The following is a 57,528-nucleotide window of genomic DNA, read 5'->3' as shown; positions in this document are numbered from 1 at the left end:
GGGCTGCCCTTGCCGGGGGATCTGGCTGAACCGCTCGTCCATGCCGTGGCAATTGGCGGGACATCCCCCAAGGCGCTTGTGAACATCGGGGGTCGGTCTTGCATCGCGAAGTTCGGCAAGAGCCGTGACCCGCATGATGCCCTTCGGGCGGAATACATGGGGCTCCGGCTTGCACAGCTGTGCCACATCGACGTTCCCCGTTTTGAGCTGCGATGCCTCGGGGACCGCCTGGTGTTGCTCGTCGAGCGCTTCGATCGCGGGGAGAACGGCGCCCGGCGGGCCATGGTGAGCGGGCAGACCCTCCTCGATCATATCAAGGCTCCGAGCTGCGAAGTATGCCATGGCAATGCCCTCGACGCCGCTGCCGAACGGTCGCGCGATCCGGACGCGATCCGCCGCGAGCTTTTCCGCCGAGCGGCTTTCGACAGTCTTCTAGGCCGAGACCCCGCTCCCGCCCCTAATCACGCCCTGTTCTGGACCGGCCAAGCCGCCGGACTCGTGCCCGTGTTGGGTCTGAAACTGCCGAATTGCAGTCCTCACGGTGTCCATGGGGCAACGGGACTTTGCGTATCGGACCGGGCCGCGCGCGTAACGCAGGTGCTGGATATGGCGCCGGACTTCGGCGTGGACCCCGCCGCGGCCGCCGTCATGCTGGACGGTCTTGTCGAGGGGATCAGGCAGCATCACGCGGCGGTCGCGTCCGAGGCCGAAGTGAGCCGGACCCGACCCGCTGCCTGATTGGCATGGCCATCGTCGCACTCTTACTTACTCGCTCGGACAAGAGCGCTCTCCCCGGCCCCCTGAAAAGCCCGCGGGCAGCGCCGATGTCTTGGAACGTCCCCGGCCTCACAGCGCTTAGGCGCTCCTCCGAGCGGGCTGCTGCAAGATGGGTGGCAAACACCCGCCCCCTCCTTTGCGAGAACCGAAGCGCTGCCACGCTCCGGTCCTCCCGGCTGGACACGGCAGGAGCGAGTAAGCCCACCCAGCCGATAAACAACGTGGAGCCGACGGACGCCCCGGCAATGCGCCGTGGTCAGTCCTTGCCGGCGCAGACGACACCTCATAGCTGTTAGGATGCCGGCCTGAGAGGTCAGAACCGTCCTCACCTGTTGCAGTACGACGTCGATCACGTCCTGGGAGCCGAGGGGCTGTATTCCTCCCCGGCCCCCCGGCTCTGTGACGCTCCAGGTTCCAAGGGCGGCAGCACCGAACCGCGTACGAGAAAACCCGACGTGGCGGCTGTGGCAAAATCCTCGCTTGCCCGCGTCATATTGATCGCTGCGTCGTGAACCGGGTGCGAAACAGAAGGTCATTCTCCTCGCCGCTGACCCGGCCAGGACACCGGCTGGATCCCGCTCCCGCCCACGCCAAAGGCACCCGTTTACAGGATGCTCGTTCCATCATCGGTTCCCCTCACAGGACACGCATAGAGCGATTTCGTCGCTCGGTGAGGCGAACAGCGCTTCCCATCCCCTCTTGGCTCGACCAACCTGACCATACGTCAACGATTTTGGTCTATCGTTGATGCTCTCTCTGGTTTTTAACGAGTGCTGGCCTGGCTTCACTCCCTCGGAGCCAGGCCGTTTTCTCCTGGCCTGACATTTCCACGTCCGGCGACGTTTCTTCCTTGGCTAACCAGTAGTGCAGGCCCCAAGGCCCTGCTCTCTTGGCCCCCCTTCGGCCGATGCGCGCTGCAGCAGGCGACCGTTCCCCTCATCGCCTTTCCGCAATTGCCAGATCCAAGGTTCACGGGATCTCAAAATGTTCCGATTGTGGGTCGGCGTGGAGTTGTATTCGCTGATCCCGAATGAACCAGCTGCCTCAGACATCGGGTTTGCCGAGCCGTTCTGCCCTGCTCGATCACTGCCTGTCGATCGATCTCGAGGTCAATCCGAGGACGGCGGAGGTCTTCGCCGTCGCGGCTGTGCGCCATGACGACCAGCCGGCCATCCGCTGCGCGGCAGGACAGTTGCAAGCGGGGCTGGATCGTCTCGAGGCCGCGCTCGACGACGTCGCCCACCCGATCGGGCACAACATCCTGCAGCACGACCTGCCCCATCTCACCGCGCTGAGGCCCCGTCTCTCCAGACTGATGCAGGCGCCGATCGACACGCTCTGGCTGAACCCCCTCGCCTTCCCTCGGAACCCCTACCACCATCTGGTCAAGCACTACCGGGACGGAAAGCTGCAGGCCGGCCACGTGAACGATCCTGAGCTCGATGCCAGACTGGTGTTTAAGGTGCTGACCAACCAACTCGCGGCGCTTACTGAGCTGAACGCCGAGACCCCCGATGCCCTTGCCGCCTACCACTGGCTCTGCACAAGGCGAGACATGGCGGCCGGGTTCGATGCGGTCTTCCGGGAGGTAAGAGGGGCAGCGGTGCCCCTCGAAGACGAGGCATTCGCTGCCATCCGGCGTCTTGTCGACGGCAAGGTCTGCACCAAGCGGCTCGAGCAGGTTCTTGGCCGGCTCGCCACGCCCGAGCTTGGATGGCCCATGGCCTACGCGTTGTCGTGGATCTCTGTGGCAGGGGGTGACTCCGTCATGCCGCCCTGGGTCAGGGCGCAGTTCCGGGACGCCGCGCGGATCGTGCGGCATCTGCGGGATACGTCTTGCAAGGAAAAGAGCTGCGACTGGTGCGCCGAGAAGAACGACCCGGTCCGCGCCTTGCAGCGCTGGTTCGGCTTCGAAGCCTACAGGCCGCAGCCTGTCGACGAGGATGGGCGCTCGCTGCAGGAGCGGATCGTCGGCGAGGCAATGGGCGGGCAAAGCCTGCTCGGCATCCTGCCGACCGGCACAGGCAAATCCGTCTGCTACCAGATCCCGGCCCTGTCGAAATTCGACAAGACCGGTGCGCTGTCGGTCGTCATTTCGCCGCTGGTGGCCCTGATGGCCGACCAGGTGCAGGGTATGGAGCGGGCCGGGATCTCTTCGGCGGTCACGATCAACGGCATGATGTCGATGCCCGAACGCCAGGACGCGCTCGAGAAGGTCCGCATGGGCGAGGCGTCGATCCTCATCATTTCGCCCGAGCAGCTGCGGAGCACCTCGATCCGATCGATCCTGCAGCAGCGCGAGATCGGCCTATGGGTCCTGGACGAGGCGCATTGCATTTCGAAATGGGGCCATGATTTCCGCCCGGACTATCGCTACGTCGCGCGCTTCATCAAGGAATATTCGGGTGACAGCCCCCCTGCCCCGGTCCTGTGCCTGACGGCCACCGCGAAGCCCGAGGTCGTGCGCGATATCCGCGAGCATTTCGAGACCCGCGTCGGCGTCGATCTGCTACTGCTGGATGGCGGGGCCAGCCGGACCAACCTCGCCTTCGAGGTGCGCCCGACCCGCAAGGAAACCAAGCTTTCCGACGTCTTCGAGGTGATCTCAGAGATGCTGCCCGCCGAGGGACGCTCCGGAGCGGTCGTCTACTGTGCCACGAGATCCTCGACGACCCGTGTGGCGGACTTTCTGAAGGCCCAGGGGATCGCGGCCGAGCACTTCCATGCCGGCCTCAGCCCGGACGACAAGAAGGACGTACAGGAACGCTTCCGGGTGGGCGAGCTGCGGGTCATCGCGGCCACGAATGCCTTCGGCATGGGGATCGACAAGCCCGACATTCGCCTCGTCGTGCATTGCGACATCCCCGGCTCGCTCGAGAACTATCTTCAGGAGGCCGGTCGGGCCGGCCGGGATCGGGCCGACGCCAACTGCGTGCTGCTCTATGCCAGCGACGACGTGGAGCGGCAGTTTCAGCTGTCCGCGCGTTCGCGGCTGGCACGCCACGAGATCGGCGCCATTCTGAAGGCGCTCCGCCGGATAGACGACCGCACCCGAAAGAGCGGCAAGGTCGTGGCCACCTCCGGCGAGATCGTTCGCGAGGAGAAGGACCGGGAGTTCGAACGCGACAGCGCGACCGACGACACCCGCGTGAAGACGGCGGTGTCCTGGCTCGAGGAAGCGACGCTGCTGTCCCGCGAGGAAAACCGCGTCCAGATCTATCCGTCCTCGCTGAAGGTGCGCACGCTCGACGAAGCCGAAGCCCGGTTAAGGGACGCGCAGATCACCGAGGCGCGACGGCAGGTGCTGATCTCTCTCGTTCGCCACCTGATGAGCGCTGCCGTGGATCAGGGCATCTCCACCGACGAGCTCTGCGGCGCAAGCGGGCTCTCGCCCGGCCACCTCACCAGGGCCATGGCCGACCTCGAAGCGCTGGGGATCGCGCAGAACGATCTTGCGATCACGGTCTTCGTGCATGTCGGGGTCGAGGGGCACTCCGCATCAAGGCTGGCGACATCGTCCGAGCTGGAAGGCGCGCTGATCGCACGGCTCCGCGAGATAGCCCCCGACGCGGCTTCATCCGAGCCCCTGCCACTGCACCTGTCGGAAAGCTGCCAGGTCCTGCGCGACGCGGGTCACGGGGAGGCGCGTCCCGACATCATCGAAAAACTGCTCCGGGGCATGGCACGCGACGGGAGGGATCAGGACGGCGGGCGCGGCAACATCCGTCTGCGCAAGGCCTCGCGCAACACGCTCGGGATCACGTTGGAGCGGTCCTGGAGCGCCGTCGCCCGGACGGCCGAGCTGCGGTGGAAGGCGGCCGCGATCCTGCTCGAGTGGCTGACGGAGAAGGTGGCAAAGGGGGTGCGCGGCAAGGACATCCAGGTCGAGACCACGATCGGTGATCTGCTGGCCGCGCTGACGGATGACATCGAGCTCAGGTCCAGCGGCATCAAGGACATGACCAAGCTGATGGAGCGGGCGCTGCTATGGCTGCACGAGCAAGGCGTCGTGACGCTCGGCAAGGGGCTGACGGTCTTCCGGCCGGCGATGACCGTGCACCTGAACCCCTCAGGGGGACGTTTCACCCAAGCCCATTTTCTGCCACTCGAGGAATACTATGCCGAGCAGACGGTGCAGACCCATGTGATGGCCGCCTATGCCGAGCGCGGGCTCGACGCCATGGAGGAGGCGCAGCGACTTTCCGCGGACTACTTTGTTCTCGAGAAAGACAGCTTCCTGCGTCGCTGGATGCCGGGCCGGGGCCAGGAGATCCGAAGGCAGACCACGAGCGCCTCTTGGGCATCCATCGTCGATGCCTTGGCCAACCCGGTCCAGCAGGCGATCGTTACCGACACGCGCGAGCAGACCAACGTCCTCGTGCTCGCCGGCCCCGGCTCGGGCAAGACCCGGGTGCTGGTGCACCGTATTGCCTATCTGCTGCGCATGAAGCGCGAGGACGCGCGTGGCATCCTGGTGCTGAGCTACAACCGCCATGCCGCGACGGAGATCCGGGCGCGGCTGCGTCATCTCGTCGGCGAGGACGCCAATGGCGTGACGGTCTCGACCTGCCATGCGCTCGCCATGCGGCTGGTCGGCGCGAGCTTTGCGGGACAGGAATCAGAGGGGCGGGACTTCGACGGCATCGTCATGGACGCCGTGCGGCAGCTGAACGGCGAAGGTCTGAGCCGGGTCGAGGCCGAGGCGCAGCGTGATGCCCTTATCCAGGGCTACCGATGGATCCTCGTCGACGAATACCAGGACATCGGAGCGGAGGAATATGCATTGATCTCGGCGGTGGCGGGCCGGTCACTGGAAGACCCGGATCTGCGGCTCAGCCTCTTCGCGGTCGGCGATGACGACCAGAACATCTATGCCTTCGCCGGTGCCTCGATCGACTACATCCGCAAGTTCGAGGAGGACTACCGCGCGCGCCCCGAATTCCTGACCGAGAACTACCGCTCGACCCGCAACATCATCGATGCGGCGAATGCGGTCATTCTGCCGGCGGATGGCCGCATGAAGGCCGGGCACGACATCACCGTCAATCGCGACCGACTGATGGAGCCCGCCGGTGGCGCCATGGCCGGGCATGATCCGGTGGCGCAGGGGCGCGTGCAGCTGCTGGATGCCCCTGCGGGCGACGCGGCCCAGGCCATGGCCGCACTCGACGAGCTGATCCGGCTCTCGGCGCTCGACCCGGACTTTCGGTGGGACCGGTGCGCGATCATCGCCCGGGAATGGCGGCGGCTCGAGCCCGTGCGCAGCTATGCCGAGAGCCGCGACATCCCGGTCGAGCTAGCCAATGAGCATCTGCCCAGCATCTGGCGCCTGCGGGAGATGCAGACCTTGTTCTCTGGCCTCCGAAGTGTCCGAGGCGAGCTCATCACGATCAGGGACCTGATCGCTCTGCTGAACAGGCAGATCCCGAACCGCTGGACCGATCTCCTCGCCGAAGGGATCGCCGCACTGGCGCGCGAGTTGGGAACCGGCGCGATGCCGGCGCTCGACGTCATCGAATGGTTGGCCGAATGGTCTCGGGACACCCGCGGCGAGCAGAGAGGCCTTCTGCTCCTGACCGGCCATCGCGCGAAAGGGCTCGAGTTCGACCATGTGGTCCTCCTCGACGGCGGCTGGGAGCACAGATCCCGGGGCGAGGATGCGGAGGCACCACGCCGCCTGTTCTATGTCAGCATGACGCGCGCCCGAAAGACGCTTGCCGCGACAACGGCCGGTGCCCATCGATTTCTGCAGGACCGAGACGACATCGTCCTGCGCCGTCAGGTTTCCGTAGACCTGCGAGATGCGGCTCCCGCGCCGCGGCACTATCAACTGCCGAGCCTCGAAGTCGTCGACCTGTCCTACGCGGGGCGGCTGAGCCCGTCGCATGCCGCCCATGAGGTCATCGCGTCGGCGCAGGTGGGTGATGAGCTCCGCCTGGTTACTGAGGGCGATCGTTGGATGCTGTATGATCGGAACAACCGGCCGCTCGGGCGCATGGCCAGATCCTGGCAGCCGCCAGAAGGTACGGTGTTTCTCAAGGGCATGGTCGGTGCTGTCGTTCGCTGGCGGAAGAGCGACAACGACGAGCTCTACCAGCAATGGATCAAGCGCGAAGAGTGGGAGACGGTCCTGCCGGAGCTGGAATTTCGCGCTGGTCCGATGTGATCTGAAGATTTCGGGTCGTCCGAACCAAGAGATACGATGAAGGCGCTGCAAGCAGCGCCTTTACCGCCCGACTGCAGGACTTGGCTTAGCCCGCCGCGGCGCGCCTCCGCTTGATCTCCGCAACCAGTGCGTCCTGTTGCTTGCTGGTCAGTGCCTTGAGCTTTGCCACCAGCGCGGGACCGTCGATATTCCACTTCTCTGCCAGCCCGTCTTGCAGGCTGTCTTCGACGTTCCAGTCGACATGGCGGTCGAGCTCAGAGGTTTCGAACCAGTGGGACCAGTGCGCGTCCACTACGGCGTTCATTTCGGATTCCGAAAAGCCGAAGTCGTTCGGAGAGAAGCCCTCGACCTGGATCTGCTGTTGCTGCGCAGGTGCCGACAGGCTGGTAGCGATCGGCTGTTCGGCCTTGGGGTGCTGGTCAGACTGGATAGTCATGTTTCTGCTCTGTTTTATTGGCTGTTATAGAACGCGAATATCGGCAGCGGTCCCGGATGCATCAACTGTGCCACTCTTCGGACAGGCTTTGTGAGGCTTTCAAGTCACATAATATGATTAAATCTTAGGGGCCTGTTTTTGAACCAATGCTCCGAGCAGGGATCGCCGATCCCGATTCCATCGGCACCTCCGGCGTTCCCGATCAGCGTCTCCGTACGATAGGGTACTGTAGGGTTAGAGGCCCCCCAAAACTCATTGTGGCCTTTGCCAATGGATATGGCTTGCGGACCGATCCATTTTCTGCCGTGCAAAACCAGGCTGCGCTATGGCCGGAACTCATCACCATCTGAGATGCCCAGGCATGACCGGTCCGAACCTCGTCTAACAAAGTCTGCGAGTGTCGGCGGAATGTTTTGGCCGGAGCCCGCTCCGCTTGACCTTGCTCAATCTTTTCAGGGAGAGCGCACAGGGTCTTCCAGCTTCCTTGTCGCCATACGTCGCGGGCCGTGGCAGCCGGTTTCCTTTGCTCTGCCTAGCCGGGCCACACCGGCGGCCCAGTCTGCCCCTGTTGACGTACCCGGGTTTTTCCGGACATGCTTGTGACATGAGCTCTTGGATCACCCTGCACGTCATACGCTAACGCCCCTCTCGGGGCGCCGCTCGGCGTACGTGATCCATTCCCCCTCAATTCGAGATCTCGTCCGGCTTACGGCGCCTTTGTGTCTACCTGCGATACAAGGAGCTGAACATGAACGACATTCACGACCGCTACGACACCTTTGACCCCGCCACCGTCGATCATTCCATGCGATGGCGCTGGTCCATGCGCCGGCACGGCGATGAGCATGCCCGCCTGGATCTCGTCCTCGGAGGGGGAGAGGATCCAGACAAGGCGCTCGAGGAGCGTCTCAAAGCGGCCCTCGGGGCGGGCTGGGAGCCGGACTGCCGGCGGCATGAGCCTACGGTGCGTCTGCCCTATGGCGCCCCCAGCAGTCCGGCACGTGCCCACATTCTCGATGAACTCGAACGCCGTCTCGAGGCCGCGGGGGTGCGTCATGCGTGTTGCGTTCAGGCATTCCCAACTGGCTGGCTACACATCGCAATGGTCCTCGTCGATCGCCTGTGTCGGTGGGTGGCTGAAGGAGACGAATGCACGCTCGACGACGTGAAGGAAAAGTACGGGACCCTTCGTGTGCATGTTTACGGCTCTGCCCGCGTGCATGACCTTGCAGATTGGTGCGAAGAGCAAAGCGCGCGGCGCTGTATGGCAACCGGTCGCGAAGGTCGAACCCGGGATACCGGCTGGGTCCTGACGCTTTCCGACGCCGCATACGCGCTCCATCAGCGCGACCACCGGACGGTCGAGCGGATGATGTATCCGCCTCGCGAGAAAGCCGATGCCTGATCATCTGGAAGGGAGCTTCGATCCCACAAAGGTGGATATCCGGATTCACGCGACCTGGGGCACGTCCAACCCTGAAACCGGCGCATCCGTGCACGTCGAATGGGGCCTAGACCAGCCGCGTGACGAAAGCCTCGAAGACCAACTCGAGGCCCTCTTCCCCGATTCCTGGCGCTTCCGATACAAGTGGTACCGTCCCGTCGAGCGGCTGCCACCTGGGGCCCCTCCCCCCGAATGGCGGGCCGAACTTCTTGCGAGCCTCGTACACTGTCTCACCGCATCGGGGATCAAGGGCGCGGACCAGTTTGAGGCATTTCCAACTGGCTGGATATGGATTGCGCAGGTCATAGCGCACCACATGTCGGCCTGGGCGCGCGAAGGCGAACAGATCCGTATCCAGTCGATCGATAAAGAACTCGGCATGCTGCGGTGCTACGCGCACGATAGCGCGCGTTTGAAGCGCCTGTGCCGCTGGGCACAATGTCAGAGCGAAGAGCGATGCATGGCGACGGGCATGCCCGGAGAAACGCGTGTCGAGTACGGGCGCGTGCTGACATTGTCGGACGAGATGTACGCCCTGTTCGAACTCGATCCGGCTGCGCTGCAGGACCGAATGTACCGGGCCCGAAGATGACCTCCTCCCCGCAGGAGGTGCTCTACCCGCGACACAGCGCAGAGCCGCACCAGACCGATCTCTTGCAGAGATGTTCTGGCTTTCCTCCGGCCTTTGCGCATGAGCACCTCGCCCGTGCCCAAGCCACTTGGCCGCATAGCGGTGCACTGCCTCAGGCCGCGGCCGCCATCGGCTGCCCATCGCAGAACCGGATCCACATCCCACTCTCGATCCTTGTCGTCGCGGCATCGATGGGCACCCCCATCTCGATGCCCCGTCGGATGCGGCGTTCGCAAGCGGCGTAGTTCGCGAGAAATCGCTCTCGATCGATTTCGATCAGGGGGCGGATCGCGTCGAAACAGGCATGCCCGGCGGACTGCAAATCCTTGCGGGCTTCCGTCTTCCGCGAGCTGCAGCCCAACGCGCCTGCATGCTTCACGGCGAACGCGCTGTCGCAAAGATCGAGAGCCTCCATCTGCAAGCGTTCATCGATCGCCCAAGGGGCCAGAACATGCATCCAGGTTTCACGAGCGATATGTAAGCGGAGGTCGCTCAGGAAAGCCGAGTGAACCGCCCCCAGTCTGTTCAGAAACTTCACCTCTGATCCCTCACCGCGGTCACCATTGGTGCCGGATATACGGGAGGAAAGTTTCGAGATGATTGACGAAGCGGGCGCACCAACAGCAGGGATGGATATCATGTCAGTCCCTCACGGCTGCTTTTGCATTGGGGTGCTCAGGTAGACATATTTTCTGGCGGGCTGATCGGTTCTTCCGAACGGGCAGAACGTGAACGAGACAGGTGACCTTTCCTCCTGCACCGCTTCCGCCGCTGTATCAGTGCTGTCATCATGGAACAGATCATCTGCTTCGGCGTCGCAGCGGATCTCGTCGATCCAGCGTTTCGTTCTGACGCGTGTCCGGCCGTGGAACAGCGTATATTCGCGCAGGATGACGAATGTGCCCCGGGTGGTGGCGTACTTGATCCGGTTGATCCATCTCGTCCACTCCGACCGGGTTTGATCTTCGCACCACCAACTTCGGATTACGCCATCAAAAACGACATCCGGCTGCCGCGCGCGCTGAAGGCAATAGGTTTTTGGGTGGTCCCGGTCGACGATGCAGACCACGCCCTGCTTTTCGGACCCCAGGATCGAGGTATCGAACTCCGACATATTCGGTCGCACCTCCAGCACGGCCCGATCGATGTCGTCCTGATCCGCATCATTTCCATCGTCGTCCAAGACATGGAAGCCTATCTCGTCGCCGAGGCTGCCACCTTTGAGAAAAGGGTAGACCTCAATCCGCGACGGATCGCCTATCCAATGATAGAACAGGGCAAGGTTCTGAAAGCGCGATCCATTCGTGATGATCTCGTTCTGAATGCTGCCCCATGCCACGTTCGGGGCAATCGCCCGGGGCTCGAAATATTCGAACCTCGTTCTGAGATGCCCGGTTTCCAGGTGCTTCTTGAATTCCGAAAGGTGAAGGGTTTTCATCGGGTCGCTCCCTATTGCAACATGACATCAGGCTAGCGACGAAAGATTAAAGCCATTCCAAAGAACCGAGGCGTTCGGCCCACTGGCCGATATTATCGCTTTGCAAATGGCAGGGAGGCTTTCTCGGACCAGATCCACGACGCAGCAGACCCGGTCCGTGACCCGCTTCACATCACGACGCGGGCCGTCTTGCGGGCATTGTCATCGATCAGCTGGCGGACCAGTTCCGCAAGCACCCGGACGCTGCGATGGCGGTCAAAGCTTTCCTCGAGGAACGCCAGGTCGCTCGCGGTGAGCCGCAGGAAGGCTGGATGGAGACCGAGCAGTTCGGCCTGGTCGCGCAGGATCGATCTGGCAAGCGCGCGGACATGCAGCCTTGCCGGTCGGGGCATCTCGAAAACGTCACACCGCGACAGCAGTGGCCCGCTGATCCGGTCCAGCTGGTTGGCGCTGAAGATCCAGTTGACGCCCGAGGCATCGACCGCGCTCGCGAGATAGCGCTCGTGGTATCGCCTGGCTTCGCCGGGCTCGAGCAACGGCAGCAGGCACTCCTGGATCGACCCATTATGCGTCGTCTGGGCCTTGTCGATCTCATCGAGGATGATGAGCGGGTTCAGAATACCGCTCCGTGCGATTGTCGACGACACGATCGACGGCATCGCTGTCGACCATCCCGCCGACGTCCCGAACAGGTTGCCATCCGCGCTGCCGGCGACGGATTTCTGCGACGTCGGCAAACCCAGCTCTGCGGCAAATGCCCGCAGAAGCGCCGTTTTGCCGGTTCCCGGCGGTCCGACGAGGATCGCGGGACGCAGGGAGATGACGGCCCGGCCCTGTTCAAAGTTGCGCTCGAGCGGACGGAGCAACCCGTCGATCACCGCCGTGGCGTGGGGAAAGCGAGCGCCAAGCCCCTCGCGGATGCGGGCGAACGTGCCACGATCCCGGCATTCGGCGTAAGGCACCGGCTCGGTGCACACGGCATGCAGCGCTGCATTGCGTTCCACCTGGCGACCGCCATCCGGCAGGTTCTTCAGGGCTTCCGGGTCGAGCAGGTACCGCCCCAGTCCCTCCGACCGCACCGGATTGGGATTAGCGCGGCCAGTACCTGACCGCGACGCGCCGGTCGCATCGGTTTTTCGGCATCGGCATTCCATTTGCTGCCGCTGCTTCTGGTATTCCAGTTGGTTCTGCAATTGCATGTCTGCGATCTGAGCAAGCTCACCCAGGAATCCGATATCTTCGAGTTCGGCATGCAGCACATCGATGCTGTCGTTCCCGGTATCCCCACCGGACAGCCTCGGTTCAGGCACGTACGTGAAGCCATGGCGTACCGCGGCCTCTGCGCGGACCTGCTCGTTTGTGTGGGTCCACCAGCGTTTGATGGCACGGTAGCCCGCTTCCTGAGCTTCGGAGCTGGAGTCTGGCAGTCGTTCCGTGAGCACCGCCTTTACGAATTGCGGCAGGCTGAATGGCGCGGCAGATGCGGTTTCGCCGAGAACTTCGGCGACATAGTTGGCAATGGCCTCGCCGACCTCCGCATCCCATTGCGAATTATCGTCATCCATGATCGCTCTCCTGTTTTTCTACAAATCCAGGCCTCGGGGCCCGGTGCCAGAAAATCAGGTGCGAGGTATGGTGACGTTATTGCTCATGCGGTGAGGCTATTTCGCGCGTCGCCTGCGGTCAAGGGCTTACCCAACCACGGCCGGAGCGCGCGACAGCAACGAATGCGGTAAAACGATCGTGCAGCTGTACAATGCTACAGGCCTTCAGCCTCGCCTCATGGAGGCGGCATTGAGTAACGCCGGCCTGGAATTATCGGTACAAGTACCACTGGTCAGGCTTTCCGACACGAAACGCTTGAATACGTATTGCAATAATTATCCGGGCCCGATCGTCTATGGGTGTCTCATCAATAGGAGATTTCCATGCTCGGCATTATCAATTCCGCAATCCTCCTCTCGCAGGCCATGAATTCCAGGCCGCGGACCATCATGGATCCCGAAGGCTACCGCGTCGCCCGAGTCACCGGTAACTACCTCGCGGCCTGGAAGGCCCGGGCTCTGGCGGCCGAAGCGGAACTCGATGCGCTGCAAGATGAGCATGCGGAGCTGATGTCCGACTTGGCCGATCTCGAGGAGATCGTCGCGCGGCTGAGCGATGTTGGCACCTCCGCCTCCGGCCGGACCGACGCGGACTGAGGCGTATCCGCCTTCCCTGCCCGGGGGTACTGTCGTTTGTCGTATGCATCCCGCCGCCGGATCTCCTCCGCGTATTCGCAACAAAGGAGATTCAGATGACGAATGCATCAACCAACCCCGCGAGTCGGCGCCGACGAGGGGAACCTGTCACGCCGATGAGTGCCGCAATGCTCGAGGCCATGCTCGAGCTGGCGCGCAAGTTTTTGAATCTGATCCTGAAGATCCTCGGGTTGCCGCTTGTCGCGGCGCGCAAGACAGTGCGCGCTCTCGGCCTCGGGGGGAGCCGCGGCGGCGGGCACGATGCTGCAGCGGAGCAGGCGCGGCGTCAGCAGGAGTTCGACGCGCCCTCGGCCGTGCCCCAGCCACCCGCAGCGGTCTCAGGCTCCCCCGGCCGCCTGATCCCGGCAATGAAGGCCTACCTGCAAGCGCCGACGGACCACCAGCGTATGGAGATCGCGAAACGGCTGCGGCACCCCCAGATTATTGCTTACCTCGATGGCCTGCGGCCCGATGAGCGAGCGGCCTTTCTCGAGGCATCGCCGGGGGCCTTACGGAGGCATTTCGATGGCAAGCTGCCACATGCCAGGTTGCCCGCTTGGAGTACGGACTTTGATTATGGCGTGATCGAGCGCCCCGCGCCCAAACTGGCTGTGCAGGCAGCGCCGGTGGCGCCCGCCAGGCGACAACCTCTCAGATCCTCGACCCCTCCCTCCGGGGCCGTACCTGCAACAGGACTGCGATCACGGACGGCGAGGATGGTGGAGCGGCACCGGCAGCTGGCGCAATAACCGTCCAGAACCCTCTCTAGGCGGATAATGGGTGGCCGGGATGCACCGGCCGCCCGTTTCTATTTCAGACTCCTTCAGCAGAGCCCCTTGCCCATCTGGCAGCGCGTGGTCGCTTAATCAGCCCGCCGCATGACCGCCATTCAGGCGCTCGATCAGGAAATCATCGCGATTGGCACCATTCTCGATCGCGTCTTTCATCCATTGCGGCTGGCGTCCACGCCCTGACCAGGACTGGGTGGGGTCTTCTGGATTGCGGTATTTCGCCGGCGCACCGGATTTGGAGGACTTCCCCTTGGTGCCCTTCAGCGCAATCACCTCATCGAGGCTGTAGCCGAATTCCCGGACGGCCGCTTCCGCAGCGGCACGCGCTTCTGCGCGCTTGCGATCGTGGTAGTTGGAAATCGCTTTCTCGACGGATTTCTGAAGTTCCTTGAGTTCTCCAAGTTCCATGCTGTCAAGATCGACATCAGCCATGATTGTTCCTTTTCAGCCACGCATTAATCAGGTTTGCCCGTCTAGCGAATACGCGATGACATGGCAACGTGTCGTTCCGGTGATAACACACGCTTCGATCCTGGCTTGTGCCTTTCCGGTGTCTTGAACGGCAGGCCGGTCAGGAGAGTTCGCCGACGTATTCCACGATCGATACAGCGCCCGGATTGTTTGCTCGGTTATTAAGGCACCCTGTATCCGTAAGGGCCCGATAGCAGAAGACTTGCGGCGATATTGCGCAGGCTCATCCCCGAAAAGCAGAACCCCGGAGATATAATCTCCGGGGACTAAGCCGCCTTGCGGCGGAGGTCTGCTTCCATGAAGCGTAACCTTGAGGATCACGATTTCTCGCGTTTGATCCTTTTGTATTGTAAGCCGCCAATGCAGCGCCAAAGGTCGATCAATCTTCCCTTGATGGATCCCGTATACCTTGCGCCCTCCGGACACGCAACGGAAATCGTACGGCCGACGCAGATTTTCTTCTATTTATCATAATGTTGACAATCCTGGCTTCACCCACGGGTTTCCCGTTCAGGGGCCGCAGCCATAGACCCTCCTCCGGGGCGGTCCTGCTGTCTGGCCTGGCGCGCATTGTCCCGCCCTGCCGGCCGGCTAGTTTGCAGTGTGAGGACATGAGGTTCGCAATGACGCCATCTCGAGAGGATCGAATTCGGCAGCGCGCGTACGAGATCTGGCGGCGCGACGGCGAGCCTTCCGGAAGGGAGGAGGAGAATTGGTCGAGGGCTGTCCGGGAGATCGACGATGAGGACCACCATGCACGCAGGGCCGAGGCTCCGCGCGTCAGGCGCCGGCCGCCCGACGAAACCGGAAGAGACGCCGACCTGTCGGACCGGGACAAGGCCCTGCGAGCGGCCGAGGCTGCGGCCAGGCGACATGGCTTCGATCTGGCGGAGCTGCTGCACCCCCGGACGCCTCGCGCAGGAATACGGTCGCGCAGACGCCAACCATGAGGGCGGGTGGCATGCAGGGCGCAGTTTGTCGAAAGACGATACACGGGGCCGAGCTCGGATGGGAGTTAATACGCTTGGAGGTAGATAACTCGCGACCCCAAGCTCCTTACTGTGACGCATGGGCGCGGCCTTGATGATGGGGGTGGCGGGGTGAGCGTCACTCCCGATATCCCTCGGCGCTGCCTCCCGCCACATGCGGCACGGGCTTGGGGGTGACGAACGGGAAGGGCAATGCGCTTCTGATACGACGCACCGCTATATAGGAAGTATCTTTATACGGATCGTCGTATCTGAACCGACGCTCGGGGACCCTCGGTCCTGCCCGGCTCTGCTATGCTCGGCGCATCATGTCCTTGCCCGATCTTCAGGGCGAAGCATAATCGCCTTGGCCTTTTGGCCTTTTGGCCTTTAGGCCTTGGCGTGCCAGTAGGATGAGCCAGGCCCGGCGGGAGACACGTAGGCCACAAATGCCGGCGGGGCAATGAGACGAGGCCGCACCGCCTCGAAGGACCGAGCGACATCGACACCAGCCACCCGCGCCCGATGGCGCTTCGCAATAGAGTCGAAACAAGCTCCTGAGCCTTCCGAGCCCGGACGGCTCTGAAGTTGGAATGATCAGGGGCGGCCCTTTGGGTGGGGGGAGATCGATGCGCCCTGGGTCACGCGGACAAGGCTACCGGTTCCCGGCTGCCCGAGACGCCGACCTGCCTGGAGCGAGCATCCAGGCTAGCAGCAGCAGGCCAGTTCCGCGATGCTCTGCGGGCGCCGTGGATCGCACCTGCCAGCGCACGGATCGGAGCGCCAGATGGTCACCCGTACGAGCGGTAGAGGCGTCGTCCGGGATCAATCGAGCTTATCTATTGCGGCGCCGAAGCGTCGACGTGCTGGATGTCGGCCGCAGCTTCCGCTCCAAAGGGGCGCACTTCGGACGATGCCGATATTCCCATGCCGGAAATGTCAGCATGTCCTGTTGGCGCAGGTCGTGAATGAGGCGGGTGTTCCTTAGAGGCCCGCTTCCTTAGCGAGATACGATTGCCGTTTAAGGAGTTGCGTCGGCTTTAGCGCCCAAAGTCTTGGCATACTCCTCAAATTGAGTAGCGACTGTGCCCCAACCGTCGTAAAATCCCATGTCTTCATGCTGCTGTCGGGCATCAGCGGAGCGGTGCCGCGCTGTTGCAGTATAGGTTGTGCCACCCTCGGGATGATCCTCGAACTCGATGATCGCAGTCATGAAGGGATCGGCGGCTGGCTTCCAGCCTTCAGCATATGCATCGGTAAAAACCAAACGACGCCCGTCGATGACCTCCAAGCAGACGCCGTCATTGCGCATTTCTTTACCATCGACTTTGAAAGTGGTGTTGAACCGCCCACCTGGGCGCAGGTCGATTTGACAGTCGGAGACTTCGTGCGGCTTTGGGACAAAGAAATTCTTTACATGCTCCGGTGTGGTCCAACATTCCCACAGCAGGGCGCGCGGCGCATCGATGACGCGGGTAAAAGTCAGGTCGGTCGAGGGATCGAGTTTCATTGGCTACGCTCTCTCATCAGGTTGGTAACATAGTCGTCAAAGCGGTCCAGCTTGCTTTCCCAGATCGCTCTCTGTTCGCTGAGCCAATCCTGCACCGGAACAAAAGTATCCGGTGCGAGCTCACAAACGCGCACCCGGCCTTCCTTGGCCGTGATGATCAGCCCCGCGTCCTCAAGCTTCTTCAGATGCCCCATAAGGGACGGCAGAGCCATGTCGTGGGGCGCGGCCAGTTCACTCACGCTTGCCTTACCCCTCGCTAGGCGGGACAATATGGCGCGGCGGGTCGGATCGCTAAGCGCCGCAAAATGAAGGTCGAGTCGTAGGTCATACTTAGCCATATGACTAACAGATCACCGACCCGCGTGCCGGGCAACAAAAAGTTAGCCGCCTGCGTAAGTTTTCTGAGAACGCTACGATCCGGCTTTATCGCTCAGCTTCCGTCATGCTAACCGTCCCGAAGCATCATCTGATCACCGCGGGAAATATCGCCATCGGATCAGTGCTTTTGAGGGCGACCATCCATATCGCGTAGCCGTCAAGATACTTGCTCGCTGGGCCGCCCCACAGGTTACGGACGTCGCCTTTCCACTGGGCGTACAGGCGAGTCACCGTGTCCGAGTGACAGGCCTGCAGTGTACGACTGGTGCGGCGACCTGCGACCAGCACCATATACGAGAGGCCTTGGGCGCGCGCGATGGCTTGATAATGAAGTGCCCCGTCAGAGAACGCCATCTCACATGGAGCCACCTGAGGCAGAAGAGCCGCCTCGATCGTCGGCTGCCTGGTGTCATCAATATAATGAAAGCTGGCCTGTCCGATGCGATTCACCTTGCCGAGCATCGGGCGCAGCCATTGCCGAGTGATTGCCTGCGGTGGCCCCATGCGCCCATACTCATGCGCCCGCCTGCTTGGTTGCTTTGGGCTTGTGTCGTTCTTGGCATAAAGCCCAGCCCGACATGTCAGCACTAGCTTGTAACGGCAGCCGATCTGGTGCCCACAGCAATAGAAAGGGACGCAGCGGTCAGCTTAACGCTTCAATATGCAGGATCTCTGACGGGAGATGCGATAGCATAACTGGGGAAAACTTCTGATCGCCGTCTTCGCGAAATCAATCACCGACATGCGCAACAAGGTCTATCAATACCGCAAAATTTTATGCCACCCGCGATAATCACCCCCCGGTGTACCGGTAGCCTATTCCATACATCGTTTCGATAGAAGAAAACCCCTCATCCACGTGACGGAACTTCGCCCTGATCCTCTTGATATGACCATCTATGCTCCGGTCCGTCACGTTTTCATCTTCTGCATTTAGAGCATCCAGAAGCCGATCCCTGGACATGATAACGTCTGGGTTGCTGGCCAGAAAGTACACCAGGGCAAATTCAGATTTCGTAAGCGGTACGTTCTCATTTCGCCATAGTACGGAAAAACTGCGTGGATCCATCGCAAGTTTCGAATGATCGATGCACGGCGTATCGGATTCGTCGGGATCACTTTCGCCGAGGGACTGGACATGAGGGGTGCCCCGCTCCGCCATCCGAACCTCGCGCCTGCGCAATTGCGAAGATATGCGCTCCGTGAGGACTCGCTGGGAGAAGGGTTTGGTCACATAATCATCCGCCCCCATGCGCAGCCCCAGCGCCTCGTCTAATTCGGTAGCTTTGCCGGACAACAGAATTACGGGGATCTGACTTATCTGTCGCAGCTGCTCGAGAACCTCGAGGCCATCCATGCCGGGCATTTTTACGTCCAGCACGACCAGTTCAGGCTCGAACCTCGGAAACTCCTTGATAATGGAAGCTCCATCACGATACGTTGAAACTTCAAAGCCCTCTGCCTCCAGAGCTGCCGACACGGAGATCAATAGATTCAGGTTGTCATCAACCACGGCGATTCTGGTCATAAAATATACTTCCTATGCCTTCGCAAAAGGATTCGAGCCCGGTGACATCGGGATCGGCTCAAAGATTTGCGCGCCGCCTGAAGCGCGATCTAGGCGCAATACTGCTTTTGGATACATCCTGTAGAAGATGGTCCGGATGGATTAAAGGCGAAAATGACCCGACGGGACTAATTGTTGCGGTTGACCATTGTCCTGATCGCTGGAATGACCATCTGTCCGCCCGCGTCGCCCTCACCGGCCTTGGAGCCGGGTCCCGAGTTCACGCCCAAGAGACCCCTCCAAGCTCCTGCCGAATTAGACACCGGTTCGCCCTATTGATCTCACATTATGCCAAGCCTTTCCGGACTCTCCGACTTGACGAAGGAAATACGGGGTAATCCTGCGCTCGTGATCCGAAGGGCACTTGTGACGCTTTCGCTGATCCAGGCCCTCACGTCGCGCTCGACCTGACAATCGATGCTTGGGGACCGGGAGTGGGGCGCCCCCTGTACTCGCACTCTGCTAGAGAGCGGACAGGCTGCCCGAAATCACCACGCCCTTCTATACACTTGGCGGCCCTGGCCGAATGGCCAACTAGTGCGCTCCAGCTTATTGAAGGGAACAACCCCGGAGATCGATCTCCGGGGCTAAGCCGCCAAAGCGGAAGGGTCGGACTTCTCCAGGGAGTTCGTCCTCCGGATCAGGAGCTGTCGCAGTTTGACCCGTGTGTATTCTAAGCCGCCAGGCGGCTACCGGTTCGATGCGCCGCTCTCATTCGAGCCGCTCGTTTCCGTTGTCCTCTTTCTAGCGAATGCCAAACCGCTCGACAAGAGTTATCTGGCCCCACGCGGCGTTTTTTTACAAGAAAACCATAATGTTGACAATGCGCGGCCCCTCGGAAGCGCCAGTACCTTTGCGCCCCGGGTCGACCCCTGTCCTTCCAAACGACCGGATCAACAAGGTCAAGCTCCATCGGGCTGGCCCGGCTGCTGCGTTTAGTTGCGCATGCACCGATGTCCTGAACGGCGCGCGCCTCGGTCACGGTATTCCATTTACAGATAGGAACCCTCCGCTCTCCCCAAGAAAGCCATGGCGGGGCACTTTCACCCTGCCCTGTCGCACCCAGGCGATGCACGCCGCCAGACTTTCCCAATGCCTGGAACCTGGCAGCAATTTATTTAGACTGGTATCGCTCGCCAGTCGACGCGGCCACGGTCAACTGAGCCCTTCCTGCCAGGCATGGTTTCGTCGATTTAATCCCAACTAAGTCCACCGGTTGTGACCCCTGCATCGAGTTCGGCGCAGGTCGCCGGTCGCTCGACCCGCCGGGGTCCGGGCAGCAAGGATCGACCGAGCCTTTCGGAAACTTCTCGGGCCTGTGCTTCGGGCGACAGATGGCACGGGCCGCGCCACTGGCGTGGTAGAGGCACGCCCTTGCCCTCGGCGTCGAGCAACTCCCCCGCATCGGCTGGCATAACCCTTCCATGTTTGGTCATGGCGGGCAGGCCGAGCGTCGAAGCCGCAAGCCGACAGCCTCCGAGATGCGTGCTTTCAAACACCTCCACCTCTTCTGGCGCCTTCGCGGCGAGGGCCTTGTATGCCGCGAACCCCCAACGTGCGCAGCAGCGATCTTTCTGACCGTGGGTGCAGACCAGCAGTAGTTGGCGTTCGGCAGGCTTCCATCCGTTCAGACCTCCTGCGGCGAGCGCTTCGAGCGCGGGCGCCAGGTCAAAGCGCGCTACGCTGCGTGTATGGTTTTCGGGATAGAGCCAAAGCCGGTGCGCGCCGTCAGCCTCGCCCTTGCGGTCGACCAACTGCACGCGCCGCCCCCCTTCGCACAGCCTTGCCACAGCCGCGCGCTCCGCCGCCGTCATGTCTACGGCGGCGTCGAAGTCGCGGCTCCACCGCCGCTTGGGCCAGCGGATGAGCAGCATTCGGGCCGGGTGCCCGCCGGTGCCTGCAAGGCCTTCGCCGACCTCCAGGCTTTCCACGCGACAGAACCGGCGAGCGGGGGCGTTCATTCCTGGACGCCGTAGATCCCGGCGATGTCATCCAGCATAAGCTCGGCCGCGATCACGCCGCCGGCGGTGTTCCAGACTGCGTCGTCCACTGCATGAACCTTGCCTTCCTTCACCGCCGAAAGGGACTGCCAAAGCGGATCGGCGAGCGCTTCGGTGGCTACGGCCTCGCCTTCCCCGTCACCCTTGTCGTAGGTGAAATGGAAGATCCGGTCCCCGTCCATCTCGGGGATGCTCTCCTTGCCGACGCGCATCGCGAACTCGTTCACGTCCTGGTTCTCGGGCCGGGCAAAACCGAGCTGGTCCAGCACCACGCCCGAGAAGCTGTCGAGCTGGTAGATGCGGATCTGGCCAGGCAGGAAGCGGATGACGGAGACCTCCTCCTGCGTCGCCTCGCCGAGCGCCTCGGACAGCGACGCCACGCGCGCGTCGTAATCCTGCATGACGGCGTCGCCCGCCTCCCCTTTTCCGAGGGCCTCGGCATAGAGATCGAAGTTCACTTGCCAGTCGCCCCGCAGCTCGGAGGACAGCACGGTGGGCGCGATCGCGGAGAGCTGTTCGTAGATTTCCTCCTGCCGCATCCGGTTGCCGAGGATCAGATCCGGCTCGAGCGCGGCCACCAGTTCGAGGTTCACGCCGCTCTCGGTGCCGACGACGGTGACGTCCTCCATCTCGTCGGCGATGTGGTCATACCAAGGGTCACCGGTCCAGGACTGGACCGCACCGATGGGCGTGACGCCGAGCGCGAGCGCGGCCTCCGTGCCTTCATTGGTCAGCACCACGACCCGCTCAGGCGCGTCCGGCACATCGGTGGTGCCCATGGTATGGGTGATCTCCCGGGCCAGAGCGGGAGAGGCGGCCAGAAGGGCGGCAAGAGCGGTGGCGGCAAGGCGGGTCATGATCGTCTCCGGAGTTCTATTTCTCCCTCGGCTCGCAATTCCTACTATTTCAGTCAAGTCTATAATTGACTGTTCCTGTCGGATTTGCGAGCAGGCGTCATGCGCCATGTCCTGCCCCTGTCTTTTCTCGTCGTGGCTTTAGCCGTTTTGTCCTTGCATCTCGGGCTGAGGCCGACTGGGCCTGCGACGGTCTGGCAGGCCCTCTGGGGCGAAGGACAAGACGCAGCCGAGTTGATCGTTAGGGGGCTTCGCGTGCCCCGCATGGCGCTGGCGCTTGGCGTCGGTGCCGCGCTCGGCGTCGCGGGCCTGCTGACACAGGCAGCGCTCCGCAATCCCGTGGCCGAGCCGGGGCTGATCGGCGTCAATGCCGGGGCGGGCTTTGCCGTGGTGCTCGCTCTCTCGGTCTGGCAAGTCGGCAACCTCGGCCTTCTCACCCTCTGCGCGGCGTTCGGGGCTCTGACCGCGACGGCGCTACTGTTTGGAATTGCGGGCGGTGGCCGAAGCAGTGCGGGGCCTCTGCGCCTCCTGCTGTCCGGCGTCACGGTAGCGGCCCTGCTGTCGGCCGGAACGCAGGTCGCCATCATACTCGACGAGAAGGCGATGGAAGATCTGCTGTTCTGGCTTTCCGGCGGCTTTGCCGATCGCCCCATCGCAGCGCTCGACCCCGCCCTTCCGGTGATGATCGGCGCCGCCGGCATCGCGTGGTTCCATGCCTCCGTGCTGGACGTTCTGGCCGCCGATGACGAGACGGCGCAGGCGCTCGGCCTGCCGGTGGTCACGGCCCGGATCGCGATTCTGGGGCTGGCCGCCCTGCTTGCGGGGACCGCTGTCGCGGTCGCGGGCCCGGTGGCGTTCATCGGGCTCGGCGCGCCGCATCTGGCGCGCGCCATGCGGGTCACGGGACATGCCCGGCTTCTGCCGCTCGCGGCACTCTGGGGAGCCGCCCTGGCGCTCACTGCCGATATTCTCGCGCGTTACCTGATCTGGCCGGGCGAGGCACCGCTCTCGGCGGTCACCGCACTGGCCGGTGTGCCCCTACTGCTGGCACTGCTCCATCGGCGGGCCCCGGCATGAACGTCACCGCGGCACGCCTCGGCTTACTGGGCATGCTTCTGTCGGCCCTTCTGCTGACCGGGATCGGCACCGGCAGCAGTTTCCTCGGTCCGGATCGGGTCATCGCTGCGCTCTGGGGCACGGGCGAGCGCATGGACATGGTCATCGTCTGGACGCTGCGCCTGCCCCGAGTGGCACTCGCGGCGCTCGCAGGGGCCGCGCTGGCGCTGTCGGGCGCGCTGTTGCAGCGCGCCACCCGCAATCCGCTCGCCGCGCCCTCGGTGCTGGGCATCACCGATGGCGCCGCCGTCGGGGTGCTGTTGTTCCTGACCATCTCCTCCGATGCCGCGAACCACCTGACGGTGCCGGTGGCCTGGCAGCCCGCCTTCGCCGGGCTGGGTGCCACGGGTTTCGCGCTTCTCGTGCTGCTGTTGGGTGGCAGGCATCGCGCAGATCCGCTGCGCCTTCTGCTTTACGGCGTGGCGCTTGCCGCGCTGGCCAAGGCACTCGTCGTGCTCCTGCTGATCGTCGGACCCGTCTACCGCGCCTCGCAGGCGCTGATCTGGCTGGCAGGTTCGGTGCAGGCCGCGCAGGGACGCGATGTGGTGCTGCTCGGCAGCGTGCTTGGCCTCTCGCTGCCGGTGCTCATTCTTCTCGCGCGGCCGCTCGACCAGCTGCGGCTCGATCCGGACAGCGCCTTTGCCACCGGCCTGCCCGTGGCGGCCGTGCGCGGGGCTGCCCTGGCCCTGGCCGTCGCGCTCGCCGCGGGCGCGGTCAGCGTGGCCGGCGGGATCGGTTTCGTCGGGCTGCTGGCCCCCCATGCCGCACGCCTGCTGTTCGGGTCGCGGGCCGCGCCGCAACTCATCGGGGCGGCCCTGCTGGGGGCGGCCATGACGACCGGCGCGGATTTGCTGGTGCGGCTGGCCTTCCAGCCGCTCGAAGTGCCGGTGGGCGCCGTGACCGCCGCACTTGGCGCACCCTTCTTTCTGTGGCTTCTCAATCGCCGAGGTGATCCCCATGCCTGACACTCATATTGCCCTCCGGGAGGCGGCTGCCGGCTATGGCGTCCGGCTCGTCTTCGAGGGCCTCACGCTCGAGATCCCGGCGGGACAGGTCACCGCGCTGTGCGGCCCGAATGGCTGTGGCAAGTCGACCGCGCTGAAGGCGATGCGCCGGCTGCTGCCGCTGCGGCACGGGGCAGCCCTTATTGGAGATCGCCCTGTTACCGAGCGCAGCGCGAGAACCCTCGCCCGCGAGATTGCGATGCTGGGCCAGACACCCGAGGCCCCCGGAGACCTCACCGTGCGCGATCTCGCAGGCCTTGGCCGCTATGCGCATGCGAGCCGCTTTACGGGGCCGGGCGCGGCGGATCGCGCGGCGATCGATGCTGCCTTGTCAGCGGTGGACCTCTCGGATCTTGCCGACCGGCCCATCGCCGCGCTCTCGGGTGGCCAGCTCCAGCGCGCCTGGCTGGCCATGACCGTGGCGCAGGAGGCTCCGGCGATCCTGCTCGACGAGCCCACCAACCACCTCGACATCGCCCATGCCCTCGAGACGCTCGACCTTGTGCGTCGCCTCGCGCATGAGATGGGCCGAACCGTGGTGGTGGTGCTGCACGATCTCAATCTCGCCGCGCGTTTCGCGGACAGGTTGGTGCTCTTCAGGGATGGCCGCGTTACCGGACAGGGCCCCGTCTCTGAAGTGTTCCGGCCCGAGCTGATCTCCCATGTCTTCGACATCGGGTGCGAGATCGTGATGACGTCGGTAGGACCCATGGTCGTTCCGTTCAAAAATAGTCGGGCTGCTGCACAAGATGGTCAGCGAAAAGCGGCCTGAGCATAGGGAGGCTTTGCACCGCCGGCTGCCGCGAGAATTTTAGCCTAGGTTTCGAACACGATGGCGGAGTTCATCAGCAAGACACCCCTAGAAAGGAGGATCCGTATGATCCCGACGGATGACGTTACCCTCCGCGTCCCTGGGTGGGGAGATGCCCGTGCTCAAGGGGATCACCTGCCCCCCGTTTCTTTGAGACGCCCGCACAGCATGGGGCATGCGGTTGCCCAGCCTTATAAGGTTACCTGTACCTTCAGGGAGGGTTTCCTTATGCTCCTCGCCGTGCGGCTGCTCTCCCTTCTTATAGGTGGCGCCGGTGTGTTCGGTGGATTTTTTGATAGGGCCAATCTCTGAGTGCACCATTTTGACCCCCATCCTCGCCCTCTGTGCAGCGCTCTGAGAGTCGGACGGCAGCCGAACGCACACCCCTTGACGGAGGCTGTCGAGACGCTCGCGTGAGGTGGAAGCATGTCCATCCCAGTGAGCGCGCACGGTATTCACACTCAGTTCGGTAAGGCGAGCCACCCCTTTCTTCGTCGGCACCTCGCCTTGGGACTTCATGAACTCCCGTGCAGCCGAGATCTTCTTCGCATTGGCCTCGACCTGCTTTGAATTGGCATAGAGAGCACCGATAGCCTGACGCCGCTTTCGCGAGTTGCCTGCGTGCATATATTCGCGCGCAGCGCCTCGGTTCTTGTAAGTGGCAGGGTCTGGCTGATGCTTCCAAGTCCAGCGTGCGATCGAGCGTGCGATCGACTGGCATTCGCTGACCGACATCGGGTTGTGGGCATTGTGGAGCTGATTGTGCTCGTTGACCTCCAGGATCATGTGCTCGATAAAGCGCTCCTCTGAGCGGAAGCTCGACCAGCTCTGATATGCAATCCAGCGGCAGGCCTCCCAAGCACCGCAATTGCGGCCGGTCGCATCCGCATCTTCCTGAGCACTCCGTCTCGCCCAAGAAAGATCCTGGCGATACTGCCGCGGCATCTTCTTATACTCTTCGACATCGAGTTCGAGCAGCGCAGCCAACTCATAGAGCGAGGTTTTCTTCCGGGTTCCGGAGATTACGGCCCATCGTGGACTCTCCGGATTCTTGGTGCTGACTTTCTGGCCTGGATCGACGGCCGCACCATACTGGCGCAATCGCTCACAAATATTATGATAAATGACCTTGAGCAGATAATAGGCGCGCCTGTCGCACTCAGGGACCCCGCGTTCGAGCAGAATCGTCGCATGCAACCTCTTCAGGCCGTGCTGGCCATACCCGCCCCGCTCAAGGTCGGCCATGATATCCTCGTCCGTGAACGGCTCTCCGACGAGCATCGAGAAATGAATGCCCGTATCCTCGAAGAGCTCCAGAAAAGCTGCGACACCGTTGTTGCAGTCGATATCAAACGTCAAAGCGTTGTGCATGCGCCCAGATCGGAATGACGGATTGATACAGATATAATCATCGCTTCGAACTTCTGCCTTCGGATGAAGCTTGAGGTTCGCTTTGCCTTCGGCGCTGCTTCGTACGTAATCTGGCAGCCAGATTTCGTCGATGAACGAACGGCCGCCAACGCCGCAAGGAGGCTTGGCCTTTACCAGTGTCAGGCGCGGCTTCGGCCGGCAGTTTGCAGGGTTCTGCACGCCGTAGAACGCATTCGGGTTGGGTGAAGTAGATCTGCGTACCAGTCCCATGGTCGGTCTCACTGCTCTGGATGAGAGCAGGAGGGCGTCCATGGCTCACATCGTCACCCGTTGTCCGGGCTGTTCTGACGGCAGTATACAGGCCGAAGGCCGAACGCGTGAGCGCTCCATCCAAGGGCCGGCAAGATTCCGCTGTCATGTCAGATGTATGCGAGGCGTTCTTAATCTAACGTTTAAGATCTTCTGGGTGAAGGTCACGCGAAGAGAGCACAGGCAGTTCAAGGCAACGTCGGGCGTATCATCCCGCAGAGGCTAGCAATCCTGTCCCGTCCCGTGTGAGCTATTCAGGTTACATCACCTGAACCCGGTCGGTGAGGCGTTGGACGTCCGGGCTGGTGGGTCGGCGCTTGGGAGGGGGCCTGACATCGGCTTGGGGAACTTGTTTGCAAAGCGAAGGAATATCTTTGCAGATATTGAGGTGGTCTGTAAAAATGTTTCCTTATTTTGGTTCGATGTTTCTTTACTATTGAGTAATGGGGGGAGAGCTGCGGTAAGTTCGAAGGTATAAATCGGGTCGGCCGGAATTCGTGCCCAAGAAGCATCCAGTGCTGTATCTTTGCTGGATTCTTGTGCGCTCTACTTCGAGGCGTTCCTCGTGGTTGCGGTGATCTACTGGATCATCTTCGGGGCGCTGTCTTTCGCGCAGCGCGGCCTCGAAACCCGCCTCAACCGGGCCTTCGCCCGATGATCGAGATCACCGGACTGACCTAAGGGCTTCGGCCAGGGACCGGTGCTGAACGGTATCGACCTTTCTATCGCACCCGGCGAGCGGATCGTGGTGATCGGCCCGTCGGGCACCGGCAAGTCGACGCGGCTGCGCTGCCTGAATTTCCTCGACCGGCCCGAGGCCGGCACGATCCGCCTGGGCGACCTGACGGTGGATGCCGCGAGGGCCAGCAAGGCGCAGATCCTCGCGCTCAGGCGCCGCACCGCCTTCGTGTTCCAGAACTACGCGCTGTTCGCCAACAAGACCGCGCGCGAGAACATCACCGAGGCCCTGGTCACGGTGCAGAAGAAGCCGCGCGCGGAAGCCGAGGCCCGGGCGGCGACGATCCTGAGCGAGATCGGGCTTTCGGAGAAGGCCGACAGTTACCCCGCCGCGCTCTCGGGCGGGCAGCAGCAGCGCGTGGGCATCGGCCGGGCGATGGCGCTCGACGCGCAGTTGATGCTGTTCGACGAGCCTACCTCGGCGCTCGACCCAGAGTGGGTGGGCGAGGTGCTCGACCTGATGCGGCGGGTGGCCGAGCAGCATCAGACCATGCTGATCGTCACCCACGAGATGCAGTTCGCCCGCGAAATCGCCCACCGGGTGATCTTCATGGAGGGCGGACGTATCGTCGAGCAAGGCCCGCCGTCGCAGATTTTCGACGACCCGCAGGATGCGCGCACCAAGTCCTTCCTGCGTCGCGTGCGCTGATGCTCGATCCCCGCCGTCCGGGGTAGCCGCGCCCGGGGCCGCTGCGCGACACGCCACCTCTCGAGCCGGCCTTGCTTGCTGCTGCGCGCCATACAGGCCGCAGCAGCACGATTAGGTCGCTGGTGCTCCGCTTGTGCGATACATCCTGGGCGGCTTAGTCCCCACCCGATGAACCGCACAACTACGTCCCGGCTAAGGAACCTATCGCTGTCTATCTCGGCATTCCCGCCGCATAGTCGTGAGGCAGTTCGTCCGAGAGCACGGGTCTCCTTCAGAGTGTTCGCGGTGCCTTTGCCTCCTGGGGCAGCTGGCACTGAACCGCGCGATCTTTGCCAGACGCCTATGCGGCATGCCCTTGCGTCGTGTCAGCCAGGGCTTCCGGGGTGAGGTCGATCTCGCACTGCATGGGCATGCCACCGGCACATTGCACCTGCTCCACGGAAGACAACACCCATCCGTCTACCGCACGCCGGAAGTCGAACCGTAGTCCGAAATATTCGTCGTCGGTTTCTCGCTCGGGCGTTGCCGGTCGGTAGGTCACGAGGGTCCCTTCCAGATTGTTTGGCTGAACGCCCCGATTGAGAAGCTGCAAGTCGATCGTCCGCACCAGCATGGCAATGCTGTCTCCACTGACGTGTTGCTGGCAGCTGTCATCCGGCCAGCTGGCAGCATCGATCGCGTCCTCGATCTGTTGGCGAGCAAAATCGGGGCAGAAGGTTTCGGCTTGGCTTGAGATGGTGACTTCAGTCATGCTTGCCTCGGATTGTTGATGGACGGACAGGGCATCTGGCCCCACCCGGATTGTGAAATTTTTGCCGACACGAGCTCTGCGCTTCCCTGTGATGGGATCGCCGAAGGTCAGCTGAAGCAGAGTGTGTCAGCGGGAGAACCAGGAACTCAGGCTGCTTCGCCAAACTGTGGCTCCTGATTGGCTCTGCGCGTGACAGCATGCACAGCGATGTTCTCGAATGTCCGTCGAAGCATATCCGCCCGCGCAGCTTTCGAAATTCTGATGTCCAGCTTTTCGCCGCTGTCCGAGCGTCGAGAGACTTTCTCGGCAGCCGCCAGGCGCCATCCATCCGTTACACGCTGCAAAGTCACGGATGTGGTGGCAACGCTTCTGGCTTTTCGCGCATAAGCACCGCCCGGGCCACCAGGCGTATACTTGATGACTGTGCCTACCAGGTTGCGCTTAGTGACGCCGCCGTCTGTCAGACGCTTTTCCATTTTCAGGGCGATCCAGCGCACCGTGCTGGCATCCAGAGTCCACGTGGTTGCCCGTCCGTTGACTGCATGCAGTACCGTTTCAGCCATCTCCAGAAGTTCTTCCTCGGGGCGCGGGTCGCTCATGCTGGTGATTTTCAGTTTAGCCATGATCTGCCTCAGGTATCGTTTTTCTAGGGCGGTGTTGGTGAAGACAGAACCTCGCGAGCCTTCAGCTGCCTGCGCGGCCCCGCATCACCTTCCGCCCTGACCTTCTAACAGACTTTGCAGGCAAGAAAGCAGGAAAATTTCGGAATAATCCTTGTTTGTCAGGGGCTTAATCTAAACTTCCTTTTAACCACACCAGCGTATGCTAGGGTTTGCTCCTTGGTTGTGTAGCGCAAGAAATGCGTTCATGACGTCGCGTAAGCCAAGGTTCGCGGTCTTCGTGGCGTTGACTCAGAGGAGGCACGAGTGTTCGTGGAAGGGTGGAGAAGATCCCGGTCAGTAGCCTCTATCGTGCTGTGTCGCAGGCCTGCACAGACCTTCGGGGATCGCACCGCATGCAATCAGGTCCGACACTGGCAATCACCACCGATCTTCGAGAGGGGCCGAATTGCAAGAACTGGAGCCGGTGACGAAGGCGACGAGAACCTTGGGCAGATGGGTGCTGATCGACTTGGCTACGAAGAAGTGGGCAGTGGCTCTATGCGCGAGCGTGCCAACTTTGGGTGCCTGACAGATCAAGGCGCTGATCGACGACCGTCTATCGCACTCGGCTGCATGTGACCCTCGCTCCGGCAAGCCCCGCCCGCTTTCTCTCGGCAGGGCTATTGGCCGATCGGATACGCGGGGCGCGCCCGCCGTCGCCGCCATGACATCTCGCCTACCCAAGTTCACCATCGATCCGTTGAAGCTCACCAGCAAACAGATGGGGGTGACGAGGTTACGCGAAGCGGCAGTGCAGTCTGCTTCGTCAAAGGAGAAGGGTGGGCTGCCGCGCACCGGTGACAGTCTACAAACCATGACGCCCTTTCCGGCCGTCCAACCGGAACAAGAAGCGGAACATTAAATGATGGTGTCGCGGTAGAACGTCTTGTAATATACTGCGAGACATAGATATTCTTTCCTTTATACTCCTGTGTTAGCGGGCGAGAAAGCGGAACTCCAAGGGGGGCCTTGAGGCTTCATGTCCTGATCATGACACAGCTGCGCGACGATCAGGAAACCATCTATGCGGTGGAGCCGCTTCTCCCGGAGGAGGCTTCGAAACACCGGCCCGCTCTCAATGATCTCGCGCTCGAGTTGGCGACGGTTTCCGCGGAGCTGAGCGCTGCCCTGCCCCCGGCGATCCGTGCGCCGTTGAGCGGGCTGGTCCGCTCGATGAACTGCTACTACTCGAACCTGATCGAGGGGCACGACACGCATCCGATCGATATCGAGCGGGCGTTGCGGCAGGACTTCAGCGCCGACCGGGAAAAGCGGAACCTGCAACTCGAGGCCGTCGCGCATATCGCGGTCCAGAAGTGGATCGATGAAGGTGGGCTGACGGAGCATCCCCTGCATCCGGAAAGCCTGCGCGAGCTTCATCGGCGCTTCTGCACAGGGCTGCCGGAAGACCTGCTTCTGCAAAAGGATCCTGAAGGAAAGCTCCTGCCGGTCGTCCTTGGCCAGTTCCGGGAAGGCTACGTAAGAGTCGGCCGACCCGTGCCGCCCAGCCCCGGCGCGGTGCCGCGGTTGCTGGCTCACATGCACCGGATGTACCGCATGCAAGGCCGGCTGGGCAGCGTCTTGGCGATCGCCTGCGCGCATCATCGGCTGGTCTGGGTCCACCCGTTCACCGACATGAACGGACGGGTCGCCCGAATGGTCGCCCATGCCATGTTGCGCGACACGGTGAGATCGGAAGGCCTCTGGTCAGCGTCCCGGGGCCTCGCTCGCAACGTGGGAGACTATAAGACCCGCCTCGAGGCGGCCGATGCGACACGTCCCGGCAGCGCAGATGGGCGCGGCGCGCTCTCGGAAGCCCGGCTCGCTGAATTTGCGCAGTTCTTCCTACAATGCTGTATCGACCAGGTCTCCTTCATGTCCGGCCTGATGCGACCGACCGAGCTGAGGGGGCGCATCGTGGATTGGGCGCGGCAGCAGGAAGCGCGTGGTGTCGTGCTCAAGGGCAGCGATCGGATCCTGCGGGCCATTCTGATGGAGGGTGAGGTCGAACGGGGAGCGGTTCCCGACATGCTGGGGGTCAGCGACAGACAGGCACGGAAGGTAACGGCCCGGCTTCTCGAGCTGGAAGCTCTGGCATCCGAGGGTCCACGCTCCCCACTGCGGCTGCATTTCCCGGCGACACTCGCAGCGGCATGGATGCCGAACCTTTTCCCCGAGAAGTAAGGGTCACACGAGAGGGCGTGTCTGCCGTCGAAATGACAGGATGACCACTCGGATCAAGGAGATGACCCGGGCTACATGACAAACGGGCCGAGGGAACAGCTCCCGGCTCCCTCCGTTCAGTGAGCACAGCCATTAGATGGAGGATTCCATGAAGACGCTATCTCTGTGTGCGACACTCGCTCTGCTGCCTGCCTCGGCGTTTGCTCAAGACGCGACGGCCAACCTGATGGGGCCGGACGGCTCAGATATGGGCCGCGTGACGCTGACCCAGACGCCGAATGGCGTGATCGTCTCGCTTGACGCTCAAGGTCTCGACGAAGGTGAGCATGGCTTCCATGTCCACGAAACCGGGGCCTGCTCGCCCGACTTCGAAGCCGCTGGCGGTCACTACAATCCGACGGGGGCCGAGCACGGCATGAAGAACGAGGCAGGAGCACATGCGGGCGACATGCCAAACATCTATGCAAACGCCGAGGGCGGCGCGAAAGCAGACGCCTTCCTCCATGACGTCTCGCTTGAAGAAGGAGTCGAGGGCACGCTCTTCGACGATGACGGCTCCGCGATCATCATTCATGCCCAGGCCGATACCTACGAGGCAGAGGCTGGCGCTGGTGACCGGGTGGCCTGTGGGATCATCGGAGAGAACTGAGCTTGGAGCCTGCCAAGGGGTTCCTGTGCCCCCCCGACGCACTCCACGAAGAAGCTGGCGGCGGCAGTTCCATGGCCGGTCCCGCCGAGCAAGCGGCCTGAATAAGGGCCGGCGACAAAACTTTGACAAACACCGACCATCGTCTCAGCCATGGTGGCCCACCTCCAATAAGTGGCGTTTGAAGGCGTTTTCTGAGGTGGCGATGGGCTGACAGCGGTGTTGCCCTCGAAATAGCAGCCGCAAAATACCATCGACGATTGTTCGCTTAGCACAGCCCCCTGCCCCACGAAAAAGGCCCGCCCCTGCAGGGGGCGGGCCGGTCATGCCTGACGGGCACGTCTCAGTAGATGGCGATTGCCGGGAACAGGATCAGCACCGCGACCGCCAGCGCCTGCAGGCCGATGAAGGGCAGCAGCGAACGGAAGATGTCACCGAGGCTGATATCCGGCGGCGCCACCGATTTGAGGTAGAACGCCGCCGGCCCGAAGGGCGGGCTGAGAAAGCTCATCTGCATGTTCATGCAGAACACCACGCCGAACCAGACCGGGTCGTAGCCCATCGAGGTGATGATCGGCACAAAGATCGGCATCGTCAGAAGCGCGATCCCGACCCAGTCGAGGAACATGCCCAGCACGAACAACAGCGCCATCATGAACAGCAGCACGATCACCGGCTCGTCCGAGATGCCGGTGATCAGCGCCGAGACGAACTTGATGCCGCCCATCAGGTTGAACACCCCCACCAGCGCCGTGGCGCCGATGCCGATCCAGACGATCATGCCGACGGTCTGCAGGGTCTGCAGCGCCGCGGCCTTCATCAGCCCGATCGTGAACTCGCCGCGGATCATCGTCGAGAGCGTCACCCCGAGCACGCCGACGGCCGAGGCCTCGGTGACGCTGGCGATGCCGCCATAGATCGAGCCCAGCACGCCGATCACCACGAGGATCGGCAGGAACAGCCCCTTGGCCAGCCGCAGCTTCTCGGCGGTGGAGGCGCGCGGCCCCTCGACCACCGGCGCCATCGCCGGGTTGAGATAGGCGCGGATCAGCACATAGGCCACGTAGAAGCCCGCCAGCATCAGCCCGGGGATGAAGGCGGCGGTGAACAGGTCGCCGATCGAGACGTTGGCGGTCAGCCCGTAGATGATCAGCACGATCGAGGGCGGCACCATGGTGCCGAGCGCGCCGCCGGCGCAGACCACGCCGATGGCGAGGTTCTTGTCGTAGCCCAGCCGCAGCATCTGCGGCAGCGCGATCAGCCCCAGAAGCACCACCTCGCCGCCGATGATGCCCGACATCGCGGCGAGGATGACGGCCACCTGGCCTGCCCCCTGAAAAGTGGTCCTCCCTGAAGTAGGCTTTCGAGCCAGTTGGAGGATGCAGGAATGCCCCAGAAGAAGCAGAAGCCGGAAGAGATCGTCGGGAAGCTCCGGCAGGTCGACGTCTTGGTATCTCAAGGCCGGACGGTGTCTGAAGCCGTGCGCACCATCGGCGTGACGCAGTTCACGTATTACCGGTGGCGCAAGGAGTTCGGCGGCCTGAAGACCCACCAGGTGAAGCGCTTGAAGGAGCTCGAGAAGGAGAACGAGCGGCTGCGCAAGGCCGTCTCCGACCTGACGCTCGAGAAGCTGATCCTGAAGGAGGCGGCCTCGGGAAACTTCTGAGCCCCGCCCGCCGCCGTGCCTGTATCGACCACGTCCGGCAAAAGCTCCGTGTCTCGGAGCGGTTTGTCTGTCGCGTGCTTGGGCAGCACCGCTCGACCCAGCGGAAGACGCCGCGCGGACGGGCCGATGAAGATGCGCTGACTGCGGACATCATCGCGCTCGCCGGTCGGTTTGGCCGCTATGGCTACCGTCGCATCACCGCGCTCCTCCGGGAGACCGGATGGGCAGTGAACGTGAAGCGCGTCGAGCGGATCTGGCGGCGGGAGGGGCTGAAGGTTCCGCGGAAGTAACCGAGAAAGGTCGGCTTTGGCTGGGCGACGGGTCGTGCATCCGTCTGCGACCAGAGCGGCCAAACCAAGTCTGGTCCTACGACTTTGTCGAGAGCCGGACCCATGATGGGAGGAAGTTTCGCATGCTCAACGTCGTCGACGAGTTCACCCGGGAGTGCCTGGCGATCCGGATCGACCGGAAGCTTAACTCGACCGCCGTGGTCGACGTCCTGACCGATCTCTTCATTCTGCGGGGGTGCCAAGCCATGTTCGGTCAGATAATGGCCTGGAATTTATCGCCAAAGCCGTCCGGGACTGGATCGATGCCGTCGGTGCGAAAACGGCTTTCATCGAGCCCGGCAGCCCATGGGAGAACGGTTACTGCGAGAGCTTCAATTCGAAGCTGCGCGACGAGCTACTGGACGGCGAGATATTCTACTCGCTCGCCGAGGCACGTGTCGTGATCGAGGCATGGCGGGTCCATTACAATACCGCGCGGCCACACTCGTCTCTGGGCTATCGCCCACCCGCGCCAGAGGCCGTTCAATGGCCTTCAAACGAAGGTGGATCACCCCCGCCCAACGCACCAAGAGTGGCTTCAAGGCCGGTCATACACTAAGACTGAAACCGGACCACCCGATAGGGGCAGGCCACCCATGGCTGACCGGAAATTTCGCTTCCCGAGTCAGCCGTGCAGTTCTGGAGCTGCAGGCGGCAGAGGATCGCGCTAGCCCCGCAAAAAGATCCTCTGCCGCGTCCTGCTGTTTCAGCAGTGCGGTAGGTATGGTGCCAAATACGTCCTTCGAGGCGGTAACGCCTTTCGCCTGGCCTCGTTCCGGATTGATGGCGGAACACGCGATCGGTCTCCTGCAAAGTTACCTTCCCCCCAAACAACGAGTATCTACGGACATCCGCGCGCGGCCGACTGGCCCCCAATGCTTTACCGGGTTTGATCGGTGTCCGCGCTGCGCGCATGATGGTCGAAGCCATGGCTTCCTGCCTGAAGGTATTCGGGACATGCCGCAATCGCCTGCGTCGTTCATATTGGGCTTGGCCGCTCTTGCCATTTGCACGTCCTTGTCCCCGGCTTCGGCCAACGCCGATGCCCTGCGCTGGCGCATGAACAGCCTCCTCTACCCGGAGTTATTCGGCGAAGCCGGGTCTTACTTCGCGGCCGAAGTGGAACGCCGGACAGGGAGAAGCTTCGTCATCGAGGTGCGGGACCGGATGGTTCTCGATCAGGACAGTTTCGGCGCGCTCGAGGCCGGGCTGATCGACGCGGTCTGGGGCTCTGCCGGCCACCATCACCGCGAGGACCCGGCACTCGCGATCTTCAGTGGCTTTCCCTTCGGGCCGGACCCCGAGAGCTTCACCGCTTGGATGCGCGAGGGCGGCGGGGCCGAGGCACTCGACGCGATCTATGCGCGCCATGGCCTCAGGAGCCTCTATTGCGGAGTCCTGCCGGCCGAGGGTGGCGGCTGGTTCCGCGCGCCCATTGAGACTATCGCCGATCTCGACGGGCTGCCCATGCGCGCCTTCGGCTACGGCGCGCTGACGCTCAGGGCGCTCGGCGTCGTGCCCTACGAGTTGCCAGCCGCCGACATCCGCCCGGCGCTGGAAACCGGGCTGATCGCGGCGGCCGAGTTCTCGCTGCCCTCGATCGACGCCGATCTCGGCCTGCACGAGGCGGCGGGGCATCTCTATTTGCCCGGTTGGCAGCAGCCGGCCACCTCGCTCGAGTTGCTGTTGCCCGAGCGCAGCTGGGCGGCGCTTTCGGATGACCACCGGTCCGCGATCGAGGTGGCCTGCGAGGCAACGCTGTCCTGGTCGCTCGAGATGGCACGGGAACGGCAGGTCATAGCCTTGAATCGGTTCCGCGCCGAGGGGATCGAGATCCATGACTGGCCCGAGGAGATCCTCGCAGCACTACGGCAGGCGTGGGCTGAGGTGATCGCCGAGGAGACCGCGCGCGATCCGCTGCTTGCCGCGGCCTGGGAGAGCTATCTGGCCCATGTCGAAAGCCGGGGCTCTACCACTGCGCAAGGCTATATAGATTAGGACTGATCAGTCAGGCAGCCCGGCCCGCCGCAGCCCGTCGAGGAACCGCTCCCGGCTGTCGCGATCGGACCAGCCGTCGAGCGATTGCGCCACGGCGGCGATGCTGCGCTCCGGGCGGCGGCCCGCGGCAGCCTGAATGATCGCGGCCGCCTCGCCGGTGCGGCCCGATTGCGCGAGGCTCGACGCCAACAGCCAGCCGGGCCACCAGCGCGTGCCGGTGAAGGTGCCCGCGCCATGCAGCGGACCGAAAGCTTCCGCTGCGCGGGCCGGCTCCTGCGCGACGAGATAGCTCAGCCCGGCCACCTGCCGATACCAGTCGGGTGGGGTTGGATCGAAGCGCATGGCGCGCTCGATATGGCGCACCGCCTCGCCGCCACGACCGGTCAGTGCCAGCACATGGGCAAGCACAGCAAGATTGTCGGCCTCGTCGGGCGCGAGCGTGACCGCGGCCTGCGCATTGGCCAGCGCGTCGACCGGCGAGCGCATTTCGGGAAAAGGCGACAGCAGCCGCATCTCGGCCAGGAGCCGGTGCGCGCTGGCCGTGCCTCTAAGGGCCACGGCGCGCTCGACCATCTCGATCGCCTGCGCCATCTCGCGCCGTCCCCCGCCCCAGGCGAGATGTTGGACCTCGAGCCAGTAGGTCAGGCCGAGATCGGCCCAAGCCACAGCATCGCCGGGGTCGTCCTCGACCGCGGCCTCGAGCAGCATGCGCGCCTGCTCGTTGGCCTCCCGTCTTTGCCAATCCCGTCCGGCGAGCAGCGCGCTGGCGGCCATGGCCTGCTCAGGCGTCTCAGGCGTAGCGACCGGTTCGACGGGCAGCCACAGCCACCCCAGCCCCGCCATGACGATCGCCATAGCGACCACCATGCCCTGCCGGACCGTGCGGCGTGGCAGGGCTTTGGCAGGGAGCTCCTCATCCTCGAGCACGTAGCCGCGCCGGGGCACCGTGCGCAGCAGCGCGGCACCGTGTGGCCCCAGCGCACGCCGGATGTCGCTGATGCATTGGGCCAGGGAGTCGTCCGACACGATCACGTCCGGCCATGCGTCGCGCAGAAGATCGTCCTTAGTCACCAGTTCCCCGCGCCGCGCGATCAGAAGCTCGAGCACGCGAAAGGATTTGGCGCGCAGATCGCGCTCGGCGCCGCTCCCATCCTCGAGCCGACCGCGCCGGGGGTTCAGCACGACGTCGCCGATCCGAATGGTTTCGCATGTGTCCACGACGATGACCCGGTGCTGGACCTGCCGATTTTAGCACGATTTCAGGCTTTCTTCAGGCCGTTTTCAGGACTTCGGCCCGGCCCCGACTGAAGCTTCGGGGACATCGTCACGGCCTCGGGAGGGTCATCATGCTCTGCTCTGTTCCTTACTTCACAACGCTTGCCTTGTGCCTCTCGACCATGACCGCGGCGCCGTCGCCCGCCTTCGCGCAGGAGGGGCGAATACGCGACGCACCGCCGCTTCTCGACACCCTCGCGCTGTGGCTCGAAGCCAATTTCGACCTGCCGCGCGCGATCCGCGATCCGCATCTCGCCACACTGCCCGGCCCCGAACTGATCGCGATGCGCTATGGTGAAGGGGTCGACGTCGCCCCCGACCGGGTGGTTGCGCTCTATGACGAAGCCACGAACACCATCTACCTCTCCGATGGCTGGACGGGCCGCAGCCCGGCGGAGCTGTCGATCCTTGTCCACGAATTGGTCCACCACATGCAGGCCATGGCCGGACACCGCTTCGCCTGCCCGGCCGCGCGCGAGCGACTGGCTTACGATGCACAGGACGCCTGGCTCGCCATGTTCGGCGAGGATCTGGAGACGGCCTTCGACCTCGATCCGGCGATGCTGCTGGTGGGCACGGTCTGCACCCACTGACGGCTCCGGCTCCGCCGGAAGCGAAACTTAACCCGCAACGTTGAAAGGAAACCACCATGTCACGACTTCAACGCCACTCTCGGACCACATTCGCTCTCGGCCTCTGCGCCGGTCTCGCAGCCGCTTTTGGCGGTTTCAGTTTAGCGCAGATGTCGGGCCCGACCGAGCATGCCGGCCTGACGGTCGACCTGCTGGCCGAGCTGTCTCCCCAGACCATGGAAGCCACCATTGGGCTTGCAGGCTACAGCCTGCGCATGCGCGCCGTCGAGATCGCTCCCGGCGGCCAGATCGCCGAACATGACCATGCCGACCGCCCGGGCATCGTTACGGTGATTGACGGTAGCTGGGTCGAGGGCCAGCCCTCGGGCGAGCGCAGCTTCGATGCTGCCTCACTTGGCACGTTCCCCGAAACCGAGGAGACGGTGCATTGGGTCTACAACCGCACCGAGGCCCCGGCCACCGCGCTGGTCTGCGACATCGCCAAGGTCGAGTAGGGCGCAGGCGCCAAGCTCGTGTTTTGCAGGACTGGAGGAACGGCCAGAGCTATCTAGGCCTGCCCCTCCCTATCGGCCATGCTTTTCGCGAGGCCCAGAAGGGCTTGCTTTTGCTTGTCCGGCAGGGACATCCAGATCCGAAGCAGTTCGGCCGAGCCGCGATCCGGGAACATCGATAGCAGTGGGTCTGCCTGCTCCTTGCCTTCGAAGAAGTAAGTGATGGGCACGCCGAGCGCTTCGGCGATGTCCCATAAGCGCGACGCTGAAACCCGGTTCGCCCCGGTTTCATACTTCTGGATCTGCTGGAACTTGCACCCGACCGCGTCCCCCAGGTCCTGCTGCGTCTTTCTTCTCATCCAGCGGCCTTGGCGGATGCGGGTGCCGACGTGCTTGTCGATGGGGTGGGTCATATCGTCCGTTTTGGTCTGTTCATGGGCATGAAGGCGCTGCGATGCTACCCAGCCCTGGAGCCCGCGCCGCCACTCATGTCACAACTAAGGTAGTATCGGAGGTGACCGAACAGAACCGGCTTGGTTAGCGCAGTGACCCGACGTTCTCTCCTGCGCGTCGAGGGATCGTTACATCGTGCACTACCGTGACGACATCACCCCGCAAGTTGTCGTGGCTCTCTGCATCCGTGATGAGTGAGAAAGTCGGCCACGGTAGCGGCAGGGTGAGCCTCACCAGCCTAGGATGGCTCCTGTGCATGATGATGCTTTCAAGTGCCCTTGCAGGTCAAACGGCCAAGTCAGGGCGTCATATACCCGACCCAGAAGCCCAACTCTGCCAAAGCTGATCACCATCCCCCAATCCACAAGATGGTCAGCATGGCGCCCAAATCGCGCGCACGGAAATGGCAGTGGCGCGGCTGCGGATTCCGGACCCAGACCCAGAATGTATTGATGTTTCAAGGTCCCCTTACGGCCCCCTTGGCCCTCTCTGCGCAGCCTCTGCAGCTCCGGCATTCAAAACGGAAAGAAGATGGGGATGACAGCCACGGAGACCGCTCCGACGATCAGGTTCATGGGCACCCCGATCTTCAGGAAATCCGTGAAGCGGTAATTCCCGGCGCCGTAGACCAGCGTGTTCGTTTGATACCCGATCGGAGTTGCGAAACTGGCGCTCGCGCCGAACATCACAGCCACGGCGAATGGCCGCGGATCAAGGCCCAGATGCGAGGCAAGCCCTATGGCTATGGGCGTGATAATCACCGCCACGGCGTTGTTTGTGACGGTTTCCGTGAGCAGGGACGTGAGCAGGTAGATCGCTCCCAGGATCACCACCGGCGGCAGGTCTTGGATCAGCGGGACAAGGGCCGCGACCATGAGAGCCATTGCCCCGGTATGCTGCAAACCCGCGCTGATGATCAGCATCGAAAATATGAGGACCAGGATACCCCCGTCGATGGAGCTCCATGCCTCCTCGCTGTCGATGCAACGCAGGAGCAGAATGGCCGCGACGGCCATCAGCACCAGAAGACTGATTTCGGCCACCCCGAGCGCCGCCAGGCTCATCACCGCAATCAAGGCTAAAAGCGCCAGCGGCGCCTTCTGCCGTCGATAAGCACGTGCGCTTGCCTGAGTGATCGCGGCCAGGTCACCCGCCTGCGTAAGGCGGGCAAGACCTTCCGCGGTCCCCTCCACCAGCAGCTTGTCGGCTGGGCGCAACAGGACTGTCGGAAGATCGGGCCCCAGGTCCTGGCCATGTCGATGGACACCGAGCACTCGCATTCCATAGCGGTGACCGAGGGCCAGCCGCGCGAGCCGGATGTTGCTGCCGCGCCCCGACAAGGTCACGACGGCCTCAGCTACGGCAACCTCCTCGCCGTCCCTTGGCCCATGCCGAAGGCCGACCTCCATGCCCTCCAGATCGCGCAGCGTCAGAAGCTCAGATGTCGTCGCACTGGCGACGATCCGATCGCCGACCTCGAGCCGGTGCTCCTCGAGGTTCGAACGTTTGATCTCCGATTGTGCCCGTATCGCGTGCACGTGAATGTCGGGACGGTCGAGGTCGGGAACCTCATTTATCGGCTGGCCCAAGCCTGCATAACCCTCGCACGGGCGCAATTCGGTCAGGAAATGCGCCTCGCCTCCTGAGCCGATATCGCCTGCCTCCCTGCGGCGCGGCAACAAAAGCGGGCCCAGCACCAACAACGTCAAGCCACCCCCGACGGTGGCGACCAAGCCGACGGGCATTATCTCGAACATCGAAAACGGCTCCATGCCAAGATCGCTGGTCACCCCAGCGACCAGCAGGTTGGTCGAGGTGCCGACAAGAGTCCAAGTTCCGCCCAGAACAGCCGTGTAGGACAGCGGGATCAGCAAACGCGTCGCAGCGATGTCCAGGCTCTGCGCCAAGCGCACTACCACCGGTATCAGGATCAGCACGACAGGGGTGTTGTTCATCAGGCCCGAAGCGAGGAGCGTTGCCAGCAGGAAGGCGGCAATCCCCAGCGACGGTCGGTTGGTCGCCCCTGCCACGACCCGATTGGCGACTGCATCCAGCAGGCCGGTCCGGACCAAGGCGCCGCTAACTACGAACATGGCTGCAATCGTGATCGGCGCGGGATTGGCGAAAGCGGCCAGCACGTCATCCGACGGCACCAGACCCAAGCCGATGAACAGCGCTGCCCCACCGGCTGCAGTCACCTCTGGCGGATAGCGTTCGGTCACAAATCCTGCAAAAAGGAGCAGCAATAAAACGAACGAGAGGTAGGGCTCGTATCCCGCGATGATCTCGGTCATGGCGCGACGCTCGCCCATCCATTCAATCGTGTCCAGTTTCGCAACGGCCCACTCGCACTCGCCAGCGCGCCCCTGCGCGATGACGTGACGGACGATGACTTCAGCGCCGGCGGCCAAAACCTTTCCAGGCTGAACCGTAAGATAGCATTCTCCACTGCAGCAGATCCCCGCCCGCACGACCGCCGAAACCAGTTCCGGCGGGGCAGAGGCGCTCGACGCGCTCTATACGCGCCAAGGTCTCAGAAGCCTTCATTATGGCCTGCAGCCAGCCGAGGGCGGCGGGTGGTTCCGCACGTTCATTGAATCGCTCGCCAATCATGATCGGCTTTCCATGCGGGCCTTCGGCTAAAGCGCGCTGGTACTACGATTGCTCAGCGTCGTGCCCTACGAGTTGCCGGCCCCCGATACCCCACGAACTGATCACCAACGTGTCTCTTGCCCCTTCGCCTAGACGAGCAGGCGCGACCAGCTGCCGTAGGAATGCCGGATCGGACCGCGCGGAATGCTTGCGGCGATCAGCACCAGCCCGGCCAGGATGTCGGCGCCCTTCTGCAGCCAGTTGCCGTCCATGACCAGCGCCGCGATTACCAGCGCTGCGCCAAGGCAGATATTGAGAAACCGGACCGGCCGCGCGCTTTCGGCCATCGCGGTCACCGCCACGGTCAGGGCAAGCGCGCCGATCAGGTGATCGGTATCGGCAAGGCCCCCCTCGGTGCCGAGCGTCAGCCGCGTGAACATCAGCCACAGCCCCACCGCCGCGCTCACGGCAAGGCCCGGGGTCACGCCGATCCCGCCGCCCAGCATCTCACCGATCACCGCGCCCGGTGGGCGCTCGAAGCTTTCGACCCGCTGCCCGTCATCCGCGCCCTCATCCGTGTCGCCGGTCAGGAACACCCGCAGCATCGGCCTGCCGGCGCGCTTGCGCCGGACCAGGAACTGGCAGGTCGCGATCAGCTCATCGACCGAATAGGGGATCTGGATCAGCATCGCGGCCGCGGTGATCAGGCACAGACTGCACCAGGTGCCGAGCAGGATCGGCTGGATGATGATGAAGGTGATCGACACCACGCCGAGCGGCACGATCATGATGCCGAAGACCAGCACCAGCCAAGGCATGGTGCGCCAGCGGCTGGCCGATCCGATCAGCCCGATCAGGATCTCGAGCTGGTAGGTCAGCGCGCCGAGGCCCGCATCCGGCACCGGCCAGGCCCGCGAGACATCCGAGGTGATGATCTCCTCGGTGCCGTTCTTCGGATCCTCGGGCGCGCCGGTGAAGAACGGCTCCCAAACACCGTCGACATGGCCCAGCTGATAGGCCGCGAGATAGCGCGACACCAGGTAGCCGAAGATGGCGAGCGCGATGATCGGGATCCTCTGGGTCCAGTCCGACGGCGAGTAATCCCAGCCCTTGGGCACCGCCGGCCCGCGGCTCGCGGCGATCCGCCCGACGCCGGGCGGGGGGCGCACGCAGACCGCAAGGGCGAAGACGATCATGCCCGAGAGCGATCCGTTGAGATAGGCGGCCGGGCTTTCGGTCCAGAACAGGAGCGGCGCGGTCATCACCCACAGACCCACCGCCGCCACCGCCCAGCGGATCAGCGCAAGGCGCCAGGACAGAACGAGAAGGCTGCCCGCCATCACGAGAAGCCCCGAAACGATGTCGCTGATCGTCATGCCAAGCCCGCCATAGCCGACCACCAGCGGCGAGGCCGCGAGCCACGCGCCCATGCCCGCATTGAGGAAGTGGGCCCAGAGGCTGCGGGCGTGCGCGGCGCGGAACCGCGCCTCGTGGCGCGCTCGCAACTCCTCGGCGTCGTGCCCCTCCTGGGCCACGGCCTGGAGCCAGTGCGGCGGTGTCAGCCCGTTCGCCTCGTACCAGCGGGCCGGGTCGGACTTGAGGTGTTCGACCATCCTGGGCAGCGTTTCGCGCAGGGCGTGGCGCGGTTTCCAGTCCAGGAGCGCCTTGGCGCGCGAGATATCGAGCTCGTAATGGTCATCGGCCATCCGCACCATGAACGGCTTGATGAAGGGCGCCTCGCCCTGGTCGATGTCGTCTGGGATGACCGGCTCGGCCTTGGTTTCGAGCCAGGCGCCCGCCGCGGCGAGCGGCTTGGGCACCGAGAGCGTGGTCCAGTCCTCTTCGCCATGGATCAACCGGGCGAGGATGTGCTGCAACTCGTCATAGGGCACCGCCTCGGGCTCGCCGACGAGGATCACCGCATCGTCGGGCAGCTCACCGCGCCGATCCACGGCGCTAGCGAAGGCGTCGAGCATGTCTTCGCGGTGCAGGAACGACTGCCCGGTGTGCAGATCGCCCGAATAGGCGTGCGATTTCGGATCCCGCTCGTAGATACGGCGGATCTGTTCGGCCAGTGTCGGAACCGCCGTCTTCTCGTCGTATAGCCCGGCGAGGTGCAGCAGCAGGTAGGGCATTTCGCCATGCCGCTCCCGGATCACCTCTTCGGCCCGGGCCTTGGAGACCGGATAGGCCCATTTCGGATCGATGGCGGTCGCCTCGTTGATCGGCAGGCCCGGGGCGCCGGGACGGTGCACCAGCATCGTCCCGGAGTAGATGAACCGCTCTACTTCGTAGTCCTGTAACGCGTCGAGCAGCTTTGCCGTCCCCTCGACATTGACCTCCTCGTAGAGCGGGTTGTCCTCGCCGGAGAAATCGAAATAGGCCGCGAGATGGATCACGGCCGCGAAGCGCCGCCCGTGCCGGTCGGCGATCCGGTCCAGGGCCCGCTCGATCGAGGCGCTGTCGGTGATGTCGAAGGCGAAGACCCCCGGGCCATCCTCGCGGTCGAGCCCGATCACCTCGTAATTCACGAGACGCTCGCGCAGCGCCGATCCGATGCTGCCGGCTGCTCCGGTGATGAGAACGCGGGGCTTCTTGGTCATAAGGCCTCCCCTCGCGCAACGTGTGCTGACTCGACGCGGTTCCACCGGGACCCGCAACGCTGCGCCGGGGCGGGCCTTACGTTGCGCGCCGCAGGATATTTATGGCCGTGCTGGTCGGATTGCGATGAACCGACGCTCGGCTTTGTTCGGTGCGGTGAAGCTCTGAATCGGGATCGAGGAGCGGCGGACGTGGTCGAAGCTGCATGCCTGACGCCCAGGCCCACCCCCTTTTGGCGGGACGACTTTGTCGCCTTCGCTTTTGCTGCTAGTCTGCGTCCATTGGTTGTTCGCTCGCTGAGCGTGCCAACACGCAAGGGGTATACCCTTCGGAAGTTGGAGGCAGGCAACTTTGGGAGATCTTACTGGAAATCGGCTTCTCGATGGGCTTCCCCCGAGCGTTCTCAAGAAAATCACGCCATCGCTTGAGGCGGTGGAACTGCCCCTCAGGTCGATGCTCGAATGTCGCAGGCAAAGGATCACCCATGTCTACTTCCCGGCCACCGGCATTGCGTCCGTGATGGTGAGCGGGGACGGCCTTCCCGAGGCGGAGGCGGGCATGGCCGGGCGCGAGGGAATGACCGGCACCTCGCTGATCCTGAAAGACGATCTTGGCTTGCACGACGTTGTCATGCAGTTCGCTGGCCATGGATGGCGCATGACGGCCGGCGCCTTCCGTAGCGCAATGACGATACCGGCTTTTCGCCAGCGGCAGCTGCGGTTCCTGCAAGCGCAGATAGCACAGACCTACTCCACCACCTTGGCCTTCAGCCATGCCAAGCTCGAGATCCGTCTGGCCCGCTGGATTCTGATGTGCCGGGATCGTCTCTCAGGGCAAGCGTTCAATGTTACCCACGAGGCCATTGCGTTGATGCTAGGAGTCCGTAGGGCCGGCGTAACGTTGGCCCTGCACGAACTTGAAAGCCGCGGCTTCATTCGCTCGACCCGCTGCCTTCTTGAAGTACGTGATGGAGTAGGCTTGGCAGCCTCGACCGAGGGGTATTACGGCGCCTCGGAAGCCGAGTACGACCGGCTCCTGGGAGCAGACACCTGCGCTCGGTAAACGTGAGGTTTAGATGCATATCTCTACAGCTAGCGGCCATCTCGCCCTATGAGTTACGCCCTCTATATCGGGTCCGACCTCTGCGCCTTGGGTCATGGCTGGCTTGCTGGTTACGGCGATGAACCATCCGGCCACTGGCTGGAGGTGATGCCCTGCCGCAGCCATTCCGGGGACAGCACGATCACGGTCGGCGTCACGGCCGAGGCCGCCCTGCCCGGCCAGCTGAGCACGATCCCACAGGTGCCCCGGACGGCGCGCTACATGGGTGTGAATTACAGCCACTATCTCGGTGCGCCGCCACCGCTCATCAATGGCGGCGTGAACCAGCACGGCGTCGCGGTGCGCGATGTCTGGTCTCCCTCCCGGCCCGAGCTCGTGGCGATGACCCCGCCGGATCAGAGGGGGCCAAACTACTCGGATCTCGCGAAGATCGTGCTGGAGCGCGCCCGGACCGCGCGGGAGGGCGTCGAGATCATCGGCGCGCTGATCGCCGCGCATGGTCACAGCAGCTATGGCGGCAACTCGCACCTGATCGCCGATGCCCGCGAAGGCTGGGTGGTGATCGAATTCGCCGGAGGCTTGGGGCTTTGGGTGGCCGAACGGCTTGGGCCCAAGAGCATTCGTGCCCTCCGGCCGGGCTGGATTGGCCTGATCCCGCAGGAAGCGGGCGCAGACGTGCTGTTCCCTGAGCACTTCCTTGAGACCGCGCAGAGGCTCGGGTGGCACATGGCAGGCGACGCCTTTGACGTGAACCGGGTCTTCGGCGATGGACGGGGGCGCCATCCCGGCGTGGCGTGGATCGAGGACGAAATGGCAAGGCGCGCGGCCCGCCCCGGCGGGCTGGGGCTCGAGGACATGATCTGGGCCGTGTCGACTCCGCGGTTGACCGGCGACAGCGCAGGGTACGGGCAGATCGTGCCCCTCATCGCCGAGACGCCCGAGATGCTGCGCATGATGTGGCACGCACCGGTCGGCCCCGTTACCGCGCCCCTGGTGCCGGTGTTCCTGGGCATCGAGCGCGTGCCTTTCGAATACGGCCGTCATCGCTATCTCGGACGTGGCGAGAGCGCCCGCTTCATCGATCGCGTGCACGAGGTGACGGGGTGTGACGCCATCTCCGACATCCCACAGGGCGCCGCCTCTACCCGCTCGGCGGTCGCGGTCTTCAAGCGGTTGATGCATCTGGCCTTCCAAGGGGGCGATGCATGGGTGACGGAGGTTTCGGCACATTGGCGGGCCGTGGAGCGCGGCTTGGCCGCGGAACTGGTGGAGGTGCAGCGCAGCGCCGCAATACTTGCCGACGCCGGGGCGCCTGAACTGGCGCGGCGCCTATTGACCGAACATGTAGAGACCCGGCTGCTGCGCGTGCTGGCGGAAGCGGAAGCGCTGGCCGCCAGCTACGAGGCACGGCTGCGCGCCGGGGCCGGCCTCAACATGAGCGCGGTGCCACGCCTGCCCGACCAGATCTGGTAAGCAGGCGTGGCCTACGTCGCCCGATCAGGATGCCGCGTTCCGAAAGAGCTTCTACCTGACAATAGAGAAACTCGGACGTCACGGGCACGCGCGTTTATTGGCGGTACGACCCGAACAGCACAAGGCGGCTGCACGGTTCAGCGGCCGGACTAATGCCCGTCGAGAAGGCCTACCTGGTTGCCCTCGGGGCTCGGAGATCTCGGCGTAGCGCAGGGTTTCGAACCCTTCGATCCTGGCCGGCTGCGGCACCTCGATCCGCAGCTTCGCCAGCCGCGCCCTTTCGGTCTCGAGGTCGGCTACGTGCAGTGTGACTGTCGTGCTCCCGGCGCCTTTCGGATGATCAAGGACTTGAAGGAGTACGCCGTCGCGGAGGTCCCACTCGTGGCATGACGGCATCGGCTCGCGGTCCCAGTGACGCCCGACAAACCGTGTCCACCAATCGGATTGGGCATCTAAGTCGGCCGCGTTGATGCTGAGATAGATGGCAGTCACGTTCATGGTCGCGCTCCCCTGTCCAAAGGCCTAGATTCCTGATCCGTAGTCTGCGGACCTTGCTTCAAGGCCGCTTGCTGCACATTATGCGCCGACGTCTTGCCAAGATCACGCGGACACATCTCAGGCGGCAGCGCGGAGGCATTCGCGTTCTCGACCGAGGGACCAGAAAAGGTCATCACTGTGCGCCCAAATGCGCGTCTGCACTCAACACATCAAGTTGGATCGGTCCCCGTCGTTTTCCCGTTCCAGTTGGATGGAATCCTGTCATACTCGAATGACGTGATTTCCGGCTTCGGTGCGATCGGGCGGCGTCCCTTCGTGCTGGAGGGTCGGAAGCGAGGTCAAAATGACAGAGCTCGTCACCTGCCTGTGGTTCGATCGGGGCGAGGCGCGCAACGCCGCCGAGTTCTATGCCCGGACCTTTCCCGGCAGCCATCTGGATCGCGTGAATGCGGCCCCCGCGGATTTTCTCGGCGGCAAGGAGGGCGACGAGCTCACCGTCGAGTTCACCGTGCTCGGCCGCGCCTTTCTGGGGCTCAACGGCGGGCCGCCCTTCGTGCCGAACGAGGCGGTCAGCTTCGTGGTGGTGACCGAGACCCAGGACGAAACCGACCGCTACTGGAACGCGATCCTCGACACTGGCGGAACGCCGAGCGCCTGCGGCTGGTGCAAGGACCGCTGGGGGCATTCGTGGCAGATCACGCCACGGCGGCTGCTGGACCTGACCACCGGCGCCGAGCGCGACGTCGCCCGTCGCGCCTTCGAGGCGATGATGACCATGGGCAAGATCGACGTCGCCGCGCTCGAGGCGGCGGTCGGCGCGTCCCGACAGGAGGTATGACATGTCTTACGTCGACGGTTTCGTGTTGGCCGTTCCCACCGCGAACAAGCAGAAGTTCATCGATCACGCCAGGCTGGGCGACAGCGTCTTCATGGACCTGGGCGCGTCCCGCGTGACCGAATGCTGGGGCGACGACGTGCCCGACGGCAAGGTCACGGATTTTCGCCGGGCGGTGCAGGCCACCGACGACGAGACCATCGTCCTGTCCTGGATCGAGTGGCCGGACAAGGGCGTGCGCGACGCGGCCCATGCCAAGATGACCGAGTGGATGAACAACCCCGAGACCGGCGATCCGCGCATGGATCCCGAGAAGAACCCGATGCCCTTCGATGGCATGCGGCTGATTTATGGGGGCTTCACGCCCGTAGTCGACCTGGGGCAAGCGCAAACCACGACGGAGGCGTGACTGCCTATGGTCTGATCCAGATCCCACAAGGCTTCGAGGCAAGCTCTGGATATCCTCCGGTCCAGAACCGCAAGCTACGCTGCCTTTGGCACACATCCGGGGTTTGCCTCCGAATTGCGGACTTGCCGAGCTCGACGATCGAGCACCTGTGGCGCTTCCAGCGCCCCGTGAGAACGATAGCGTGGGCCTATCCTTTTGCGCCGTCCATCAACGCGTTCCCTGCACTAAGTCTCGTCCCGATGAGCGCCATTCTGTCCGACCTGCTGGGCACAGGAGGCTGGGTCTGGTTGATGATCCCGCTGCTGTGCCTGCTTCTGGTCCACTTCGGGGACCAGAATGGCAAGCCATACGAGACGGCCGTGCGCCTGGCCGGCGGGACCTTGGTGATCCTCGTTGTGATTGCCATGAGCCCTTGGTAACGCGCGTGGGCCTGTCGATCGTGGCCGGCGCGGGACGTCCCGTCTCGATGGTCGCGCCGTCTTAGGGGCTCGCATGGTCATTCGGCAGCTCGCAGTCGCGCCCCTTGGGTTTCGCTGCCTTTTTGCCAGTCCCCGAGATCGCCGGGGGTAGGGCAGTCTGAAAGGCCCGGCCCGGCACGTCAGACCGATAACCCGCGAAAGGCAGGCGGGCGCGGCGCCATCAAAGCGGAGGACAGCTGAGGTCGGGTCAGCCCCCGTCTTACTGCGGCGGACTACCTTTCTCGGACGCCAGACGCTGCCATCTGCCTGGGCGCCATCGGAACGCATAAAACAGTAGGCTCCGGAACCGGCTCCGCAATTGCCTCTTCTGCATGCATCCGTCATGTATTTCGACGGAAGCGCACGTCCTGATACGTTCTGTGAACCTGTTATGTGAGAAGTGACGATGCAGCACCTCGAGTCCCTGTTCGACCGCGCGCTCGATGCGGTGGTGGGAATGGACGATCAGGGGCGGATCACAGCCTGGAACGGCGCTGCCGAGGCGATCTTCGGCTGGCGCCGTGCGGAAGCCCTGGGACGGCTGATGGGCGACGTCATCGTGCCGCCTCAGCATCGAGACGCTCATGCGAAGGGGCTCGCGCATTACAATCGCACGGGCGTCGGGCCCGTTCTGGAGACAAAGGTCCGCATCACCGCGCTGCACCGATCGGGCCGCGAGTTTCCCGTCGAACTCTCGATCTTCCCGATGCAGGCCGACGACGGGACCCATTGCTTTTACGCCTTCATCCGCAGCTTGGCGGCTGAGGAGGCGCACCAGCGCGAACAGGAGTTGCGCGCTCGGGAGGCCGATATCCTGCTCCGGATCGCACAGAAGCTGCTCGAGGACATCTCGGTCGAGGCGTTCACCCAATTTTGCCTCGACGAGGTCTGCTCGGTCGCCGGACTGGACGCGGGCCACCTCTTCTTTGTTCGCGAGGCCGGTGGCCAGTCGGTCCTGCTGCCCTCGGGGATCTGGTACATCGGCGACGCGCGCTTCTCGCCGGTGGTCGAGGCCAGCCGGGAGTGCCGTTTTGCGATGGGCGAGGGTTTGCCCGGCCGAGCCTGGCAGAGTGGGGATCTCGTCGTCCAGCGGGACCTGGCAGGAGATGCGCAGTTTGCGCGTCGCCAGAGCTTCTGCGAGGTCGGGCTGACGCGCGGCATGGCGCTGCCGGTCCGCCAGAGCGGCGAGGTCCATGCGGTGCTCGAACTCTACGGCACCGAGGCCTCACGCTTCGATGCAGCATTGCTGCAGCTGGTGCGGACCGTGGGCACGCAGATCGGGATCGCCATTCGTCGCAAGCAGGGCGCGGAGCAGCGCGAGATGCTGCGCCGCGAGGTGGTGCATCGCGTGAACAACAGCCTGGCCGTCGCCTCCTCAATCTTCCGCGGCTGCGCCCGCACCGCGGGGAGTGTGGAGGAGTTGAGCGAGACCTACCTGAACCGGGTGCAGGCCCTCGGCCAGGCGAACCGATTGTCGCTCGAAGACGCACATCAGGGTGTGGCGCTCGAGAGACTGATCCGAGAAGCCATCGGCCTCCTGCCCGATGCGTGTGCCCTCCCGATCGCCGTGCCCGACCTGCTCATCGACAGCGATTGCGTGATGCCGCTGTCGCTCATCCTGAACGAGCTGGCGACGAATGGACTGAAATACGGCGGTCTCGGCACGGAGGCGGATCTGACGATCTCGGGCCGGGTCCGCGTCGACTCGGGCGATCTGTGCCTGACTTGGCAGGAGCGGCTTCATGTCCCGCGCCAGTCCGCGCCCACTCCATCCGAACGCGTCGGGTTCGGCTCGCAGCTGCTGCGGAGCATGGTCGAAGGCCGGCTGGGCGGGGCATTCGAACGTGAGATCGATGCTGCCGGCTTCCGCTTCGAGCTCCGGGTCCCGCTGGGACGGATATGCGAGGGAGCCACCATGTCGGGTGAGGCGGTGGATCCGATCTCATGACCGAGACCACAGGAACAGACCTCTTGCGCTAGACGCCAAACTCCCGCGTTCGACCAGCGTGGGCAAATCGCCCGAACGGCTTCGAGGCTGAGCCTAGGGACGCTTCCTTGGTACGACCGTTTTCCCTGCACGGAAAGTCATTGCACCTGAGTGAGTTCCGGCCGAGCGGAGGCTCGTAATCATGAACCACGACACCCCGGATCCGAAAGCAACGCCGCGAGCGCTTGTCGTTCTTCCGTGGACCCTGTCCATCGGCGGGCTCGTCATGCTGGTGTTTGCCCAGGCACCGCTGATCCTGATTGCCGCCATGCTGCTTCTCGTGCGGCTTGTCTGGCCCCGCTCCGGGTCCAACTGACCCACACTGCTCGCGGTATCGCAGAGAGGATCCTCCCGGCCGCAGACAAGGGGTGCGCCGTAGTCAAGTGCAGTGTCCACGATGAGCGGCGTTCGGACAGCGACCGCGCTCGGTGTCGAATGCGCGTTTTTACGAAGGATTAGCGGAAACTCCGGAGAGGCCATCGCCTATGCTCCGCTACCCATTCGAGCATGGGCTGGCCGGAGCGCCTCCGCCATGAAGACGAGCAGATGGGGTGGAGGATCAGGGCCTCTCGATGTGAACGCATGTCACGGCGAGCCGATCTCCGGGTCGGGGATATCCGACGGTGCGCTCTGCCTCTTCCGCCAGCATCGGCTGCCGCAGATCGGCGCAATGCTCGCTCCCCTCATTGTACCGGTGATCGGCAGGCAGCGATGATGGCTCTGGGAGCGAAGTTCAGGCCATCATCGCCATGCTCGCTGGCTCAACGCACAGGTCAGGAAGGCAAAGAACCCACCGAGAGAGCGACAGTTTGATCTGTCCTCTGCTCCCGCTGTGCGTTGATCAGGGAGCCAATCCCAACGGCGCATGGCTGCAAGAGTTCCTGTATGGCGCGGTTCGTCTTCGCACGATCCCGCATCTGGCGCCTGCCGGGAAGGGCTGTGACAGGCTGTCCCGCGTGCGGGGTCAAACTCGGCTTTTCCGGAGTACCACTGCCGGAACGGCCCCAGTTCGTGGGGAGCAATCTAGCCTTCGATCTGATCTGTCAGCGCAGCCTCAGGTACTCCATGCAGGCCCATGAGCGATCTTCGCACTCACGTAGGCTCCCCGGTGCCATTCGGCCCCGCCTCCCGTCGCGTCTGTCAAAGCTGCATTGCCTTCAGCATTCCAATTTGGGTGGGGGCAATCCTGTAATGTGCGGATGATCCCGAGATATGTGCAATTCAGAACTGCATTGACGCCGGGCTTTCGCTCGTAAAGCGTGAACCGGCGAGTGGTCCTCGCGCATCATGGATGCCTGTCTTGGCAACCTTCTCTTCTTGCTCGCCATCACCGATGGCGGGCATTTTTTTACAGGCGGCCGTCCCAAGGCTTCCGACCACCTAACCGCGCCGCGACGGTCACCCGCCTTCCATCCGCATCGGCAAAGCCGTTCAAGGCACCGGGTCGCGCGTGCCAGAGATCGATGGCACCAGCTTGGAATGCGGCGACGTCTTCCGGGAACAAGCTGACGCCCGTCACTGTGATCAGCTGACTTTCTATGTGCGCCCGCATACCCACGTCGCCGGGCAGGACCATTTCCAGACGGCGGGCAAGCTCTGCTGGCGCGTCATCGGGAGCGCAGGCGAGGATGAGGCGGTCGAAAACGGCGATCGTGTAGTTCATGCAGGGCAAACTAAGTGCGATGCTGCACCTGCACAATGTCTGCGCATCACCCCCCACAGGGAGCCAGGCTACACGTTTCAGAGCGTGGCGAAACATCGAACGATGAAGAGCATCGCCGGCCCGTGTTGAGACGCGGAGGCGACTTCAACCTGCCACCGATCACGGCAAAACTGCTAAGCTGCGGAGCGTTCCTCGGCACCGCTCAGCAAGAGCCCCATCACGTCGGATCGGGTCAGGATGCCGACGAGCTTGCCGTTCCTCTCGACCGGTACGACTTCGCTTCCTTGAGCGGCCAGCCGGGTCAACAGGACCCCGACCGCCAGATCGTGAGGCACGGCGCAATCGGCTGCGCGCATGACATCGGCAACTATGGAGGGCGCAGGGTTCTGCTGTGGCGCTCCAAGGCCGCTCCCGTAGACCATCGGGGCAAGCAGATCGGACTGGAGCACCAGCCCGCACAGCTTCATGTCCTCGTCCACGACGGGGAGGCTCTTGATGGCATGATAGCGAAAGAGCCGCACCGCTTCGGTCCATGTCGTGTCAGGTCGCACGGTGACGAGGTTCCGGGTCATGATGTCGGCGCAGGTCGTGCCCGCAAAGCGATGCTGCGCCGCCTCTGCCTCCGCGGCCGCAAGCAGGCGTCCGAGGTCCGCGATGCCGACATTCGTCGATTGATTGAAGCGCTCCAGCAGCGCACCGAGCTGTTCGGTCGAGAGCCCCAATCGCAAAGCCGGGTCCTGAGCACCATAGGTATCCGGCTGGCGGAACGGGTAAGCCCTGCCCGTCATCCGGTTGTAGATGACTGCCACGAGGACCAGCATGGTCGTCGTCACCCCGACCGGCATCAGCGCGAAGAGCGGCCCCGCCTCCAGCGCCGGCGACGGATCAAGCGCCATCAGCAAGGCAACGGCCCCTCCAGGGGGATGCAGGGCGCGCATGAGCATCATCGCGACAACCGCGGCTCCAACCGCCCCGCCGGTCGCCCAAGGTGCGGGGACGAACCGGAGCACGAGCAGCGCCACAATGGCCGAGGTGACGTTGCCCACGACCGCGGACCAGGGCTGAGCGAGCGGCGAGTTCGGCACGCAGAAGACCAACACGGCCGTTGCGCCAAGCGGTGCCACGAGAAAGAGGTGTGAACCAGTCCAGCCGCTTCCGAGGCTGACCAGCGCAGCGCAGAGGCTGATGCCGATCAAAGCTCCAAAGCCGGCTCGCAGCTGTTCGGTGCCCTGAGATGCCGGGAGCGCGGGATAGAGATGGTGCCAGACTCGCATTCGGGCATCTCCGAGAGCAGCACGCGAAGCTGCATGCTTGCGCGATCTCGTCGGTGTTTGCCTGATTCCTGAGCAGAATTGAAACCGACAGTCGGGACCTGAAAGGAGATAGGAACACCGTGCCTTCAACCCCCAGTATCACCGGAACGAGTGTGCGGTGTCATCCAAATGCGTGGAACGGCTGATTGTGCCCATTGTGCCTCCAAGCTCGTGTTCGGCACACGCGAAGATCCTTACGCGCAAACGAATGCGCGAGGCCAAGGCTTCCTTACGATGCTGCCGGCGAGATCGACCGGCAAGCTTCCTCGGCTACAGGTTGACCAGAACATATCCTAAGGTCTGTCATGCGGGATGCCAGCTCGTTAGGGCCAGTATCCTTTTGGCGGATCAGCAACGTTCCCCGTTGCTTTTCCGGACACCTGCTGCCCTGGCACATCCAGTGGCAGCTTTTTTTCGGCGGGCGAGACTGCCAGGGTCCCGCCGCATTTGGCCATCCTCGTCGTGAACGATGCGGGATGGCAGGTGTGACCATTCTCACTTTCGGTAGCGTGGCTCGGCCGACCTTGTCCCTGAACAGCGAACTTAGGATCTATCCCCTCTAGAGCGCGCGTCGAATACCAGATCGTTTTCCGCGCCTACCCTCCAGACGGAAGAGAAGGAGAGGCGTGACACGACTTCCCGGTGATGGCGGTATCGCCGCATAAACCCGCTCGAAGACGATCTGCGCCAGCCATGTGCCATATGCATACCAGGGTTGCCGTGAGTGTGGATTGTGGAGGCGTTGCAGATGGTTATTTCGGTTCTGTCCCCGAAGTCCTCCCACTTCTGAGGGGCATATGGTCAAGCGCGAACCCCCACTCCTCCTCTTGGGTCGGTTCGAGCCGGAAGACCGAGGGTCTCTCCTCCCAGACCCGAAGAACTAGCGGCGGCGTCTTCCTCCTCCCGGACGCCGCCGTAGTTCTCTTTCGAGAGACAAAGCGGAGCGCTCCAAATGCCAAGCGGGGCATGGCGCCGGGCGGATCCCTTGCTCTGACGTCTCAACTGTCTCAAGCCCGCCGCCGGCAGACGCCGCGCATGCGTAGTCACACGGCAGGGCGATGTCGTTGATCTGGACAGCGACGACGAGCTCCTGCTGCGTCTGAACTTGACGTGTTCCCTACCGTGCTCTGCCGACGATTGTGCTTCAGAACCCGCGCGCATAAACGCGACACCAAGTGATTTGCGATCAAGTCGGGCTTTCTGGGATGTGGGGCGTGGAGCTAGCGAGGGTGACGCCATTCAACCGCTCGAGCAGCTTCTTGCTCGCCCTGAATTTCGGCACATGGGTCTCATCGATTTGAAGGGGCGCTCCGGTCTTCGGATTGTGCCCCGGTCGAGGGTCGCGTCGAGTTACGGAGAAGACACCGAAACCGCGAAGTTCCACGCGCCCGCCCTGAGCCAGCGTTTCAGTGATCTCTGCAAAAATCGTATTCAAGACCCCCTCGATATCGCGTCGCAGCAGATGAGGATTATCGTCAGAGATCCTTTGAACCAGCTCAGATCGAACCACTTTCTCTCCTGCTCTCACGCGTTGGCGACTGCCTACAGAAATTTACCAGCGCTGTCAGTCCCTTACTCGGGCAACTCCCAGGCCTATACCAAAGAGATAGAAACGGCGCAGCGACCGCGATTGACCCATGGGAAGCTATCGCGGAGCGTGAGTTTGCGCACAATCCCTCGCGCATCGCCCTTGTATGATTCTGGTAGGTTTCGAGTTCGGCCCGCCATCACGTATGGCGGGCTTTTTCCATCTCTTACACAGCTTCCAACTCGAGGAGGACCCGCTCCCCATCCGGGGCAAACACTTGGCCGATCACCCGATAGGCGATGGAATGGCCTTGGGGCCGGTATTCTGACACCGTACTGCCGACTGCAGGCACGAGCGTTCTCCTCGGGAGAACCATTGGCGCGAGCGGCAGCGCACCCGGCGGTCATTCGTTGTTGGCGACCTGAAAATGGACTTGGATCGGCTCGGAAAGGGGATCGGTTGCGGCGCCGCTCATTGATTTGGTTCCCTGAAAACGCAACACATCCTATAGGTGCGTCGCGGCCAGATCGATGCAACTCAAGTAATTGGGAGCCATTGGCCGTTCCTGCAACTACCAAGGACCGCACTATTCCATTTAATATCAGTATTTTATCCCTTCCCGTGAAAGCAGGAAGTGCTGAGTTGGGATGCCTTCCCGAAAGCCGATCCACCCGACATAACCCCTGGCCCACTCACCGTCCCAAACCCGGGGTGATCGCGACCCAGAAGCATCCGCGCAGCAACCTTGCGTTCGAAACGGACCGCCTCGATGCCGATCCCATCTCTCGAGTGGCCAGCTGTAAGTCCTAGCGCCGACTACCACGATAGCTGTCGTTCTGCCGTGGGCCCTGACCACCGCCGGGCTCGTCATACTGGCGTTTGCCCAAGCGCCGCTGATCCTGCTTGCCGCCATGCTGCTCCTCATGCAACTTGACGGCCGCGTTCCGGGTCCAGCCGACCCACGCCCTTCGCTGCAAGGCAGAGAGGCCCTACCCTGTCGCGCAAGGCGTGCGACATCGTTGAGCGCTGCGTCGACAGGGGGTGACATAGTACAGCCAGCGACTGCACTCGAGAGGGCAAATGAGGGGCAGACGGTCCCGAAGCCCGACCGATGTAAAAGGAGACGACACGATGAGCATGGCGAGCAGAACCTTCGGGCGCACCGGCATTCCGGTGAGCGAGATCGGCTTCGGCGCTTGGGCGATCGGCGGCACATGGGGCGAGGTGAGCGAGGCCGGGGCCAAGGCGGCGCTGCACGCGGCATTCGATGCGGGCGTCGATTTCATCGACACAGCGGATGTCTATGGCGATGGTCGGTCCGAGCGGATCATCGGCGAAGTGATCGCCGAGCGGAGCGGCGAGCGGCCCTTCGTTGCGACCAAGCTCGGTCGCAGGCTCGATCCTCATGTGGCCGATGGCTACACGGCTCAGGCGATGGAGGGTTTCATCGACCGCAGCCTGAAGAACCTTGGCACCGACACGCTCGACCTGGTGCAACTGCATTGTCCGCCGACGGAGGTCTATTATCGGCCGGAGGTGTTCGGTGCGCTCGACGACCTAGTGTCGCGCGGAAAGATCCGCCGCTACGGCGTTTCGGTCGAGAAGGTCGAGGAGGGGCTGAAGGCGATCGAATACGACAATATCGATTCGGTGCAGATCACCTACAACATGTTCCGCCAGCGCCCGGCGGAGCTGTTCCTCCCCGAGGCCCGACGGCGCCATAAGGCGGTGATCGTGCGGGTACCCTTGGCCTCCGGGCTGCTCACCGGAAAGATGCTGCCCGACACAGATTTCGCACCCGACGACCACCGCGCCTTTAACCGCGACGGCGCAGCCTTCGACAAGGGCGAGACCTTCGCGGGTGTGCCCTATGATGTGGCGCTGGAGGCCGTCGAGGCGCTGCGGCTGATGTTGCCCGCCGAGGCGGTGATGGCGCAGGTGGCGCTGCGCTGGATCCTGATGCAGGAGGCTGTGACTGTGGTGATCCCCGGCGCCAAGACGCCCGAACAAGCCAGTTCCAACGCCGCCGCCAGCGGGTTGCCGGTGCTGCCCGAGGACCTGATGGCCGGGGTGCGCGAGATCTACGAGACGCGCATCAAGCCCCATGTGCATGACCGCTGGTGACGCGAAAAGGCCTGCCCGCGCTCAGCGGACGGGCCTTAGCTTAGAGCCGTCGGGAAACCAGCTCTCATTTCTTCATTCTCCTGTTCGTCGCGCAGTACGAGCGTCGCAGGCGGTCAAGCGAGATCTTGGCTTTGTCGCAGGTGCCGGAACTCCGCCTTATATCCGAGATTCGGCTAGGGTCAGGACTCGTTAACCCTCAAAGCCAGAACATGACGGTCGCGGCCAGGGCGATGGCAGAAAGGAAGACCTTCGGGCATCTGTCGTAGCG

At 63.3% G+C, this 57,528-nt stretch carries 47 protein-coding genes and 2 pseudogenes (1 of these 49 only partly in view); 26 read left to right on the top strand and 23 right to left on the bottom strand.

The features are described 5' to 3' along the window. Both FHS00_RS15005 and FHS00_RS15000 read left to right on the top strand, forming a co-directional pair. Positions 1-738, top strand: the 3' portion of a protein-coding gene (locus tag FHS00_RS15005; protein WP_183474901.1) for a HipA domain-containing protein. It extends 474 nt beyond the left edge of the window; 738 of the gene's 1,212 nt are visible here — the last part of the coding sequence; its start codon lies beyond the left edge, outside the window; it ends in the stop codon at positions 736-738. A gap of 1,069 nt (positions 739-1,807) precedes the next feature. Next, positions 1,808-6,943, top strand: coding sequence for a RecQ family ATP-dependent DNA helicase (locus FHS00_RS15000; protein WP_183474900.1), 5,136 nt, complete (start codon positions 1,808-1,810; stop codon positions 6,941-6,943). Between the two features lie 85 nt (positions 6,944-7,028). On the opposite strand, the gene FHS00_RS14995 is transcribed toward FHS00_RS15000, so the two are convergent. Beyond that, positions 7,029-7,379, bottom strand: a complete 351-nt coding sequence (locus FHS00_RS14995) for a hypothetical protein (RefSeq protein ID WP_183474899.1) — start codon at positions 7,377-7,379, stop codon at positions 7,029-7,031. Between the two features lie 748 nt (positions 7,380-8,127). Here FHS00_RS14995 and FHS00_RS14990 point away from each other — a divergent pair. Both FHS00_RS14990 and FHS00_RS14985 read left to right on the top strand, forming a co-directional pair. Beyond that, positions 8,128-8,784: a hypothetical protein gene (locus tag FHS00_RS14990; RefSeq protein ID WP_183474898.1), complete on the top strand. Its 657-nt coding sequence runs from the start codon at positions 8,128-8,130 to the stop codon at positions 8,782-8,784. Beyond that, positions 8,777-9,415 carry a hypothetical protein gene (locus FHS00_RS14985; protein WP_183474897.1) on the top strand — a complete coding sequence of 213 codons (639 nt, stop codon included), beginning with the start codon at positions 8,777-8,779 and terminating at the stop codon, positions 9,413-9,415. The genes FHS00_RS14990 and FHS00_RS14985 overlap by 8 nt, the downstream gene beginning before the upstream one ends. 151 nt (positions 9,416-9,566) lie before the next feature. Here the strand turns inward: FHS00_RS14985 and FHS00_RS14980 are convergent, their stop codons facing one another. The 3 genes from FHS00_RS14980 to FHS00_RS14970 all read right to left on the bottom strand — a co-directional run bounded on the left by FHS00_RS14980 (position 9,567) and on the right by FHS00_RS14970 (position 12,457). After that, on the bottom strand, positions 9,567-9,992 hold the full coding sequence (locus FHS00_RS14980) for a hypothetical protein (RefSeq protein WP_183474896.1): 426 nt from the start codon (positions 9,990-9,992) through the stop codon (positions 9,567-9,569). Between the two features lie 111 nt (positions 9,993-10,103). Continuing rightward, the gene (locus FHS00_RS14975; protein ID WP_183474895.1) at positions 10,104-10,892 is read right to left on the bottom strand and encodes a hypothetical protein; all 789 of its coding nucleotides are present in this window, start codon (positions 10,890-10,892) and stop codon (positions 10,104-10,106) included. Positions 10,893-11,059: 167 nt separating this feature from the next. Further along, entirely contained in the window at positions 11,060-12,457 is a 1,398-nt protein-coding gene (locus FHS00_RS14970; RefSeq protein WP_183474894.1) for an AAA family ATPase, read from the bottom strand. Positions 12,458-12,820: 363 nt separating this feature from the next. Here FHS00_RS14970 and FHS00_RS14965 point away from each other — a divergent pair, with 363 nt between their 5' ends. Both FHS00_RS14965 and FHS00_RS14960 read left to right on the top strand, forming a co-directional pair. Next, positions 12,821-13,093 (top strand): hypothetical protein, encoded by a 273-nt coding sequence (locus FHS00_RS14965; protein WP_183474893.1) that lies wholly within the window; start codon positions 12,821-12,823, stop codon positions 13,091-13,093. Between the two features lie 167 nt (positions 13,094-13,260). Beyond that, positions 13,261-13,881, top strand: a complete 621-nt coding sequence (locus FHS00_RS14960) for a hypothetical protein (RefSeq protein ID WP_183474892.1) — start codon at positions 13,261-13,263, stop codon at positions 13,879-13,881. A gap of 117 nt (positions 13,882-13,998) precedes the next feature. Here the strand turns inward: FHS00_RS14960 and FHS00_RS14955 are convergent, their stop codons facing one another. After that, the gene (locus FHS00_RS14955; protein ID WP_183474891.1) at positions 13,999-14,355 is read right to left on the bottom strand and encodes an H-NS histone family protein; all 357 of its coding nucleotides are present in this window, start codon (positions 14,353-14,355) and stop codon (positions 13,999-14,001) included. A 512-nt stretch (positions 14,356-14,867) separates the two neighbouring features. Here FHS00_RS14955 and FHS00_RS17985 point away from each other — a divergent pair. Continuing rightward, positions 14,868-15,344 carry a DUF2934 domain-containing protein gene (locus FHS00_RS17985; protein WP_425486048.1) on the top strand — a complete coding sequence of 159 codons (477 nt, stop codon included), beginning with the start codon at positions 14,868-14,870 and terminating at the stop codon, positions 15,342-15,344. A 1,039-nt stretch (positions 15,345-16,383) separates the two neighbouring features. Here the strand turns inward: FHS00_RS17985 and FHS00_RS14945 are convergent. The 6 genes from FHS00_RS14945 to FHS00_RS14920 form a co-directional block, all read right to left on the bottom strand. Next, complete coding sequence (locus FHS00_RS14945; protein ID WP_183474890.1) at positions 16,384-16,872, bottom strand: SRPBCC family protein; 489 nt, start codon at positions 16,870-16,872, stop codon at positions 16,384-16,386. After that, positions 16,869-17,210 (bottom strand): ArsR/SmtB family transcription factor, encoded by a 342-nt coding sequence (locus FHS00_RS14940; RefSeq protein ID WP_183474889.1) that lies wholly within the window; start codon positions 17,208-17,210, stop codon positions 16,869-16,871. Before FHS00_RS14940 ends, FHS00_RS14945 begins: the two co-directional genes overlap by 4 nt. Positions 17,211-17,334: 124 nt before the next feature. Next, entirely contained in the window at positions 17,335-17,754 is a 420-nt protein-coding gene (locus FHS00_RS14935) for a hypothetical protein (RefSeq protein ID WP_183474888.1), read from the bottom strand. Positions 17,755-18,043: 289 nt separating this feature from the next. Next, positions 18,044-18,778, bottom strand: a complete 735-nt coding sequence (locus tag FHS00_RS14930; protein WP_183474887.1) for a response regulator transcription factor — start codon at positions 18,776-18,778, stop codon at positions 18,044-18,046. A gap of 1,232 nt (positions 18,779-20,010) precedes the next feature. Next, a complete protein-coding gene (locus FHS00_RS14925; RefSeq protein WP_183474886.1) occupies positions 20,011-20,778 on the bottom strand; it encodes a sucrase ferredoxin in 768 nt (255 codons plus the stop codon). Then, positions 20,775-21,674 (bottom strand): ABC transporter substrate-binding protein, encoded by a 900-nt coding sequence (locus tag FHS00_RS14920; protein ID WP_183474885.1) that lies wholly within the window; start codon positions 21,672-21,674, stop codon positions 20,775-20,777. Before FHS00_RS14920 ends, FHS00_RS14925 begins: the two co-directional genes overlap by 4 nt. Positions 21,675-21,773: 99 nt before the next feature. Here FHS00_RS14920 and FHS00_RS14915 point away from each other — a divergent pair, with 99 nt between their 5' ends. Genes FHS00_RS14915 through FHS00_RS14905 form a run of 3 tightly spaced genes read left to right on the top strand, consistent with a single transcriptional unit; the run spans position 21,774 to position 24,563 of the window. Beyond that, positions 21,774-22,748: a FecCD family ABC transporter permease gene (locus tag FHS00_RS14915; RefSeq protein ID WP_183474884.1), complete on the top strand. Its 975-nt coding sequence runs from the start codon at positions 21,774-21,776 to the stop codon at positions 22,746-22,748. Continuing rightward, positions 22,745-23,752, top strand: coding sequence for a FecCD family ABC transporter permease (locus FHS00_RS14910; protein WP_183474883.1), 1,008 nt, complete (start codon positions 22,745-22,747; stop codon positions 23,750-23,752). The genes FHS00_RS14915 and FHS00_RS14910 overlap by 4 nt, the downstream gene beginning before the upstream one ends. Beyond that, the gene (locus FHS00_RS14905) at positions 23,745-24,563 is read left to right on the top strand and encodes an ABC transporter ATP-binding protein (RefSeq protein ID WP_183474882.1); all 819 of its coding nucleotides are present in this window, start codon (positions 23,745-23,747) and stop codon (positions 24,561-24,563) included. Before FHS00_RS14910 ends, FHS00_RS14905 begins: the two co-directional genes overlap by 8 nt. Before the next feature lie 87 nt (positions 24,564-24,650). On the opposite strand, the gene FHS00_RS14900 is transcribed toward FHS00_RS14905, so the two are convergent. After that, the gene (locus tag FHS00_RS14900) at positions 24,651-26,243 is read right to left on the bottom strand and encodes a primase C-terminal domain-containing protein (protein WP_183474881.1); all 1,593 of its coding nucleotides are present in this window, start codon (positions 26,241-26,243) and stop codon (positions 24,651-24,653) included. A 565-nt stretch (positions 26,244-26,808) separates the two neighbouring features. Here FHS00_RS14900 and FHS00_RS14895 point away from each other — a divergent pair. Next, a complete protein-coding gene (locus FHS00_RS14895) occupies positions 26,809-26,940 on the top strand; it encodes a hypothetical protein (protein ID WP_425486047.1) in 132 nt (43 codons plus the stop codon). Continuing rightward, a pseudogene (locus tag FHS00_RS14890) lies at positions 26,937-27,669 on the top strand (amino acid ABC transporter ATP-binding protein). Before FHS00_RS14895 ends, FHS00_RS14890 begins: the two are co-directional and overlap by 4 nt. 340 nt (positions 27,670-28,009) lie before the next feature. Here FHS00_RS14890 and FHS00_RS14885 read toward each other — a convergent pair. Together FHS00_RS14885 and FHS00_RS14880 are read right to left on the bottom strand one after the other, a co-directional pair. Then, positions 28,010-28,420 carry a hypothetical protein gene (locus FHS00_RS14885; protein ID WP_183474879.1) on the bottom strand — a complete coding sequence of 137 codons (411 nt, stop codon included), beginning with the start codon at positions 28,418-28,420 and terminating at the stop codon, positions 28,010-28,012. Positions 28,421-28,566: 146 nt separating this feature from the next. After that, a complete protein-coding gene (locus FHS00_RS14880) occupies positions 28,567-29,043 on the bottom strand; it encodes a hypothetical protein (RefSeq protein ID WP_183474878.1) in 477 nt (158 codons plus the stop codon). A 1,029-nt stretch (positions 29,044-30,072) separates the two neighbouring features. Here FHS00_RS14880 and FHS00_RS14875 point away from each other — a divergent pair. Continuing rightward, positions 30,073-31,266, top strand: a complete 1,194-nt coding sequence (locus FHS00_RS14875) for a Fic family protein (protein WP_183474877.1) — start codon at positions 30,073-30,075, stop codon at positions 31,264-31,266. A gap of 148 nt (positions 31,267-31,414) precedes the next feature. Further along, the gene (locus FHS00_RS14870; RefSeq protein WP_246391376.1) at positions 31,415-31,915 is read left to right on the top strand and encodes a superoxide dismutase family protein; all 501 of its coding nucleotides are present in this window, start codon (positions 31,415-31,417) and stop codon (positions 31,913-31,915) included. 340 nt (positions 31,916-32,255) lie between these two features. Here FHS00_RS14870 and FHS00_RS14865 read toward each other — a convergent pair whose 3' ends face one another. Next, positions 32,256-33,464, bottom strand: coding sequence for a TRAP transporter large permease (locus tag FHS00_RS14865; protein WP_425486046.1), 1,209 nt, complete (start codon positions 33,462-33,464; stop codon positions 32,256-32,258). On the opposite strand from FHS00_RS14865, the pseudogene FHS00_RS14860 reads away from it, so the two are divergent. Beyond that, positions 33,360-34,466, top strand: a pseudogene (locus tag FHS00_RS14860) (IS3 family transposase). The gene FHS00_RS14865 and the pseudogene FHS00_RS14860 sit on opposite strands and share 105 nt — an antisense overlap. A gap of 500 nt (positions 34,467-34,966) precedes the next feature. Further along, complete coding sequence (locus FHS00_RS14855; RefSeq protein WP_246391375.1) at positions 34,967-35,905, top strand: TRAP transporter substrate-binding protein; 939 nt, start codon at positions 34,967-34,969, stop codon at positions 35,903-35,905. A 6-nt stretch (positions 35,906-35,911) separates the two neighbouring features. Here the strand turns inward: FHS00_RS14855 and FHS00_RS14850 are convergent, their stop codons facing one another. Then, entirely contained in the window at positions 35,912-37,123 is a 1,212-nt protein-coding gene (locus FHS00_RS14850) for a winged helix-turn-helix domain-containing protein (RefSeq protein WP_183474874.1), read from the bottom strand. A gap of 128 nt (positions 37,124-37,251) precedes the next feature. Here FHS00_RS14850 and FHS00_RS14845 point away from each other — a divergent pair, with 128 nt between their 5' ends. Further along, the gene (locus FHS00_RS14845; RefSeq protein ID WP_246391373.1) at positions 37,252-37,773 is read left to right on the top strand and encodes a DUF6647 family protein; all 522 of its coding nucleotides are present in this window, start codon (positions 37,252-37,254) and stop codon (positions 37,771-37,773) included. A gap of 56 nt (positions 37,774-37,829) precedes the next feature. Continuing rightward, positions 37,830-38,267, top strand: coding sequence for a cupin domain-containing protein (locus tag FHS00_RS14840; RefSeq protein WP_246391371.1), 438 nt, complete (start codon positions 37,830-37,832; stop codon positions 38,265-38,267). Positions 38,268-38,320: 53 nt separating this feature from the next. On the opposite strand, the gene FHS00_RS14835 is transcribed toward FHS00_RS14840, so the two are convergent. The 3 genes from FHS00_RS14835 to FHS00_RS14825 form a co-directional block, all read right to left on the bottom strand. Beyond that, complete coding sequence (locus tag FHS00_RS14835; protein WP_183474873.1) at positions 38,321-38,677, bottom strand: helix-turn-helix domain-containing protein; 357 nt, start codon at positions 38,675-38,677, stop codon at positions 38,321-38,323. A gap of 555 nt (positions 38,678-39,232) precedes the next feature. Further along, on the bottom strand, positions 39,233-41,011 hold the full coding sequence (locus FHS00_RS14830) for an SLC13 family permease (RefSeq protein ID WP_183474872.1): 1,779 nt from the start codon (positions 41,009-41,011) through the stop codon (positions 39,233-39,235). A 447-nt stretch (positions 41,012-41,458) separates the two neighbouring features. Beyond that, on the bottom strand, positions 41,459-43,912 hold the full coding sequence (locus FHS00_RS14825; protein ID WP_183474871.1) for a vitamin K epoxide reductase family protein: 2,454 nt from the start codon (positions 43,910-43,912) through the stop codon (positions 41,459-41,461). Positions 43,913-44,261: 349 nt separating this feature from the next. On the opposite strand from FHS00_RS14825, the gene FHS00_RS14820 reads away from it, so the two are divergent. Together FHS00_RS14820 and FHS00_RS14815 are read left to right on the top strand one after the other, a co-directional pair. Next, positions 44,262-44,972, top strand: a complete 711-nt coding sequence (locus tag FHS00_RS14820) for a Crp/Fnr family transcriptional regulator (RefSeq protein WP_183474870.1) — start codon at positions 44,262-44,264, stop codon at positions 44,970-44,972. A gap of 48 nt (positions 44,973-45,020) precedes the next feature. Then, complete coding sequence (locus tag FHS00_RS14815) at positions 45,021-46,445, top strand: C69 family dipeptidase (RefSeq protein ID WP_183474869.1); 1,425 nt, start codon at positions 45,021-45,023, stop codon at positions 46,443-46,445. Positions 46,446-46,523: 78 nt separating this feature from the next. Here FHS00_RS14815 and FHS00_RS14810 read toward each other — a convergent pair whose 3' ends face one another. Further along, entirely contained in the window at positions 46,524-46,943 is a 420-nt protein-coding gene (locus FHS00_RS14810) for a VOC family protein (protein ID WP_183474868.1), read from the bottom strand. A 343-nt stretch (positions 46,944-47,286) separates the two neighbouring features. On the opposite strand from FHS00_RS14810, the gene FHS00_RS14805 reads away from it, so the two are divergent. The 5 genes from FHS00_RS14805 (at position 47,287) to FHS00_RS14785 (ending at position 50,948) form a co-directional block, all read left to right on the top strand. Beyond that, positions 47,287-47,781, top strand: a complete 495-nt coding sequence (locus FHS00_RS14805) for a VOC family protein (RefSeq protein WP_183474867.1) — start codon at positions 47,287-47,289, stop codon at positions 47,779-47,781. A gap of 1 nt (position 47,782) precedes the next feature. After that, entirely contained in the window at positions 47,783-48,187 is a 405-nt protein-coding gene (locus tag FHS00_RS14800; RefSeq protein WP_183474866.1) for a DUF1428 domain-containing protein, read from the top strand. Between the two features lie 239 nt (positions 48,188-48,426). Further along, positions 48,427-48,606, top strand: coding sequence for a hypothetical protein (locus tag FHS00_RS14795; protein ID WP_183474865.1), 180 nt, complete (start codon positions 48,427-48,429; stop codon positions 48,604-48,606). Between the two features lie 445 nt (positions 48,607-49,051). Then, positions 49,052-50,593: a sensor histidine kinase gene (locus FHS00_RS14790; RefSeq protein ID WP_183474864.1), complete on the top strand. Its 1,542-nt coding sequence runs from the start codon at positions 49,052-49,054 to the stop codon at positions 50,591-50,593. Between the two features lie 181 nt (positions 50,594-50,774). After that, positions 50,775-50,948, top strand: a complete 174-nt coding sequence (locus FHS00_RS14785; protein ID WP_183474863.1) for a hypothetical protein — start codon at positions 50,775-50,777, stop codon at positions 50,946-50,948. A gap of 1,032 nt (positions 50,949-51,980) precedes the next feature. On the opposite strand, the gene FHS00_RS14780 is transcribed toward FHS00_RS14785, so the two are convergent. The 3 genes from FHS00_RS14780 to FHS00_RS14770 form a co-directional block, all read right to left on the bottom strand. Beyond that, positions 51,981-52,295: a hypothetical protein gene (locus FHS00_RS14780; RefSeq protein WP_183474862.1), complete on the bottom strand. Its 315-nt coding sequence runs from the start codon at positions 52,293-52,295 to the stop codon at positions 51,981-51,983. A gap of 173 nt (positions 52,296-52,468) precedes the next feature. After that, on the bottom strand, positions 52,469-53,569 hold the full coding sequence (locus FHS00_RS14775) for an HPP family protein (protein ID WP_183474861.1): 1,101 nt from the start codon (positions 53,567-53,569) through the stop codon (positions 52,469-52,471). Between the two features lie 1,225 nt (positions 53,570-54,794). Next, positions 54,795-55,136 (bottom strand): HU family DNA-binding protein, encoded by a 342-nt coding sequence (locus FHS00_RS14770; protein WP_183474860.1) that lies wholly within the window; start codon positions 55,134-55,136, stop codon positions 54,795-54,797. A 1,131-nt stretch (positions 55,137-56,267) separates the two neighbouring features. Between FHS00_RS14770 and FHS00_RS14765 the strand changes: the two genes are divergently transcribed. Further along, on the top strand, positions 56,268-57,260 hold the full coding sequence (locus FHS00_RS14765; RefSeq protein WP_221188858.1) for an aldo/keto reductase: 993 nt from the start codon (positions 56,268-56,270) through the stop codon (positions 57,258-57,260). Positions 57,261-57,528 lie beyond the last annotated feature (268 nt).

Origin of the sequence: Limimaricola variabilis (assembly GCF_014195545.1) — a bacterium.
Lineage (GTDB): Bacteria > Pseudomonadota > Alphaproteobacteria > Rhodobacterales > Rhodobacteraceae > Limimaricola > Limimaricola variabilis.
The sequence above is the reverse complement of the archived record's forward strand: the minus strand, read 5'-3'. Positions and strand labels throughout refer to the sequence as shown.

Excerpts from the sequence above, each read along its gene's own strand:
- FHS00_RS14905 (WP_183474882.1), top strand. The coding sequence starts at position 23,745 with ATGCCTGACACTCATATTGCCCTCCGGGAGGCGGCTGCCGGCTATGGC.
- FHS00_RS14910 (WP_183474883.1), top strand. The coding sequence starts at position 22,745 with ATGAACGTCACCGCGGCACGCCTCGGCTTACTGGGCATGCTTCTGTCG.
- FHS00_RS14825 (WP_183474871.1), bottom strand. The coding sequence starts at position 43,912 with ATGACCAAGAAGCCCCGCGTTCTCATCACCGGAGCAGCCGGCAGCATC.
- FHS00_RS14800 (WP_183474866.1), top strand. The coding sequence starts at position 47,783 with ATGTCTTACGTCGACGGTTTCGTGTTGGCCGTTCCCACCGCGAACAAG.
- FHS00_RS14835 (WP_183474873.1), bottom strand. The coding sequence starts at position 38,677 with ATGACCCACCCCATCGACAAGCACGTCGGCACCCGCATCCGCCAAGGC.
- FHS00_RS14945 (WP_183474890.1), bottom strand. The coding sequence starts at position 16,872 with ATGAAACTCGATCCCTCGACCGACCTGACTTTTACCCGCGTCATCGAT.
- FHS00_RS15000 (WP_183474900.1), top strand. The coding sequence starts at position 1,808 with ATGAACCAGCTGCCTCAGACATCGGGTTTGCCGAGCCGTTCTGCCCTG.
- FHS00_RS14790 (WP_183474864.1), top strand. The coding sequence starts at position 49,052 with ATGCAGCACCTCGAGTCCCTGTTCGACCGCGCGCTCGATGCGGTGGTG.
- FHS00_RS14975 (WP_183474895.1), bottom strand. The coding sequence starts at position 10,892 with ATGAAAACCCTTCACCTTTCGGAATTCAAGAAGCACCTGGAAACCGGG.
- FHS00_RS14830 (WP_183474872.1), bottom strand. The coding sequence starts at position 41,011 with ATGACCGAGATCATCGCGGGATACGAGCCCTACCTCTCGTTCGTTTTA.
- FHS00_RS14810 (WP_183474868.1), bottom strand. The coding sequence starts at position 46,943 with ATGAACGTGACTGCCATCTATCTCAGCATCAACGCGGCCGACTTAGAT.
- FHS00_RS14930 (WP_183474887.1), bottom strand. The coding sequence starts at position 18,778 with ATGACCAGAATCGCCGTGGTTGATGACAACCTGAATCTATTGATCTCC.
- FHS00_RS14845 (WP_246391373.1), top strand. The coding sequence starts at position 37,252 with ATGCTCTGCTCTGTTCCTTACTTCACAACGCTTGCCTTGTGCCTCTCG.
- FHS00_RS14925 (WP_183474886.1), bottom strand. The coding sequence starts at position 20,778 with ATGAACGCCCCCGCTCGCCGGTTCTGTCGCGTGGAAAGCCTGGAGGTC.
- FHS00_RS17985 (WP_425486048.1), top strand. The coding sequence starts at position 14,868 with ATGTTGACAATCCTGGCTTCACCCACGGGTTTCCCGTTCAGGGGCCGC.
- FHS00_RS14915 (WP_183474884.1), top strand. The coding sequence starts at position 21,774 with ATGCGCCATGTCCTGCCCCTGTCTTTTCTCGTCGTGGCTTTAGCCGTT.
- FHS00_RS14935 (WP_183474888.1), bottom strand. The coding sequence starts at position 17,754 with ATGGGGCCACCGCAGGCAATCACTCGGCAATGGCTGCGCCCGATGCTC.
- FHS00_RS14900 (WP_183474881.1), bottom strand. The coding sequence starts at position 26,243 with ATGGGACTGGTACGCAGATCTACTTCACCCAACCCGAATGCGTTCTAC.
- FHS00_RS14855 (WP_246391375.1), top strand. The coding sequence starts at position 34,967 with ATGAACAGCCTCCTCTACCCGGAGTTATTCGGCGAAGCCGGGTCTTAC.
- FHS00_RS14870 (WP_246391376.1), top strand. The coding sequence starts at position 31,415 with ATGAAGACGCTATCTCTGTGTGCGACACTCGCTCTGCTGCCTGCCTCG.
- FHS00_RS14805 (WP_183474867.1), top strand. The coding sequence starts at position 47,287 with ATGACAGAGCTCGTCACCTGCCTGTGGTTCGATCGGGGCGAGGCGCGC.
- FHS00_RS14795 (WP_183474865.1), top strand. The coding sequence starts at position 48,427 with ATGAGCGCCATTCTGTCCGACCTGCTGGGCACAGGAGGCTGGGTCTGG.
- FHS00_RS14965 (WP_183474893.1), top strand. The coding sequence starts at position 12,821 with ATGCTCGGCATTATCAATTCCGCAATCCTCCTCTCGCAGGCCATGAAT.
- FHS00_RS14990 (WP_183474898.1), top strand. The coding sequence starts at position 8,128 with ATGAACGACATTCACGACCGCTACGACACCTTTGACCCCGCCACCGTC.
- FHS00_RS14995 (WP_183474899.1), bottom strand. The coding sequence starts at position 7,379 with ATGACTATCCAGTCTGACCAGCACCCCAAGGCCGAACAGCCGATCGCT.
- FHS00_RS14775 (WP_183474861.1), bottom strand. The coding sequence starts at position 53,569 with ATGCGAGTCTGGCACCATCTCTATCCCGCGCTCCCGGCATCTCAGGGC.
- FHS00_RS14920 (WP_183474885.1), bottom strand. The coding sequence starts at position 21,674 with ATGACCCGCCTTGCCGCCACCGCTCTTGCCGCCCTTCTGGCCGCCTCT.
- FHS00_RS14840 (WP_246391371.1), top strand. The coding sequence starts at position 37,830 with ATGTCACGACTTCAACGCCACTCTCGGACCACATTCGCTCTCGGCCTC.
- FHS00_RS14955 (WP_183474891.1), bottom strand. The coding sequence starts at position 14,355 with ATGGCTGATGTCGATCTTGACAGCATGGAACTTGGAGAACTCAAGGAA.
- FHS00_RS14970 (WP_183474894.1), bottom strand. The coding sequence starts at position 12,457 with ATGGATGACGATAATTCGCAATGGGATGCGGAGGTCGGCGAGGCCATT.
- FHS00_RS14785 (WP_183474863.1), top strand. The coding sequence starts at position 50,775 with ATGAACCACGACACCCCGGATCCGAAAGCAACGCCGCGAGCGCTTGTC.
- FHS00_RS14815 (WP_183474869.1), top strand. The coding sequence starts at position 45,021 with ATGAGTTACGCCCTCTATATCGGGTCCGACCTCTGCGCCTTGGGTCAT.
- FHS00_RS14765 (WP_221188858.1), top strand. The coding sequence starts at position 56,268 with ATGAGCATGGCGAGCAGAACCTTCGGGCGCACCGGCATTCCGGTGAGC.
- FHS00_RS14960 (WP_183474892.1), top strand. The coding sequence starts at position 13,261 with ATGCTCGAGGCCATGCTCGAGCTGGCGCGCAAGTTTTTGAATCTGATC.
- FHS00_RS14880 (WP_183474878.1), bottom strand. The coding sequence starts at position 29,043 with ATGGCTAAACTGAAAATCACCAGCATGAGCGACCCGCGCCCCGAGGAA.
- FHS00_RS14780 (WP_183474862.1), bottom strand. The coding sequence starts at position 52,295 with ATGAACTACACGATCGCCGTTTTCGACCGCCTCATCCTCGCCTGCGCT.
- FHS00_RS14885 (WP_183474879.1), bottom strand. The coding sequence starts at position 28,420 with ATGACTGAAGTCACCATCTCAAGCCAAGCCGAAACCTTCTGCCCCGAT.
- FHS00_RS14875 (WP_183474877.1), top strand. The coding sequence starts at position 30,073 with ATGACACAGCTGCGCGACGATCAGGAAACCATCTATGCGGTGGAGCCG.
- FHS00_RS14985 (WP_183474897.1), top strand. The coding sequence starts at position 8,777 with ATGCCTGATCATCTGGAAGGGAGCTTCGATCCCACAAAGGTGGATATC.
- FHS00_RS14940 (WP_183474889.1), bottom strand. The coding sequence starts at position 17,210 with ATGGCTAAGTATGACCTACGACTCGACCTTCATTTTGCGGCGCTTAGC.